Origin of the sequence: Neorhizobium sp. AL 9.2.2, assembly GCF_013317225.1 — a bacterium.
In the GTDB taxonomy this organism is placed as follows: domain Bacteria; phylum Pseudomonadota; class Alphaproteobacteria; order Rhizobiales; family Rhizobiaceae; genus Neorhizobium; species Neorhizobium soli.
The window spans coordinates 1-57,671 of record NZ_JAALXU010000010.1; the positions used below are offsets into that span (position 1 = coordinate 1).

47 protein-coding genes, 8 pseudogenes and 1 other annotated feature (1 of these 56 running past the window's edge) are annotated in these 57,671 nt (G+C 55.6%); of the genes and pseudogenes, 20 read left to right on the forward strand and 35 right to left on the reverse strand.

Annotation, left to right across the window (positions count from 1 at the left end; translation table 11 throughout):
* Positions 1 to 333, reverse strand: a pseudogene (locus tag G6K99_RS21845) (integrase); the annotation flags it as partial.
* Positions 334 to 522: 189 nt separating this feature from the next.
* On the opposite strand from G6K99_RS21845, the pseudogene G6K99_RS23350 reads away from it, so the two are divergent.
* Positions 523 to 820, forward strand: a pseudogene (locus G6K99_RS23350) (hypothetical protein); the annotation flags it as partial.
* A 72-nt stretch (positions 821 to 892) separates the two neighbouring features.
* On the opposite strand, the gene G6K99_RS23595 reads toward G6K99_RS23350, so the two are convergent.
* The 3 genes from G6K99_RS23595 to G6K99_RS21860 form a co-directional block, all read right to left on the reverse strand.
* Positions 893 to 1,072 carry a transposase gene (locus tag G6K99_RS23595; protein ID WP_174197924.1) on the reverse strand — a complete coding sequence of 60 codons (180 nt, stop codon included), beginning with the start codon at positions 1,070 to 1,072 and terminating at the stop codon, positions 893 to 895.
* 451 nt (positions 1,073 to 1,523) lie between these two features.
* Entirely contained in the window at positions 1,524 to 3,131 is a 1,608-nt protein-coding gene (locus G6K99_RS21855; protein ID WP_174197925.1) for a stealth conserved region 3 domain-containing protein, read from the reverse strand.
* A gap of 18 nt (positions 3,132 to 3,149) precedes the next feature.
* Positions 3,150 to 3,548: a hypothetical protein gene (locus tag G6K99_RS21860; RefSeq protein ID WP_174197926.1), complete on the reverse strand. Its 399-nt coding sequence runs from the start codon at positions 3,546 to 3,548 to the stop codon at positions 3,150 to 3,152.
* A 277-nt stretch (positions 3,549 to 3,825) separates the two neighbouring features.
* On the opposite strand from G6K99_RS21860, the gene G6K99_RS21865 reads away from it, so the two are divergent.
* The 4 genes and pseudogenes from G6K99_RS21865 to G6K99_RS21880 form a co-directional block, all read left to right on the forward strand.
* A complete protein-coding gene (locus tag G6K99_RS21865; RefSeq protein WP_174197927.1) occupies positions 3,826 to 4,773 on the forward strand; it encodes a glycosyltransferase family A protein in 948 nt (315 codons plus the stop codon).
* 155 nt (positions 4,774 to 4,928) lie between these two features.
* On the forward strand, positions 4,929 to 6,266 hold the full coding sequence (locus G6K99_RS21870; RefSeq protein WP_174197928.1) for a stealth conserved region 3 domain-containing protein: 1,338 nt from the start codon (positions 4,929 to 4,931) through the stop codon (positions 6,264 to 6,266).
* Between the two features lie 230 nt (positions 6,267 to 6,496).
* Positions 6,497 to 6,634, forward strand: a pseudogene (locus G6K99_RS21875) (transposase); the annotation flags it as partial.
* A 94-nt stretch (positions 6,635 to 6,728) separates the two neighbouring features.
* Positions 6,729 to 7,555, forward strand: a pseudogene (locus G6K99_RS21880) (IS3 family transposase); the annotation flags it as partial.
* Between the two features lie 611 nt (positions 7,556 to 8,166).
* Here the strand turns inward: G6K99_RS21880 and G6K99_RS21885 are convergent.
* The 3 genes and pseudogenes from G6K99_RS21885 to G6K99_RS21895 all read right to left on the reverse strand — a co-directional run bounded on the left by G6K99_RS21885 (position 8,167) and on the right by G6K99_RS21895 (position 10,557).
* Positions 8,167 to 9,749 (reverse strand): annotated as a pseudogene (locus tag G6K99_RS21885) (IS66 family transposase).
* A 68-nt stretch (positions 9,750 to 9,817) separates the two neighbouring features.
* Positions 9,818 to 10,171 (reverse strand): IS66 family insertion sequence element accessory protein TnpB, encoded by a 354-nt coding sequence (tnpB, locus tag G6K99_RS21890; protein WP_174197929.1) that lies wholly within the window; start codon positions 10,169 to 10,171, stop codon positions 9,818 to 9,820.
* A complete protein-coding gene (locus G6K99_RS21895) occupies positions 10,168 to 10,557 on the reverse strand; it encodes a transposase (RefSeq protein WP_174197930.1) in 390 nt (129 codons plus the stop codon). Before G6K99_RS21895 ends, tnpB begins: the two co-directional genes overlap by 4 nt.
* A gap of 82 nt (positions 10,558 to 10,639) precedes the next feature.
* Here G6K99_RS21895 and G6K99_RS21900 point away from each other — a divergent pair.
* Together G6K99_RS21900 and G6K99_RS21905 are read left to right on the forward strand one after the other, a co-directional pair.
* Positions 10,640 to 10,924 (forward strand): annotated as a pseudogene (locus G6K99_RS21900) (integrase core domain-containing protein); the annotation flags it as partial.
* Positions 10,925 to 11,025: 101 nt separating this feature from the next.
* Positions 11,026 to 11,553, forward strand: a pseudogene (locus G6K99_RS21905) (IS3 family transposase); the annotation flags it as partial.
* Positions 11,554 to 12,318: 765 nt separating this feature from the next.
* Here G6K99_RS21905 and G6K99_RS21910 read toward each other — a convergent pair.
* From G6K99_RS21910 to G6K99_RS21925, 4 genes and pseudogenes are all read right to left on the reverse strand, one after another.
* Entirely contained in the window at positions 12,319 to 13,416 is a 1,098-nt protein-coding gene (locus G6K99_RS21910; RefSeq protein WP_174197931.1) for an RkpR, polysaccharide export protein, read from the reverse strand.
* Between the two features lie 209 nt (positions 13,417 to 13,625).
* On the reverse strand, positions 13,626 to 14,294 hold the full coding sequence (locus G6K99_RS21915) for an ABC transporter ATP-binding protein (RefSeq protein ID WP_174197932.1): 669 nt from the start codon (positions 14,292 to 14,294) through the stop codon (positions 13,626 to 13,628).
* On the reverse strand, positions 14,291 to 15,007 hold the full coding sequence (locus G6K99_RS21920) for an ABC transporter permease (RefSeq protein WP_371816276.1): 717 nt from the start codon (positions 15,005 to 15,007) through the stop codon (positions 14,291 to 14,293). Before G6K99_RS21920 ends, G6K99_RS21915 begins: the two co-directional genes overlap by 4 nt.
* A 1,294-nt stretch (positions 15,008 to 16,301) precedes the next feature.
* Positions 16,302 to 17,370: pseudogene (locus tag G6K99_RS21925) on the reverse strand (IS3 family transposase); the annotation flags it as partial.
* Positions 17,155 to 17,271, reverse strand: a sequence feature (AL1L pseudoknot). It overlaps the preceding pseudogene by 117 nt.
* Positions 17,371 to 17,632: 262 nt before the next feature.
* Between G6K99_RS21925 and G6K99_RS21930 the strand changes: the two are divergent.
* A complete protein-coding gene (locus G6K99_RS21930) occupies positions 17,633 to 18,451 on the forward strand; it encodes a S1/P1 nuclease (RefSeq protein WP_174197934.1) in 819 nt (272 codons plus the stop codon).
* Positions 18,445 to 18,855, forward strand: a complete 411-nt coding sequence (locus G6K99_RS21935; RefSeq protein ID WP_174197935.1) for a hypothetical protein — start codon at positions 18,445 to 18,447, stop codon at positions 18,853 to 18,855. The genes G6K99_RS21930 and G6K99_RS21935 overlap by 7 nt, the downstream gene beginning before the upstream one ends.
* Here G6K99_RS21935 and G6K99_RS21940 read toward each other — a convergent pair.
* Entirely contained in the window at positions 18,852 to 19,970 is a 1,119-nt protein-coding gene (locus G6K99_RS21940; protein ID WP_174197936.1) for a DUF563 domain-containing protein, read from the reverse strand. The genes G6K99_RS21935 and G6K99_RS21940 overlap by 4 nt on opposite strands.
* Before the next feature lie 526 nt (positions 19,971 to 20,496).
* Between G6K99_RS21940 and G6K99_RS23355 the strand changes: the two genes are divergently transcribed.
* Complete coding sequence (locus G6K99_RS23355) at positions 20,497 to 20,661, forward strand: hypothetical protein (protein WP_174197937.1); 165 nt, start codon at positions 20,497 to 20,499, stop codon at positions 20,659 to 20,661.
* Between the two features lie 1,371 nt (positions 20,662 to 22,032).
* A complete protein-coding gene (locus tag G6K99_RS21950; RefSeq protein ID WP_244631588.1) occupies positions 22,033 to 22,308 on the forward strand; it encodes a hypothetical protein in 276 nt (91 codons plus the stop codon).
* Between the two features lie 417 nt (positions 22,309 to 22,725).
* On the opposite strand, the gene G6K99_RS21955 is transcribed toward G6K99_RS21950, so the two are convergent.
* From G6K99_RS21955 to G6K99_RS21990, 8 genes are read right to left on the reverse strand one after another with little or no spacing between them, the layout of a single operon-like run.
* On the reverse strand, positions 22,726 to 23,676 hold the full coding sequence (locus tag G6K99_RS21955) for a nucleoside hydrolase (protein WP_174197938.1): 951 nt from the start codon (positions 23,674 to 23,676) through the stop codon (positions 22,726 to 22,728).
* Positions 23,673 to 25,091, reverse strand: coding sequence for a dihydropyrimidinase (gene hydA / locus G6K99_RS21960; protein ID WP_174197939.1), 1,419 nt, complete (start codon positions 25,089 to 25,091; stop codon positions 23,673 to 23,675). The genes G6K99_RS21955 and hydA overlap by 4 nt, the downstream gene beginning before the upstream one ends.
* Before the next feature lie 25 nt (positions 25,092 to 25,116).
* Entirely contained in the window at positions 25,117 to 25,899 is a 783-nt protein-coding gene (locus G6K99_RS21965; protein ID WP_174198026.1) for an aspartate/glutamate racemase family protein, read from the reverse strand.
* The gene (locus G6K99_RS21970; RefSeq protein WP_244631589.1) at positions 25,896 to 26,651 is read right to left on the reverse strand and encodes an aspartate/glutamate racemase family protein; all 756 of its coding nucleotides are present in this window, start codon (positions 26,649 to 26,651) and stop codon (positions 25,896 to 25,898) included. The genes G6K99_RS21965 and G6K99_RS21970 overlap by 4 nt, the downstream gene beginning before the upstream one ends.
* 26 nt (positions 26,652 to 26,677) lie before the next feature.
* Complete coding sequence (locus tag G6K99_RS21975; RefSeq protein ID WP_174197940.1) at positions 26,678 to 27,739, reverse strand: ABC transporter ATP-binding protein; 1,062 nt, start codon at positions 27,737 to 27,739, stop codon at positions 26,678 to 26,680.
* A gap of 42 nt (positions 27,740 to 27,781) precedes the next feature.
* A complete protein-coding gene (locus G6K99_RS21980) occupies positions 27,782 to 28,603 on the reverse strand; it encodes a carbohydrate ABC transporter permease (RefSeq protein WP_174197941.1) in 822 nt (273 codons plus the stop codon).
* Between the two features lie 2 nt (positions 28,604 to 28,605).
* Positions 28,606 to 29,538, reverse strand: coding sequence for a carbohydrate ABC transporter permease (locus G6K99_RS21985; RefSeq protein WP_174197942.1), 933 nt, complete (start codon positions 29,536 to 29,538; stop codon positions 28,606 to 28,608).
* A gap of 26 nt (positions 29,539 to 29,564) precedes the next feature.
* Positions 29,565 to 30,875, reverse strand: a complete 1,311-nt coding sequence (locus G6K99_RS21990; RefSeq protein WP_174197943.1) for a sugar ABC transporter substrate-binding protein — start codon at positions 30,873 to 30,875, stop codon at positions 29,565 to 29,567.
* 217 nt (positions 30,876 to 31,092) lie between these two features.
* Between G6K99_RS21990 and G6K99_RS21995 the strand changes: the two genes are divergently transcribed.
* The 3 genes from G6K99_RS21995 (at position 31,093) to G6K99_RS22005 (ending at position 33,234) form a co-directional block, all read left to right on the forward strand.
* On the forward strand, positions 31,093 to 31,782 hold the full coding sequence (locus tag G6K99_RS21995) for a GntR family transcriptional regulator (RefSeq protein WP_174197944.1): 690 nt from the start codon (positions 31,093 to 31,095) through the stop codon (positions 31,780 to 31,782).
* Between the two features lie 331 nt (positions 31,783 to 32,113).
* The gene (locus G6K99_RS22000) at positions 32,114 to 32,626 is read left to right on the forward strand and encodes a hypothetical protein (protein ID WP_174197945.1); all 513 of its coding nucleotides are present in this window, start codon (positions 32,114 to 32,116) and stop codon (positions 32,624 to 32,626) included.
* A complete protein-coding gene (locus tag G6K99_RS22005) occupies positions 32,626 to 33,234 on the forward strand; it encodes a hypothetical protein (protein WP_174197946.1) in 609 nt (202 codons plus the stop codon). The genes G6K99_RS22000 and G6K99_RS22005 overlap by 1 nt, the downstream gene beginning before the upstream one ends.
* A 425-nt stretch (positions 33,235 to 33,659) precedes the next feature.
* Here the strand turns inward: G6K99_RS22005 and G6K99_RS22010 are convergent, their stop codons facing one another.
* Positions 33,660 to 33,845 carry a hypothetical protein gene (locus tag G6K99_RS22010; protein ID WP_174197947.1) on the reverse strand — a complete coding sequence of 62 codons (186 nt, stop codon included), beginning with the start codon at positions 33,843 to 33,845 and terminating at the stop codon, positions 33,660 to 33,662.
* Between the two features lie 260 nt (positions 33,846 to 34,105).
* Here G6K99_RS22010 and G6K99_RS22015 point away from each other — a divergent pair, with 260 nt between their 5' ends.
* Positions 34,106 to 34,657 (forward strand): sugar O-acetyltransferase, encoded by a 552-nt coding sequence (locus G6K99_RS22015; RefSeq protein WP_174197948.1) that lies wholly within the window; start codon positions 34,106 to 34,108, stop codon positions 34,655 to 34,657.
* A gap of 158 nt (positions 34,658 to 34,815) precedes the next feature.
* Here the strand turns inward: G6K99_RS22015 and G6K99_RS22020 are convergent, their stop codons facing one another.
* Both G6K99_RS22020 and G6K99_RS22025 read right to left on the reverse strand, forming a co-directional pair.
* Entirely contained in the window at positions 34,816 to 35,253 is a 438-nt protein-coding gene (locus G6K99_RS22020; RefSeq protein ID WP_202048850.1) for a helix-turn-helix domain-containing protein, read from the reverse strand.
* A gap of 145 nt (positions 35,254 to 35,398) precedes the next feature.
* A complete protein-coding gene (locus G6K99_RS22025; protein WP_113165878.1) occupies positions 35,399 to 35,608 on the reverse strand; it encodes a hypothetical protein in 210 nt (69 codons plus the stop codon).
* Positions 35,609 to 35,784: 176 nt separating this feature from the next.
* On the opposite strand from G6K99_RS22025, the gene G6K99_RS22030 reads away from it, so the two are divergent.
* Positions 35,785 to 36,978, forward strand: coding sequence for a diguanylate cyclase (locus G6K99_RS22030; RefSeq protein WP_174198029.1), 1,194 nt, complete (start codon positions 35,785 to 35,787; stop codon positions 36,976 to 36,978).
* Between the two features lie 297 nt (positions 36,979 to 37,275).
* Here the strand turns inward: G6K99_RS22030 and G6K99_RS22035 are convergent, their stop codons facing one another.
* The 4 genes from G6K99_RS22035 to G6K99_RS22050 all read right to left on the reverse strand — a co-directional run bounded on the left by G6K99_RS22035 (position 37,276) and on the right by G6K99_RS22050 (position 43,683).
* Positions 37,276 to 39,051 carry an EAL domain-containing protein gene (locus G6K99_RS22035; protein ID WP_244631590.1) on the reverse strand — a complete coding sequence of 592 codons (1,776 nt, stop codon included), beginning with the start codon at positions 39,049 to 39,051 and terminating at the stop codon, positions 37,276 to 37,278.
* Positions 39,052 to 39,187: 136 nt separating this feature from the next.
* On the reverse strand, positions 39,188 to 39,625 hold the full coding sequence (locus G6K99_RS22040; RefSeq protein WP_174197949.1) for a BLUF domain-containing protein: 438 nt from the start codon (positions 39,623 to 39,625) through the stop codon (positions 39,188 to 39,190).
* Positions 39,618 to 41,249: a bifunctional diguanylate cyclase/phosphodiesterase gene (locus G6K99_RS22045; RefSeq protein ID WP_174197950.1), complete on the reverse strand. Its 1,632-nt coding sequence runs from the start codon at positions 41,247 to 41,249 to the stop codon at positions 39,618 to 39,620. Before G6K99_RS22045 ends, G6K99_RS22040 begins: the two co-directional genes overlap by 8 nt.
* Positions 41,250 to 41,742: 493 nt before the next feature.
* A complete protein-coding gene (locus G6K99_RS22050) occupies positions 41,743 to 43,683 on the reverse strand; it encodes a methyl-accepting chemotaxis protein (RefSeq protein WP_174197951.1) in 1,941 nt (646 codons plus the stop codon).
* Positions 43,684 to 44,065: 382 nt separating this feature from the next.
* On the opposite strand from G6K99_RS22050, the gene G6K99_RS23450 reads away from it, so the two are divergent.
* A complete protein-coding gene (locus G6K99_RS23450; protein ID WP_174197952.1) occupies positions 44,066 to 44,368 on the forward strand; it encodes a cold-shock protein in 303 nt (100 codons plus the stop codon).
* Positions 44,369 to 44,965: 597 nt separating this feature from the next.
* Here G6K99_RS23450 and G6K99_RS22060 read toward each other — a convergent pair.
* The 3 genes from G6K99_RS22060 to G6K99_RS22070 all read right to left on the reverse strand — a co-directional run bounded on the left by G6K99_RS22060 (position 44,966) and on the right by G6K99_RS22070 (position 47,875).
* Positions 44,966 to 46,003 (reverse strand): 4-coumarate--CoA ligase, encoded by a 1,038-nt coding sequence (locus G6K99_RS22060; RefSeq protein ID WP_174197953.1) that lies wholly within the window; start codon positions 46,001 to 46,003, stop codon positions 44,966 to 44,968.
* Positions 46,004 to 46,190: 187 nt separating this feature from the next.
* Positions 46,191 to 47,501 (reverse strand): sensor domain-containing diguanylate cyclase, encoded by a 1,311-nt coding sequence (locus tag G6K99_RS22065; RefSeq protein WP_174197954.1) that lies wholly within the window; start codon positions 47,499 to 47,501, stop codon positions 46,191 to 46,193.
* A gap of 14 nt (positions 47,502 to 47,515) precedes the next feature.
* The gene (locus G6K99_RS22070) at positions 47,516 to 47,875 is read right to left on the reverse strand and encodes a hypothetical protein (RefSeq protein ID WP_197978195.1); all 360 of its coding nucleotides are present in this window, start codon (positions 47,873 to 47,875) and stop codon (positions 47,516 to 47,518) included.
* A 263-nt stretch (positions 47,876 to 48,138) separates the two neighbouring features.
* Between G6K99_RS22070 and G6K99_RS22075 the strand changes: the two genes are divergently transcribed.
* Together G6K99_RS22075 and G6K99_RS22080 are read left to right on the forward strand one after the other, a co-directional pair.
* A complete protein-coding gene (locus G6K99_RS22075) occupies positions 48,139 to 48,588 on the forward strand; it encodes a MarR family winged helix-turn-helix transcriptional regulator (RefSeq protein WP_174197955.1) in 450 nt (149 codons plus the stop codon).
* Positions 48,589 to 48,641: 53 nt separating this feature from the next.
* Positions 48,642 to 49,874: an FAD-dependent monooxygenase gene (locus G6K99_RS22080; RefSeq protein WP_174197956.1), complete on the forward strand. Its 1,233-nt coding sequence runs from the start codon at positions 48,642 to 48,644 to the stop codon at positions 49,872 to 49,874.
* Between the two features lie 216 nt (positions 49,875 to 50,090).
* On the opposite strand, the gene G6K99_RS22085 is transcribed toward G6K99_RS22080, so the two are convergent.
* From G6K99_RS22085 to G6K99_RS22105, 5 genes are all read right to left on the reverse strand, one after another.
* Positions 50,091 to 51,275 (reverse strand): diguanylate cyclase, encoded by a 1,185-nt coding sequence (locus G6K99_RS22085; protein WP_174197957.1) that lies wholly within the window; start codon positions 51,273 to 51,275, stop codon positions 50,091 to 50,093.
* 1,023 nt (positions 51,276 to 52,298) lie between these two features.
* Positions 52,299 to 53,102: an ABC transporter ATP-binding protein gene (locus G6K99_RS22090; RefSeq protein ID WP_174198031.1), complete on the reverse strand. Its 804-nt coding sequence runs from the start codon at positions 53,100 to 53,102 to the stop codon at positions 52,299 to 52,301.
* A gap of 8 nt (positions 53,103 to 53,110) precedes the next feature.
* Entirely contained in the window at positions 53,111 to 54,145 is a 1,035-nt protein-coding gene (locus G6K99_RS22095; protein ID WP_174197958.1) for an iron chelate uptake ABC transporter family permease subunit, read from the reverse strand.
* A 2-nt stretch (positions 54,146 to 54,147) separates the two neighbouring features.
* On the reverse strand, positions 54,148 to 55,191 hold the full coding sequence (locus G6K99_RS22100; RefSeq protein ID WP_174197959.1) for an iron ABC transporter permease: 1,044 nt from the start codon (positions 55,189 to 55,191) through the stop codon (positions 54,148 to 54,150).
* Between the two features lie 2 nt (positions 55,192 to 55,193).
* Positions 55,194 to 56,195, reverse strand: coding sequence for an iron-siderophore ABC transporter substrate-binding protein (locus tag G6K99_RS22105; protein WP_174198032.1), 1,002 nt, complete (start codon positions 56,193 to 56,195; stop codon positions 55,194 to 55,196).
* 285 nt (positions 56,196 to 56,480) lie between these two features.
* On the opposite strand from G6K99_RS22105, the gene G6K99_RS22110 reads away from it, so the two are divergent.
* On the forward strand, positions 56,481 to 57,671 hold the 5' portion of the coding sequence (locus G6K99_RS22110) for a TonB-dependent siderophore receptor (protein WP_174197960.1). The gene runs 945 nt beyond the window's last position; only the first 1,191 of its 2,136 coding nucleotides appear in the window; it begins with the start codon at positions 56,481 to 56,483; the stop codon falls past the right edge of the window.

Sequence of the window (57,671 nt, forward strand, 5' to 3'; positions counted from 1 at the left end):
CATTCCGTGTTGGGGGTCGATGTCGCGCTGATCAGGCTGCCAGAGATGGTGGGCGACGAATTTCAGAGCCAAGGCTTCGGGTGCCGGCCAGGGGAGGGAGGCACCGGTTGCGGCCAGCGACCAGGCCTGCAGATAGGCAAGGTCGGAGGTGAGCGCGCGCAGGGTGTTTTCGCCCATGCCTTCGTTGACCAGATGGCGCAGCGTTTCGATGTCCTGGTCGGTGAGCAATTCAGCCAGTTCGTCGCGGCGGTCGATCGGCAGCACGCTGGCGATAGTGTCGAGCTCGTCAGCCCGGCGATCGACAGCGGTCTTTGAACGGGGCGGCATGGCCATAGAAAACCTCCGGATCGACGGTTTCGACGGCCGAGCGGCCAAGGATTTACCGGATTCTTTCTGATTTGCGGCTTGAAATCAATCACATTCGATAAGAAGTACTTATCGATGGTTAGAAGCCCAACCTTCTATTATACCATGTGAGGAAACGTAAAATTCTCATAGAGTTCCTATAGAGAAACATTTATAATGATTCCAATGACTTACGATTTCGCGAGAATCAGCATAACAGCGCTGATGCAGCCGGCTTTCGACGCCGGTATCGCTCTGACGCGTTTGGACGAGTGTATCGCCCGTACACAGGTGGCGGGGATGGATAGAACGGTCCCATTTCGCTGACGCATGCGCTGCGTTATGGATCGACAGCGAACTCGTCCATCTCGAAGACCTCGTCCTCCACGACGCCACGAAGGATAGTCGCACACCTACTCACGAGCTGACAATCGCCCGCGACGTGCTGCGCACCCGCCGGCGCAATGCCGCGCAGCTCTGCCGGCGCGTCCTCCGAGACGATAACTGGCACCAACGTGTTCGCAGCCTCGACCCTCGGCTCCTCGATTTAGCAAAGCTCCTTACGCCACCGAAAGAGTTGGCTGACGTGGATGCCGGCCGATCGCGAAATCTCGGAAAGCACCGCCCCAGGCTGAAGGCAGGCTGCAACCAGCCGCTCTTTGTCCTCGCGAGACCAGCGCCGATGGCGCTCCACAGACGTGATGACTTCAACCGGACGATTGGTCACAGGAATACTCCTAGTGTTTGCACTAGGACTTCCGATGTTCGCATCAACCTCGCAAGACCGCCCTCACCGGGGGCTTACGTCTCAAAGATCGCTTGGGCATTAATACCGCATACGATTGACAGCTGCCAACGTACCGACACAGCCTAGATAAGCTCAAAAAACCCAGCCTTGACCCTTTGGTACGGTGTTACGAGGTCGGCGGACCGCCAACCCGTATAGATGCTCACGCCACGACTTCGGCTTGCAAAGTCAGCTTACGGCGAAGCACCATACAACGCGGATCGACAGTAGCGGAAAGTTTTACTAGATCTTCGAGATTTCCAGCTATTATCGGAAAGAAACAATAGATATTTGTCTCTATTGTTGATTTATTCTAATCATCTTCGCGCCCAATCAGCCTACGAAGCGTGTAAACGACGGGGATCGCAAAAGCTGCGTTTTCACAGTATTTTCATTTCTCGAACTCGCTTTTAAATGGATAGTAGACTTCAAGGAAGTCGACTACGAGCTTATCGACCTCATTCTGTCTCTCGATTGTTACGCCGACATCATTGATACAAAAAGTTTTATACCGCCTAGTTGAAGCAACTCCAGAAAACTGCTTTGCGATCGCCGGCTTCCACAGTGCCAGGTACCTATGACTGATGCCTGACGGGACAGCCAACCCTTCTTGCAAACCAGCGTGGTACTGTAAAAATGCAATAGGGCGGATGTCATTACGTGATCTAAAGGGTTCGCCCGCACATCTGTCAAAAGCGCTTTGAAACTCACTTTCTAAGCGTTCGAGCAAGCTCTTACGTGACGGGTACGGAATGTGCTGCATTATCTCGCGGCCATACTGGCCATACTTTTCCTTCAACAGATTAATCGCGTTGAAGTCAGCAAAAATGTACTCTTCACTAGTCTCATCTATATCGGGCTCGAAAACACGTTGGTCGGAAGGAAAATATTTCATTACGCCGTTGGGCAAGAAGAAATCATCGGGAGTACAAAAGCTGCCCAGAAAGAAATCATCATTGAAGTACAAAAAATGCTCCGACAGGTCCTTAATGTGGTGTAGCTGTGTCTCGATGCCGCTTGAATTGAAGGTAGGAAGACTTTCTGGGTTCTTCCAGATTTCCGCATGCGGCACAATTTTTACTCTCGGATTGGTATCATTTAACCAGTCTGGTATTTGGCCCGACGTTACAATGAAAATGTTTCGTACCCAAGGTGCGAACATAGCCACTGAGCGTAGGGAAAACCTGAGCTCATCGCGGTTTTTCCATCGTTCTAGATTGTGGGCTCGAACACTCTTATGGACCTCAACTGCACGAGCTACCCTTTGATTGTTCCAATCTTCGTCCTGATCATTGACCCATGTGTAGACTATATCAATTGGAAATTTCGGCGTGCTCATCACATCTAAAGAGCAGCTTTCGAAAGATGCTTTGTTTTTGAGGAATGCGTCAATTGTTTTGTGGCGAAGTCGTTTAGCGTACGGTGTTGTTAAGCCTGACTCGTAAATAGTATCACCGGAGTAATTGGTAACGGCAGCCCAGACATTGATCGTAATGTAAGAGCAAGCCGCTATGAGCTCCTTTCTCTCCCCGCCATAATTCTCGACGCAGAAAATTCGAAGCATTTCTGGCGGGGTTGTACCAAACATTGAACCAAGCTTCGTAACCCGAACAGGTTTCCTAGCTTGGGTTTCGATCAGTACATCTGGATCTATACTCAGCCACTGCTGAATTGCTGCCAAGAATGCCCAGATATCTTGTTGTAAAATATTGATTGTAATTTCCCCGTGGGCGGTACCGCCCCCAAGGAAAAATGGGATTTCCAAGCTACGAAGCGCTTTAGTAATTAGAGCTAGAGTTCGTTCACACTTCGGGCCGGGCGCCACCTGCGCTATGTGAGCTATCTTACCGCGTGTATTTCCCGAATGAAGCGAAGCGTCGCCACCGATATCTAAGTTTATCGCTTGCGCCATCGCCGTCAGCTTGGTCGGTGTAAGCGGGTAACGGGAATTAAGATAATTCCGCAAAGCAACGCCGGGATGTGGTATGTTTTTTAGCATTCTAGATCCAGTATATGATTAACGGTCGAGACCTGTTTGTCCCATTTGTTTCTCGATAGTCTTCAAGCCCGCTATGCAAAGTACTACCGGTAAAGTTCGAGCATATATAGGGGTTTGGCCTTCGACGTGAGCTTTAGCTCCCTCTGGACCGAACGAGCATGCTGCAACCATATCTTGATCGAGGCCGCGCACGAACTCGTAGGCGGACTGCACGCTCTCTGTGAAAAAAGGCACTTTCCTTGCCTCTGAGCCGTCGGGTCGATACCACACCCCAATCTCGATTACATTACCATCGCTTTTATCTCTTCGACGTTCCATCTTCTTGGTCCAGCCGACTGCGCGTGCTATTTCCGCATCAAGTTTCCGGTTCGAGCCATCGATATCGCCCAGTGCAACAATCAAATCAGCCAAAAACATCACAGTCTCCAAAACGTGGTGGACATCTTAAGGTATCGTCGGATGCAACGCTTTTGAGTAGCTATCGCGACATCCCAAGAGGCAACATGCGATACAGCTCGTAGGTCGGCCGGTTTCTAAGGATGCCTCTAGTGAGATCCTTTCGTTTCGTCTGGTTCCCGAAGTCGATCGGCAGAAGCACCATAGTAACTCACGATTGCGAACCTCCCTCTTGTAACCTTAAACGATTCGTCACATAACTGTCATAAATCTGGCCAGCGTGACAACAGTAAGAAAAATGATTGCTCTTCGCGTATTGCAGGCTTTTCGACGGTATCCGCCTTCGGTTCTTGCGAGTATCCCCTTCGTAGGGAAACCGCTTTCCGCGATATATGAGTTTGTCGACTTCAAAGGAAGGCTTTCGGATTTTATCGCTGATCCATACTTATTATGGAAAAAAGATGAAGAGGACGTCGAAGAGGGCCCTCTCGTGTCTGTTATCATCGCTACGAGAAACGATAGCCTTACTATTGAAAAAGCAGTAAATTCAATCCTCCGTCAGACTTACAAATCCTTTGAACTCATTGTAGTAGATGATGCTAGCGACGATGGCACTAGAGAAATCCTAGAGCGTCTTTCAGCGACAGACTGTCGACTGCTTGTGCTATCGAACCTGACTCATCAGGGAACAGGACGGTCTCGAAACCGAGGACTTCGTCATGCGAAGGGTCGATATGTCACATTTCAAGATGGTGATGATACAAGTGCCCGCAACCGCATAGCACTTCAGGCCGCAGCTTTCGGAACGTACCCTCATGCTAAGCTTGTCTTGTGCAATTACGTGAGGGTGGACGGCGGCGATAGAAGTCTAGTATTGAATAACAAACGAACGATGAAGTGCATAGTCTCTATGATGTTTCCACGTAGGGAAGTGATCGAGAAGATCGGTTTCTTTAGAGAAGAATCTGTCAGCGAGGACGCAGATTACTATGAGCGAATTAAGGTCGTCTTCGGCCCTCAAGCGGAAATAGTTGTTTTTCGCACGCTATACAGAGCGTTGTTTCGGAGAAATTCAGCGTTTTTCAGCGCGTCGCGGATAGTAGAGGCTTCTGGTCGACGGCTCGTTTTTGAGCGCAGTGCTGATGCCGTTCTACGTTGGCAGGAGATGCAGATCGAGCACAGTAGGATGCGCGACGGCTCGATGTCCCCCCTGATCTGTCCAGAGAGTGATGTTAAACAACTTTGACCATCAAGTTTAGGATGTTTCTTTTACGAACTTTGTCTGTTCGGCGTCTGTTTAAGCGTCCGAAAGCGTGGAGTCTGAGACCCAAGCGAGACCGTAGTTTCGATGCTTCGCGAAAAGGCATATGGACAGAAAACAATGCGTGGGGTCTCCTCAATTTGGACAGCCTGTCTAGTGCTGGTGCTATTTTGGAGGGCGCGAGTCGAAAACTGACCTCATCTATTACAGGCGATCTCCATGATATCGACTTACTTGAACGCGAGCTCGAGCCAGTACTAAAGAGGCTAAAACAATCTGGAAGGCAGTCATTTCAGGATATCTATATATTTGATCGAACGGTCGGCAAATGGTGTGGTATTTCTCTCCCTTGGGGAGCGAGAAGACTTCAGAGGAAGTCGAATGGTGCGTGCACTGAGGTTGCTGTTGTAGATGTTGAGCGACGCTTAGTTGAAAGATACTCGATAACGATTTGGAGGCGGGAGAATAATTTTATCGAAGCGCGAAACTCTACGGCCCCTGTCAAAAAGGTTCGAATAGATTCTGAGAGCAACGCAGCGCCGATACAACGCCCAGTTTTGCACGAGGCGCCAATAGACGCGGTTTACACATGGGTGAACTCCTCCGATCCCGCTTGGCGGAAATCGTTCGAGGAACATTTTTCAAGTAAATTTGTCGACAGAGATCGTTTCAGTCAATCTGATGAGTTGCGATATTCCTTGCGGGCATTAGTACAGTTTGCCCCGTGGATCCGTACTATTTACATACTTTCTAATTGCCCGCCGCCTTCATGGTTCGTGCGTACTGCTAAGGTAGTATGGGTTCCGCACGAGGATGTGATTCCGGAACAGTATCTCCCAACCTTCAACTCGCACGCAATAGAGACCTTTCTGCACCGCATCCCTAATATCTCCGAAAATTTTATCTATCTGAACGATGATTTTTTTGTTTCGGATTTCGTAAAAAGGAAGGATTTCTTCAGCGATTTCGGAACCTCAGTCAGCCGATTAGAGCCCTACGGAGTACTTCAATATCTTGAAGAGCTGTGTCTCGCAGGACACGGCGAGGAATGGCAACATGCTGCCGTGAATGGAATGAATATCATATGGGAGAAGTTCGGGACTCGACCTACACAACTGCACAGACATGCACCTTACGCGTTCAAACGATCTGTTCTCGTGGAGATGGAAAAGGAGTTTGCCAGAGAGTTTCATGCGACTAGGTTAGCTAGGCTGCGTTCGCGTAGTGATTTATCCATAGCGTCCTTTCTTTACCACCATTACGCACTCTCGACTCGGAGGGCCGTCGAAGCGAACGATGAGTCCATGATCGTCCGACACACAAACTACGTCCGTTTCGAAACACAGAAGCTTTACAGACAAATGAAATTTTTCTGCGTCAACGATGGAGGGGGCAGTGGCCACGACCTTGGGTTCAAGCGCTTCAAACACAGGTTCCTCTCTAAGCTTTACCCGTTCAAATCCGAGGCTGAACTATAATCTGCAGTCCAAGCCCAACCTGCGTACGTTCTTGAAGGGTAGCGTCGTCAACGTGCTAAATGCGGTAATGTCTTGGATTCCCGCAAAATTAAGTTTCGAAGTCGCTTCGAGATGCCGCCAGGCGAACAGGCCCGAGTCGATTTCGCCCAGTTCCATGACGTTCTCTCCCTTTGAATAGCCCCAAGATTTGTAGACGCCTTCTTTCCTAATTTTGAGGCAAGAAGATCACCATGAGCAAATCGAATTTCAGCGAAGAGTTTAAGCGCGACACGGTGCGTCAGATCACGGAACGGGGCTATCCGGTTGCGGAGGTTTCGCAGCGGCTCGGTGTAAGCCTGCACTCGCTTTATGAGTGGAAGAAGAAGTTCTCCTTGGCGTCTGGTGCTCTGATCTCCAAAAACTGGACCGTTCATAATTGGAGTTTTCCGCGGTAATTTCCCGGCTGGGAAAAGGAGCGGAAGTATGAAGGCATCGAAGTTTTCGGACGCCCAGAAGGCGTTCATTTTGAAGCAGGGCGACGACGGCGTGCCGGTGGCCGAGATCTGCCGGAAGGCTGGGATCAGCCAGGCGACCTATTTCAATTGGCGCAAGAAGTATGCGGGTCTGCTGCCTGACGAGATGCGTCGATTGAAGGCTCTGGAAGATGAGAATTCCAGGCTGAAGAAGATTGTCGCTGATTTGACGCTCGACCGGGAGATGCTCCAGGACGTCATCCGCCGAAAGCTCTGAGGCCTGCCCGGCAGCGCAAGCTGATCGACGGGATGCTGGTTGACTGGGGGATATCGATCCGACGGGCCTGCAAGGTCCTGAGGTTCGACGCCTCGACATACCACTACAAGTCCCGCCGCACCGGACAGGCCCCACTCGAACGACGCATCAAGGAGATTTGTGAGACCCGCGTGCGGTATGGCTACCGCCGTGTTCATGTGCATTTGCGCCGTGATGGCTGGAAGATCAATATGAAGAAGACACGTAGGATTTACAGCGAGTTAGGCCTTCAGCTGCGCAACAAGCATCCCAAGCGTCGGGTGAAGGCAAAGCTCAGAGAAGATCGCCAGGAGGCTGTCGGGCCGAACGACGTCTGGGCGATGGACTTCGTTCACGACCAGCTCGCAACCGGCAAGAAGCTGCGTATCCTGACCGTGGTCGACACCCACTCGCGCTACTGCCCGACCGCCGATGCACGCTTCACCTATCGCGGCGAGGATGTCGTCCAGACCTTGGAAGGCATTTGCCGCAAGACCGGCTATCCGAAGACGATCAGGGTAGATAACGGCAGCGAGTTCATCGTAAGCGGTGTTTTACTCCCACGTTGACAGCAAATGCTTGATCGGTGTTGAGCATCTACAGCCAACATGGCAAAGCAGTTACGTGCCGATTGCGGTCACTTGCAGCGTTGGGAGAGGAGCATCAAATTGCAGGATGACGACACCAACCCTAGCCTAGCTCGTGGTCTTTTCAGACTCGGCGTCCTCTTTGGATGTGTCGCTTTCATCCTGTTCTTCTTTTGGGAAACTTACAGTTCAAGCGCCGCCCTCAGCCGCCTATCAGCGGCGGCAAGCAACTTCTCCTACACAGAAAAGTGTGATGCCAATGGAAACCCGACGACTACGGGCGAACCAAATTGCATCGACCTTGGTCGCTACCTGTTTATCTATGGCCCTGTGATGAAGGCCTTTCGAAGAGCGTGCTCAGGGAGTGACGATGGCGCTGGCGTCTTAATCCTGGAGAAAAACAAAGCGCCAAGGATTGAAATCCACCGGGTGGAAAAGGCCTTCAGGTTTCGATCTCGCAATGGCGCGAGTGTTCCTTGCCTGCCACCCAATACGACGTCGTAAGAAAAATCGTCTTTTGTCTTGGTGGGAGGTGCGGTTGGCCCAAGTGCATTGTTGCGGTCAGGCTATCCCACTTGAGGCCGAAAATTCCACGGTAAAAGCTCACCAATTCGACTCTGCTTGTGGCCACTGACGATGGCAGCGAGCACGGTGGTCAGATAGGCCAGGGGATCGATAGCATTGAGCTTGCAGGTTTCGATGAGCGAGGCGATGGTCGCCCAGTTCTCCGCACCAGCATCATGACCTGCAAAGAGAGCATTCTTCCTGTTCAAGGCAATCGGCCGGATGGTTCGCTCGACGCTATTGTTGTCGATCTCGATGCGACCGTCGGTCAGGAAGAGCTTCAGACCATCCCAGTATTTGGCGATGTAAGCCAATACCTCGCCGAGCGGGGACTTCGTTGCGACGCGGGTGCGGTGATGGACAAGCCACGCCTGCATGTCGGCTACGAGTGGTGCTGATCGTTCCTGCCGACCTGCAAGGCGAGCCTCAGGATCAAGACCGCGCAGCTCGGCCTCGATGCGATACAGCGCTCCGATCCGTTTGACGCCGTCCTCGGCAATCGGTGCTGCTCCGTTGCGGGTGATCTCCACCAGCTTGCGCCGGGCATGCGCCCAGCAATAGGCAAGCCGAATGTCCGGGCCTATGCGGTCAGGTGCGATCAGCCTGTTGTATCCGGCATAGCCATCGACCTGCAGGATGCCAGAGAAGCCCTGCAATATCCGTTCGGCATGAATGCCTCCGCGACCGGGCGCATAGGTAAAGCGACACCTGGCGGAGCACCGCCGCTCCATGGGCGATCATCCCGCGCCAGCGCCCAGAAGTATCCGGTCTTGGTTTTGCGCGAACCGGGATCAAGCACCGGGGCACGGGTCTCGTCCATGAACAGCTTGGTTGAGCGCTTCAGGTCGGCGATCAACGCATCGAAGACGGGCCGCAGTTCATAGGCTGCCCGACCGACCCAATCGGCCAGCGTGGAACGGTCGAGATCAATGCCTCGGCGGCTCATGATCTGGGCCTGCCGATAGAGCGGTAGATGATCGGCATATTTGGAAACCAGCACATGGGCGACGGTGGCTTCTGTCGGCAGCCCTGCCTGGATCAGCCGTGCTGGTGCCGGAGCTTGAACGGCTCCGTCTGTGCAGGCACGGCACGCATATTTGGGGCGGCGGGTGACGATGACGCGGAACTGTGCCGGGATCACGTCCAGCCGCTCGGAGACATCCTCGCCAATGCAATGCAGGCAACCGCCGCAGGCGCAGATCAGGCTTTCCGGCTCGATCACCTCTTCGACACGCGGAAGATGCTTTGGAAGGGAGCCGCGATTGATCGCGCGCGGCTTGGCGATCCTGTTTCCCGCAGGAGTGTCCGCCTCATCCTCGGCATGGATCACGGCCATGGCCGTCTCCAGGTCTTCCAGTGCCAGGTCGAATTGGTCGGGATCGGTCTTCTCGGATTTGCGCCCGAAGGCTGCCTGCTTGAAGGCCGCAACCAGCTTCTCCAGCCGTTCGATCCGCTCATCCTTGCGGGCGATATGCTCGTCCTTACTGGCTATCGCGAAGTCCTTAGCCGCCTCGCTTAGCCGCGCCGCGATCAGCATCGCCTTCAGAGCAGCAACATCATCGGGAAGATCGGCGGCGTCCAGCATGGCCGGAACCTACCAAATCCTGAGCCGATTTGCCTTCATATTTGTCGTGCTGAGTCATCGTGCCGCAGCTATTCGATGGCTTGCGGTGTTCTCGTCTGGACGCTATGTACCCGTCGCCAATCGAGGCCCGCAAACAGCCCTTCGAACTGTGCGTGGGTCAATGTCATCAAACCATCTTTGATGCCGGGCCAGGTGAAGCTGTGCTCTTCCAGCCTCTTGTAGGCCATGACGATCCCAGAGCCATCCCAGTAGATCAGCTTCAGCCGATCCGCCTTGCGTGACCGGAACACGAAGACAGTTCCGGTGAACGGGTCCTTGTGCAATTCGTTCTTCACCAGCGCCGCCAATCCGTCATGCCCCTTGCGGAAGTCTACGGGTTTGGTCGCCACCATGATCCTGACGCGGTTCGACGGAAAGATCATGTCGCTGCCGCCAGGGCGCGAGCGATGGCAGCGATCCTGGCAGCAGACGCACCTTCCTCAAGACGGATCGTCACCGGACCGACGATGATCTCGGCGCGCGTGGCGGCCTTGACCGTCAGCGGCTCAGGCGACGGCGGCTCGACAACCATGGCCGCGAACTCTACCGCATCCTCCGGTGCAGGCAGGATCAGTTTGCCCTGCCGCGCCATCGTCCGCCAGGTGGAAAGGCTGTTCGCCCGCAATCCATAACGCTGCGCAACTTCATTGACGGTAATGCCGGGCCGCAAGCTTTCCGAAACGATCTGCGCCTTGACCTCGTCAGCCCAGTGCCGGTGAACCTCACGTCCAGGCTTGCTGGTTGTGAGAAACTCCAATGAGGTCTCCATGGAGAAACTCCCGTTCATGATCCATGGGATGTCGATCACAGATCAGGCGGCAACGAGCAACGTGGGACCAGAACACCGGGTACAGTTCATCTCCCGTGATCTCGATCTGTGGGCTTATGCCAACAACGTCACCCTGGACTTCTCACGACCTGGCAAGCCGACCGACAACGGCTTCATCGAGGCCTTCAACAGCAAGCTGCGGTCGGAGTGCCTGAACGCTCATTGGTTCCTGACCCTTGCGGATTCCCGCGAAAAGTTGGAGACTTGGCGTCGATACTATAACGAGGAACGCCCTCACTCGGCCATCGGATATAACGTCCCGATTGCCCTGCATAATCCCGGCGGTGCAACCAGCCAGCCATCGTGATCAGAGCCGGAAAACTCCAGCTTCCGGCGGTCCAAGGTTTGGTCCCAGAGCAGAAAACCCAAGACTCTCTCGAAAACTGGAGGGGAGTTGGGTCTCAGGTCATCATCGACAACACTCTGGACCGTCAACTCGACGTTGCTGCTCGAGACAAGGCGTGGGTCACGGACATCACCTACATCCGGACCAACGAAGGCTTCGCCTATCTCGCGGTGGTGATCGATCTCTATTCCCGCCGTGTTATCGCCTGGTCGATGCAGAGCCGTCAGACAACGGATGTCGTGCTGCAGGCGTTGCTGATGGCTGTCTGGAGGCGAAAGCCAAAGGAAAAGGTTCTGGTGCATTCGGATCAGGGATCGCAATTCACCAGTATGGACTGGGCAGCGTTCCTGAAGCACCACAATCTGGTTCATTCGATGAGCCGACGGGGCAACTGCCATGACAATGCCGTCGCTGAGAGCTTCTTCAATCTGTTGAAGCGGGAGCGGATACGCCGAAAGGTCTATCGCTCAAGAGACGAAGCCAGGCAGGACGTGTTCGACTACATTGAGATGTTCTACAACCCGAAGCGCAAACATGTCAGAAACGGGATGCTGTCGCCCATCGAGTTCGAAAAGCAGCAGAAAACGTAACCGGAGGGTGTCTACGAAACTGGAGGTTATTCACCGTGCTTTGACCTCGTCAGGCCAACGGCAATGCGCCTCACGCCTACTCGGCCGCGTTGTGATAACCTTGAACGTAGACTCGATGGAGAAACTACTTCTCGCTCATCCATGGAATGTCGATCACAGATCAGGCAGAGGCTGCCAATGTGGGAGCAGAACACCGGTTACCTTCCAGCTACCGCATTGTCGTGGCAGTTCCCACGTCGGGGCATGGTAAGCGCTGTGCCGACAGCATCTACACACTTCAGGCGGTCGAGGACTGTGGCCGCGTGGAACGGATGATCATTTGTAATTTTACTGAGCTTGCTTGAGCCGAGTGTTGTAGTTATCTCCGATGACAGATCCGCCTCATCACCCTTCACGCTTGCGTGTATCCGCTGAAATGTGACGTAGCCTTATTCTTCAATGGAAACCTCGAAATTGATTTCAAGACTTGGCTTCCAGCCAGAGACACGTTCGATGATTTCGAGAATTTGGCCGTCCTCCTCCGGCAGTTGGTCGGCAGTCTAGGTCGCTCCACTCGACGCAAATCGATGGCTCACCTCGAACTCAGAACGATACACCGATATCTCTACCCGTCGTCCTCTTCCCAGTCTTCTCGGTCTTGGCAGACATAGGAGCTTCAATGCCCTCGCCGAAATGACCATCTGTCTTTACCCCGATTCTCACGAGTTGGGTCCCAGGCCGAGCCGGACAGTTCTAGCTTCGGTACGGACTAATTAGAGGAAATGATCAGTTGCGGTCCCTTATGTTGTAATACACCATAACCATGACACCCCAAATCAACATCCCGAAACCAAAAATGAGCGCCGTGTTTAGGAACCGGCTCGGATATTGGGCGAGTTCTGGCAGCGTTGGCTTGATGAACGTTGCCATATAACGCTCCTTAGAAGACGCTTCTATTTGCGCCTTTTCGAGGCCGCCCAAAGCTGCAGTGTATGCGCGTTCAGAAAACTGTCGCTGAGTTTCCAGCTTCTCGTACTGTTCGATACGCCCCGCAACATCACTTGAGGTTATGTCGTAGTTTCGGCCCGATTTTGCGGGCTCACCGCTTCCGAAGCGTCCCCGTTCTTTCTGGACCTGCTGCTCGAGACTTGCGATCTGGGACCTTAAAACCTTCACCCGCGGAGAGGTTTGCCCCATTTGGGCAAGCGCTGTACTCAGCTCTGTCTTTGACATGGCAAGTTGCTGCTCAAGTGTTGAAACTATTTGTGAGGCCAACTTTGCGCCCTCAATTGGGTCCGCCTCTTGCATTAGATCTCTAAACTTTCGCAGGTTGAGTTGTATACCAGCTAATCGCGACTCATTCTGCTCAACGGCGTTCTGCGCGTCTTTGAGAACTTCCGACTTTGCTGCGTCTGAAATTGTGTTGACCAAACGCTCGCTTGCACTAACGATGAACTGTGTTAGTTCCTGGGCGCGTTTCTCGTCGAATGCTTTCACATTAAGTTTGAGAATGCCAGACGACTGGTCAAAGCTAATAGAAACCATTCTCTTCCAGTAAATCATTTTTTCTTCAATTGATCGATTCGGCGTCAGTCCGTAATAGAAATCATTACCCCTCGACGAGTAAATTTCGTCAAGATTGAGTTGTTCGTCTGCTGACTTCACAAGTTCAGCACTCATAACGTAGTCGAGCAGCATATACGAGTCGTTCACAGTACTTCCGCCGGAAGCCTGCGTAAACATGCCTAGCAAATCGCCCGGCTGTGAAGCCTCAATGCTACGCACAGAAAACGATGTTGTACTGTTAAACTGGTCAGCCGCAACGAAAGCCATGTAAGTACCGGTCGTTACTGTGGGTATAACCACTACGCCGAGAAATGCCACTGAAATAATCCAGTGACGAAGTTTAAATCTTGATGCAGTCAGACTGTCCGACGAAGGCTCTATCTCATGAGGCGTTTCAGCCCCCTGAACCTCAGTGTCAGTCTGCGGTTGTCTCAATTCGAGTAGAGTAGTTAGCAATCTCATGTGTGCCGGGATTTGAACACTCTCCCGGACAGTATGGCCTGACACTACATCGTGGGATGTGACTCTCATTCTTTATAGGACCTCGCCATATTGCGTTCGTGCACACTAATTGCGTCAGACAATTTCTCGAAATACGTCAATTTACCATGTTCTAGTACGATCCCTGACTGACAGTAGTCTCTCAGCGTTGAGACGTGGTGGGAAACCATTATAACATCGGATCCCTTTAACCTTTCTTTGAAAACATGATGCGATTTCCGTTTGAAATTTGTATCCCCAACGGCCGTTACCTCATCGACCAAATAATAATCGAACTGGACGCCCATACTTACGCCAAACGCTAAGCGAGCTTTCATTCCCGACGAATAGGTGGCTACAGGAGATTTATAGAATTCGCCTAGCTCGGCAAAATCACCAACGTAAGACACAAGATGCTCGGTATCTACACCGTAGATCCTTGCCACAAAACGAACATTTTGTTCACCGGTGAGATCCCTCTGAAAGCTTCCTGAAAAGCCCAAAGGCCAAGAAACTTTCGCCTCTCTTATAACGCGGCCCCCATCCAGATGAAGCGTTCCAGCAATTATCTGAAGTAGTGTGGATTTTCCTGCGCCATTTCGACCCAGTAGTGCCAAATTTCTGCCTCTAGGAATGGTAAATGATACGTCCTTTAGTATCGTCTTACGTACGCCTTTGGCATCTGCGAATTTCGTAGCGTGTTCCAGTTTTATCATCGTCCCCTCAAGACCCGCCGGGAAGACGTGAAAATACACAATCCCGCGAATAACGCGATCGATGCAACCAGAAAAAGGTAACCTGGATCGTACCCAGGTGCACGGTATTCGGAATAGAAACCTTTCCGGAAGGACATTATGACGTGGCTAACTGGGTTAAGGAGAATTATTTCCCTCATGGGGTGAGGGAGCATGTCGGGCAGATAGAAGACACCTGACAGCATAAACAAAGGTCGATTGATGATTTCGAACAATTTTTCGTACAGCGGGAATTGCTGAAATAATACGTTGTTTGCAAATGCAATCCCTAAAGCGAGCATGCTGCCAGACACAGCGCCTTCGAAAAGCGGAATCCAGTTAACCTCGATTGGGTGTTTCAGAGTTGCCACGATAGGCGAAAGCAGCGTGATGCTTACAACTGCTGTTGTCGCAAATTGTAGGATGTACCGAGCAAAAATCGTATCGATTGGGGCTACGTTCGGATAGGAAAGTAGCGAACGGTTACTTTTTACCGCGGTATTAACATAACTCGCTACGGCTTGATAAAATTGGAACCCTATGTAGCCTGTCGCGAAGAACATTATGAAACTTGATCCAAGTGGAGGATGACGGGCGATCCCCATAAAGATGATCGATAAAAAGGCAATGTGAGCTAAAGGATCTAATATCGCCCATACGTAACCGCCTGGTTTGCGACCAAACCGGGTTGACATTTCACGTACGACTAACGCTGCTACTACACGGAAATGTGCGACTGTATCTGTCAACTCGAAATTTCCAGGCTACTAGGTTTCCCGACATATGCAACGCGTATAGCTCGCAAAACAGCCATTTTCAAGACGAACGAGTACTAGTGTACAAAGTTGGCGGAAAGACCCACTCATCATAAACGGTTCTAATGTGAAGCCATATAGACGATGGTGGCCGATGGTTCAGCGTCTTAAAGCCTGACCTTTCAGCATAAGATGGGCTGAACGTATCCGGTTGCTTCGAAGGTCTGTATCGGGCCCCTGAGCGACGCCATCCGTACTCAGTGTGGCATTGTTGTCAGAGCACAGAACCTTCTGCGTGGAACGATAGCGCGACTCATCTTTAGTCTCCTGCGGTTGATGTCTCGATTAGCTGGCCCCGTCGGGTACCTAGACCGCAGTCCATGCGCCGAAACTCCGCACGCTCAGGCCCCTCGCCCGCAGCCCAATTATGCCGATATCGCTGAAGGCGCTTGAAACGAGCGCCCGCTTCGACACATCGGCTACGATCGCCGTCGCGGAACACTGAACCCGCTAAGCTCTTTCCGACTAAAAGCTAGGCATCTGAAGCATCAACCGGATAGCCGTTCAGATAAGCAGTCTGGTGGTTTTCGAACAGAATGATTTGGTGCAACAGACATGAAATAACAGCGAGGGGAAGGAAGGCTATCCTTGTCAGCAAGTGGCGGTGCGACCGTAATCTGTTCCGAAAGCAACCCTGAGATTACAAGGCGCCGGCGTCCGTCGTAGACAAAAGCGAGTCTAACGTCTCAGCCTTTCTCGATCGAACGAGATCCACATTGCAATAATCCATTCTTCTGGTAGACCCGTGGTGGTCGGAGTTCTGGTCCGGAGTGAGCGGGTCTTACCTTGGTCGCCAACGCCACATCAGCCATCATTTCCTGGCACACAAGCGAAAACAACGATGTAGGCAACAACCCACCCGAATTCCAAGGCAGGTTACCTCTTCTAGACGTTAAGCTAAGTCGGCAATGTCTACGAAAATCTTGACCGCCGTACCCCTTGTCAAACCCTCTCGTGCAACGTTGAGTCGAGCGCTTGATCAGCGGAAAAGAAAGCGTAAGCGCCAGTGGCGCCTAGGCTGCGAGCTTGTGGCGTCACGGAGCAAGACGATCCTAGTCGAGGCTGGCTGCGAGTTTGGCATTCAGACCGGTTATGGGAAGCGTCTGTTCGCTGCCACAAGGATACCGCACTAACGAGAATTGAACCGCACCGGGTTTGCCGGAGGCCGTTTTGTTTAAGTCATGCGGCCATGCCCCAGCTTGGCGTAATACAGATACTCAGCTTCGGCTGGCGGTATGTTCCGATGGGTTCCAAGAGGCGTCGGTGGTTGAACCAATCAGGCCGTTCTAGGGTAGCGAACTCGACCGCTTCGAAGCTTTTCCATGGCCCAGGCACATGGATGACTTCAGCCTTATAGAGACCGTTGATCGTTTCGGTGAGGGCGTTGTCGTAACTGTCGCTGACGCTTCCCACAGAGGGCTCGATTCCAGCTTCTGCCAACCGCTCGGAGTACCGGATGGACACGTATTGGACGCCGCCATCCGAGTGGTGGATGAGGCCGCCACCATGAGCGGAACGCCGATCATTAATTGCCTGCTCCAGGGCATCGACGACAAAGCCAGCATGTGCCGTCCAGCTCGCCCGTCACTCCCAAGATGCGACGAGCAAACACGTCGATGACATCAGAGTAAATGCGCAGCATTTGTCGCGTGGCCACGTAGACAAAGACCTGCCATGTGGCGACGTAGGTGAAGTCCGAAACCTGCAGCCTGTTGGTGCTGGGGCTTTGAACTGGCGGTTAACCCGGTCAAGCGGGCTTGGAGCCGTCTTGTCCGAGAGCGTCGTGCGGATCGGCTTTCCTCGAATGACACCTTGCAGGCTCATCGACCTCTAAGCCGGACGACAGTGCAACGGGCGGCATCGAAGCCTTCACGCTGCAATTGCCGCCAGACCTTGCGAACGCCATAGACGCGGAAGTTCTGCTCGAAGACACGACGTATCTCGATCTTCAGGCTGATATCGCTGCGGGCGCGGACCGACAGGCGATCCACGTCCAGTCGTTTGGCGACATTCTCATGGTAGGTTGATGGGGCAATCGGCAGCAGCTTGCAGATCGGCTCGACCCCGAACACGCTACGCTATTCGTCGATGAACGAGATCATCGCTTGAAGGGGCGGTCGAGCTCCGCCATGGCGAGATATGCAGAAGCTTTGCGCAGAATCTACGTTGGCCTGACGAAGCTCCCGGTTCTCGCGCTCAAGAGCCTTCATCTTCTCTGCGACATCGCTCGGCAGGCCTGTTCTTGGTTATGATGGCTTCACTTTCTCAGAAGTACAGCCTCCAGCAAACCCGGTGCGGTTCACAGCTTCCTGCGCAAAGCATCCGAACACGATATGGTTCTGCGATCCGCAATCGCCGATCGTCTTATGGCTGACAAAGATCGCAGGCCGCTTCAGTTACTTCTTTCGGAACTGGATGAGGTCGCACTCCCAGGGGCCGAACTGTTTGCGCCCAGCAAGGTGCCCTTAGGCTTGCGGCTCGGATTGAATGATGTAGCTTGCGGCGATGAAAAAGATTCTTATCAAACTTGCTTCCGTCGCAGCTGTGTTCGCTACACTCCTACAAGCCTCCGACGCATCTGCCTGGGGCGCGCGCGGACACTCCGTTGTCGCGCAGATAGCCGCCGACAACCTATCCCTGGAAGCTTCCGCGATGGTCAAAAAGATACTATCGTTCGAGGCTAAGAAGAGCATGGTTAGCGTTGCTAGTTGGGCCGACGATGAGGCAGAGTTGAAGCGCCAGCCTTCAAGCCCCATGCATACAATTAGGATGAGGATTGGTACTGCGCCGTATAAGGAAGAAATCGATTGCGGTGACGGTCGATGCGTCGTGGCGGCGATTAAAAGATATGCCCATACCCTATCTGACCCCAACTCAAACCCGCAAGATAAGATCACCGCGCTTAAGTACCTTATTCACTTTGTTGGTGACGTTCACCAGCCCCTTCACGCCATCAAATTCATTGGCCATCAGAGAGTAATATTCAACGGTAAAGAAACCAATCTTCACCACGTTTGGGACCAGGATATTATTGCGTCGAGAGATTTGACGTATGGCAAGCTCGCCAAATATATCAGGCAGCAAAGGCGGTCCTCCGTGCAGGCTGGAGACCCAGAGGTATGGGCAACGGAGAGCCGGGATATTGGCAATACGATCTATGCTGAAATACCCCCGGCCTCACCTTCGTCGCCCGCCATAAACTTGCCGGCCGACTACGCAGATAGGAACTGGCCGGTAATAGAAGAAAGATTGTACCAAGCTGGGATTCGGTTGGCCATGATTTTGAACGACATCAGTGACCGCGAACGGAACTCAAAATGGTAGAAGAAATCGCGTCTCTCAAAACCCTTATCTTGAGTCTGATAAGACTCCACGACGCCGACCGTGAGGCAGACAAAGAAATCGCCAAACATTTTGGTTGGACAGTGGTTGAAAAGACCTTGAAGGATCCAACGACAAGCGATGAGAGCATTCGTTCAGACTGGTTCAATCACGAAGGCGAGAACCTCAAGGTTCCACGCTACACGAGCAATTTGGATTCTGCCATCAGCCTTCTCGCCTTGGCGTCTCCCTCGGTTTATGGTGGATTCTCTTGGGCACCTGGCGTAGGGGCGGCAAAATTCAATGACGAGAAACCTGTTCAAGCAAAAACGCCAGCCATTGCTATTTGCGTGCAAGCGCTTCTGATGCGCTTACGCGCCCTCCAAATCCCACCCAACGCCGGCTAGTTCAAAAAAAGATGTTGCTTTGACCCAAGAGCAACGTCATCCATATCAACTTTCCACTCTGAATTGGTTCTCCACCCGTCCGTAGCCGGAACGAGCGGATCGCCAAACACGTAACCAAGATCCCCCTTCTCTTGCGCGATGAAGATATCGGCGACGTGAAGCCAAGCGGAAGATGCAATAATCAGTACCCTTGTATCCTTCTGGCTGAAAAGGGTGTTGTGAAGACCAGAGCCGGCTGGACCCGCAATCAGTCGCGCCCCCGCGAAAATTGCAATCTGGTCCTCGATCTTATGGTGTTGAGGATGCACGATCGTAAATCCGCGGTCGGCGTAATAGGCTTCGACCTGGTCCTCGTTCGTGAGACGTCTTTTTTCTTTAAGTAGCCTGCGCGAGACGTAAATTTTCTCACGCGGAGAGACGTCAGACTGCTTTTTGAGCTGACTAATGCGATCGAATAAATCGAATGCTTGAGGGTATATGCCGTCCCTCCGACCGAAGGTGATGCCAGGGAAGTAGCACTCATCCACGAGGGTGGGGCGATTAAGTTGGACGATATTCCAAGGATCGATATCCAGTGCCTCCATCATCTTCGCGTACGTCCGGTTGATTTTGACCGTCGTAGCCACGGGCGTCCCTTTCGGAACGACTGCGTAGGCCCATAGTTTCGCAATCATATCGAACAGCACATGTCCGTATACGTTCGGGTGATCAGCGTCCGCGAAGTATACTGGGCCCTTATGTTTCTGGAGCTTGTTTCCGTCGATCGGCTTAAGGTAGGTAAACCTGTCGTCTTCAGTGGACATCCGCTTGATGTACCCATGCCACTTATGCCGACCGTAAAAGAACGTAGGAGGCAAAACGGTTGGCTGCTCGCTTGGACGGAGCACGACGTTGCCGGGAAGGAGAGCGCACGGTTTCGTATACAGATTCAAATCAAGCGGCTTTTGCTCGTATAATTCTTTGATCTCGGCGTCTGCCTTAGGAAGCTCGTTCCTTCCGTACACTTTCGGCAAAGCTAATCGCTGAGGTGCTGGCGGTGGAATGCGGACAACCCGGGTGACTTCGTCGTTAGTCCATGTCTTGTATGGCCAAGGCTGCGCATTAAGATTGATCAAAGCTCACCCTCCGTTATCTGCCTGTTGAGAATCTGATGAAGGAACGCTGTGAAGCATTCTCCACGGTCGCCTTTTTCCTTAACAAGTAATGCAAACGAATATAGCTCCTCGTGTTCATACTGTTGAGCGAGCGTTCTTAGATCTGCCGAAAGTGTTATGTTTTGGTATTTCGGCGAAAGCCACGAGAGCGCTGGCGCTAAATTCTCTTCCACAGTATCCATAGACATGCATTCCCAGTTTCGGCATGGAAAGCATGGCACGGATTTCGCGTCAAGTGAGAGATCATCTCGGTCGGCCAGTCGTGAAAGCGTGGAATGCCATCCGCTCCGACTCGCTTGCGAGACTTGCGCAGTCCTCCGGCTCAAAAACAGGGGATTGCCATCCCGGTCGCGGGAGACTCTGACAGGTATCGCAGGGTGGCGATGGCTTTGTTTGAGGACACGGGTTTCGACCCGGTAGATGCGGGCATCCTCACCGAGTCTTGGCGATAACAGCCCGGCACGCTGTCTTACTGCACGATCTAGCGATGGCGAAGCTTGTCGAAGGGTTGGCATCTGCTGACAGAACACGGCTACGGCTACGGCGACGCCGCGACCTTTCTGTCGCAGCCGTGCAGGAAAGGGTGGGTGCGGACGGGACCAATTCCGACGCCGATTATCTCGTTCGTATCAATCGCGAACTCTTCATGTAGCCGTTGTCGGTCGAAATGTCTCGGACGGATTCACCAGGCTGTTCGGTCCAACATGACGCGGCAATTTAGAAGTAAGTCTGTAGAGCGCATTGCTCTTCGCTCCTTTTCTATACCTCAGGATTGAATCGCCGCAGGCGTGTGGCTTGCCATGTGAAGCGTACTCGTAGCTGCAATGCCGTGATAGATATGGCTTGCTGTAGGCCAGTGGACTGCACGTTGAACGGAGTGAAAGTGCAATTTGTTGAAGGGCTGGGACCGAGGTACGGTGGCTGGGGACACGCACCCGGAGCGTGTGACGGATGTGCGCGACGCAATTGGCTGTTGGTATTATATGCTCTCGATCTCGTTCCCATTGTCTCCGCGTTCTTCCGTTCCTGGATGCAAAGAAGTGCGGTATGCTGACTCCCGTCAAGCAGAACCGATCCATCACCAGTGTGAACGGTGACGCTGAAGCCGTAGAGCGTTAGGTCATCACGAAGAATTGTCCGCAGAACAACCGGGAGCCAGCTGTTGAGATAGGTGACGGGCTTCGTAAGTGCGGTCACGTCAGTCTCGCTATGGTCGTTCTCGTCGTAGAACTGCTCTGCATCCCAGTGCGACATAGGCCGTCCTTTCTTCTGTCATCGACAGTGCGCGCAGTTCTATCGGAGCGCAAGGCTATGACCGATCAGGTAACGGCGCTGAACCCACGACCTGAATTACCCTGAGCGTTTGCTGGAAGTTGTGGTTGCTCGAAACGCGCGTTTTCTGGTGTCGGTCGTCACCATGTCGACGGCACAATATTCGCGTCCGGATACCCCACGGCTATCTACTATGCCGGGTTCAGCGCCTGACTGGGAACTTGAATTAGGAGCGACCGGAGTTCATCGCTTCCGCCTGCGGCGCCGTCTCGAGCGAGCCGTACGCCAACGTTTATCCAGCGATATATACGACCGTCACAGAACTCTTACCGCGACGTGCCAAGATGGAGAGTGTCACGACGGAGGCCGGGATCCACCAAAAGAAGCTTCGAGAGGTCGAGCAGATGGCGGCTACCAACAGGGAACTCGCTCGGCCACGCATGAGCACGAAGCAACTCATCGTCCTGAACCCTCATCCGTGGTGATCCGTCCGCAAATGGTTGTCGTCGCACGTCAACATGTATGTTCCACCTGGCGCGATCCGGGTCGGAAAGATACGACGTTGCCCATCGAGACGTGATCAGAGGCGGGCACTTTCTTCGGACGTTCGAAGACCGTTCCGGTGTAGACTTAAGGCACTCCGTCTGTGTCCTTCAGGCAACGACCTATCGAGGCTACGTGTCGGCACCTAGAGCCGTCGAAGACCGTGAATGGTTGCCATTTAGAGCGACCTGCGACCTGACCTACACCCGTGGAAACGCCCTGCATCGTCACTGATGAGGGCACGCTGACGAAAACGGTCGAAGCGATCGCCGCACAGCTGACGTCCATAGAGTTCGAGCCAAGCATGGGAGGCGAGGATTTCGCGCGCATGGCCGCAATGGTGCCGTCATTCCGCTTGCTCGTGGGCTCATCGCAGCCGGGCCGGCGGGACAAGGTGCACAGTCCAATCTATCAGCCCGACGATCGCTCGATTGCGTTTGGTACGATGGGTCTCGCGAGAACCGTGGTCGATTTGCTGAGCTGAAATTCCAACACGAGATGAGCTGAATATCTGACTCAGCGGCTTCGATCAGTAAGCTCGCTCTTTTCCAGCTATCACCCGGTTTGCAACTTCTTCGTATTTTGCAGCATCTAACGAGCCCGTGCGATCAGGCAAAGTTTGCGTCACGCATCACTTTGAACACCCCTGGGTATCCGGTTGTGCGTTGACGCAAAAAGGTGAATTTCGTAAATGCCTAAGCAAGATGAATTCCCTAGAGTAGCTTATGCCGCAACGAAATCAGAACGTCGAAAAGAGCCGTAAATCATCTACTTATTCGCGCCGGACCACGTGTCGATGGTTCGATACGTCTCAAGGCGTGAGTAATTGTTACTAGCAATTCGGCCGCGGGGAGACACGTACATTGTTGGTGCCGCTTGCCGATCGCGTCGTCGCACGCAGCTATCCCCTGAACGTCTCAAGCATGAAGTCGCAGAATTTTGTCCGGTCCGCGCCGAAGGCGAAATGACAGTTCGGCTCGTCCTTGCCCCTTCGTGCGATATCCACGACGGTGCGGCCGATAGTCAATTCGCCTTGTGTCTCCACGGCTACGTGATGGAATTGCGTCGTGATGACCGTCGGGTCGACCAGATAGGCAATACATAGGGCATCGTGAACAGGGGCATGTCCCAGTTCATCCATCGGCTGGTTGGCATCATAGGCCGTGATACGGCGTCCGATGAAACGTTCCGCCGCAATTCCGGCCGGCGTGCCAAGCGCCTTAAGAGCATCGCTGACCGCGCGTGAGACGAGAGCTTGATGCGTCGCATCGAGCGGAATGCAAACAAGGCGCTTAAACCCGGCGCGGAAGACTGCGGCCGACGCATCCGGGTCAGCCCAGATGTTCATTTCCGCGCAGGGCGTTGTATTTCCGACATGGTGGGCACCGCCCATCAGGACAAGTTCGTCGGCGCGTTCGATGATCTTCGGCTCGATTGCGATTGCCGTCGCGATATTGCTGAGCGGGGCGACGCCGACAAGCGAGATCGGCTCGGTCGTCGCCCGGTAGGTTTCGACCAGGAACTCGACTGCGGACTTGTTCTGCTTCTCCGTTCGGGGTGCCGGCAGGTCCAATTCGTTCCCGTGGACGCCAGAATTCCATTTCAGGGCTCTGGGAATGGGAAAGTCGGCCCGCGACATCGGCTTGTTAAGGCCTTGGAAAACCGGCACCTGGCTGCGATCGATGAAATCTAGAACCCGAAGCGTGTTGTTGGTGCCGTACTCGACTTCGACATTGCCGTTGACGGTCGTCACACCGAGAAGATTGAGATCGGGATGCAGCGCCGCGAGCATGATCGCAACCGCATCATCGGTTCCCGTGTCGACGTCAAGGATGAGCTTTCTCTTGGTCATGCGGTTTTCCTGTGTTCTGTCGATTGGCGGGCCGTTCTGGCCCTGTGAGATCCAGCACCCTTTCGGCCTACAAGTTTCCCTTCGCGGACCATCACCTGGCCGCCAAGAAGAACGGTGACCGGCCAGCCGGTAATGTCCAGGCCTTCATAGGGAGAATAATCCGCGCCGTCATGAAGGTCGGCATGGCGCACAGTCCGGCGAAGTTGCGGGTCCCAAATGGCGATATCGGCGTCCATGCCGATTGCGATGCTTCCCTTGGTCTTCAGTCCATAGACCTTGGCGTGGTTCGTGGCGGTCAGAGCAACGAAACGGGGCAGGTCGATCCGCCCTTTGATCACGCCTTCCGAAAACAGGATCGGCAGGCGCAGCTCGACGCCGGGAATGCCGTTCGGGATATGGCGGAAACTCGTCTTGCCTTTCGGATTGAGCTTACCCTGCGGGTCATCATAACGGAACGGGCAATGATCGGATGAGAAGAGATCGAATACGCCCTGCTCCAGGCCGTTCCAGCAGTCTTCCTGGCTTTCCTTGTCCCGCGGCGGCGGCGAGCAGACGAATTTAGCCCCCTCCCAGTCCATTCCGTCGAGATCATCAGCCGTCAGCATCAGATATTGCGGGCAGGTCTCGCCGATCACTTTCAATCCGCGGGCTTTGGCTGCGCGAATTTCGGCGATGGCCGGGCCGTTGGACACATGGACGATGACGACCGGGACGTCTACCACCTCGGCCAAGGAAAGGGCTCTATGGGTCGCCTCGCGCTCGACAACAATCGGTCGTGTCGTGGCATGCGCCGTGGGCGCCAGGTTTCCTTGGGCCTCATGAAGGCCGATCAGATAGCGGATTGCATCCTCGTTTTCGCAGTGAACCATGACCAGGGCGCCGGTGCGCCGGGATGTATCCATCACCCGCAGTATGTCGGCATCGTTCAGACGCATGCCTTCGTATGTCATGAAAACCTTGAGCGACGTGTATCCGTCGGCGACCAGTGCCGGTAGTTCCTGGCCGATCACAGCTTCGGTGGGATCGGTGACGATGAGATGGAACGCCACATCTGTATAGCAGTTACCGTCGGCGAGCTGGTGGTAGTCGGTCAGGGCATCGCGCAGTGATTGGCCTTTCTGCTGCAGGCAAAAGGGCATCAGCGTCGTATTGCCGCCGAAAAGGGCAGAGCGGGTGCCGCTTTCGAAATTATCGGCCATGACGATGCCATCGCCGGACGGCTGGGAAATGTGAACATGGCTGTCTATGCCGCCGGGCAGAACGAAGTGCCCTTTCGCATCGATCTCCTCAAGCCCCGGACCGAGCGTGGATCCCAGCTGGACGATCTTGCCGTCGCGAATGCCAACGTCGGCGACGAATGTCTCGGACGCGGTGGAGACGGTACCGCCGCGAATGACTACATCGAACTTCGTCATCGATACTGTTCCCCCATGGGCCCCATCAATCTGTCAGACTGTTGCGCAGATCCAGATGTTCAAGCTTTGCCGCCAGCATCGGATGAAGGCCGGATGTCGCCTTGGCATCAGGACGGCGAAACGAACCCGCCAACGGCTTTCGCGGTTTGAGGGCGATGATCGCCTCTGCCTGTTTTACCGCCGCGGAAATTGGATCGACTGTCGGAACGGGTATCCGTCCCCCGACGCGTTCCGCAAGACCTGCCAGGGGAGCGCCGCCGAGAATGATCACGTCCGCGCCAGCGGCTACGGCTTCCCGTGACAGCCTGACCAGGCATTCCTCGGCTTCGTCCTGGACGGTGGTTAGATCCGTGAATGGGGTGTCGCTGGAATGAATTCCGCTCAAGCGGCCCATCAAGCCATGCATCTCGACGCAGTCCTGATACCAGTCCGCCAACGATCTTGCGAAGGTGACGATCGCGAAGCGCTTGCCGAGCATGCATGCGGTCAACATTGCCGCTTCTGACATGCCGATGACCGGGACCTCAAACAATTGCCTTGCCGCAAGGAGGCCGGGATCGCCGAAGGCTGCCAGGATGAAGGCGTTCGCGTCCGTATCCTGCTGCTCATTGGCCATCATTTCCAATGCGATCACGCCGCCGATCAACCCTTCTATCGGATTGGAGATGTACGGGACGCCTCTGGGTGCAGTCAGGCCGTGAAGTACGGTATCGCTCGCGGCAACCTTTCTCGCCGAGGCCAGAAGGAGATCCGTGACGGAAGAGGTCGTATTTGGGTTAATGACGGTTATGGTAGTCGTACGGGTCATCGCGAAAACATCGATCCAAATTTTGACAGCCTGCCCATCGGCACATTCAAGGCATCGAGACAGGCCCACAGGGTGAAGGACACGGAATCGAGAACGGGGATGCCAAGCTGCTCTTCGAGTTTCGGGGCGACGAATGTCCCACGGGCGTTGGTACAGACGATCGCGATCGCATCCGGTTTTGCCACCGCCGCACGGACGCACATATCCTCAATCGTCTGCTCGGATATGGTCGCAAACGAAAAATTGTCCGTCAGTCCGCTATGCTGCTCACTGACAATCTCGATGCCGTGGGCCTTGTAGTTGCTGATGATCCTCGCCTGCACATCGGGCGTATAAGGTGTCACCAGTCCCAGCTTTTTGACCGAGAGTTTTTCGAGAATCCTGTTGAAGCCGAGAATGGCGGTGGTCGCCTTGATCCCTGTCCTCGCGGCAATCTCGGCACAGAGGACCTCGTCGGTGTCGAAGCCGAGCCAGCTTGCCGAGGTGCCGTTCCAGGCGATCACATCGCAACGTGCATCGGCCAGCAGTTCGGCGGCATCCAGGATTGGCGCCAGGGAGAACTGCTTGTTGGCAGTATCGTCGAGTGCGATTTTGGTGACGCGAAAGCGCGTGGAATGCGCCGAGACATCCGGAAAAAGCGGCTCCATCAGCTTGGCGGTAAAGGGCTCAAGCACAGTATTGGATGATGGCGTCAGCATGCCGATCCGGATGGATCTTCCTTCGCCAGTCATGTTTTCGTCGTTAGATCGCATTTATTTCCTGCTCCGCAGTGCGAATATCAAAGACGGCTATTTCCGTCGGCGGAGAAAAGATGCAGCTTTTCCATATCCGGCCGGAGGAATAGCCGGTCGCCCGGATTGGTGGTAATCCGCTCGCGGACCACGGCAACGATCGGGGTGGCGCCAAAGTGGGCAAAGATTTGCGTCTCGGCACCGGTTGGTTCGATGACATCGACGGTGACGGCAAGCGTGTCCGGCGCTGGGAAATCTGCAATGGCAAGATGCTCTGGCCTGATGCCGTAGATCGCTGGGCGCGACAGGGTCTTGTGATTGGGCTCTAGAGGTGCCTGCAGCCCGTCCGCGGTGGCAAAACCTTCCGCGCCGATCGTGCCATGAAGCATGTTCATGGACGGCGATCCGATGAACTGCGCGACGAACAGGTTTGCCGGATGATCATAAAGCTCCAGAGGCCGTCCTGCCTGCTCGATGCGGCCGTCCCGCATGACCACGATCTTGTCGGCCATGGTCATGGCCTCCACCTGGTCGTGAGTGACGTAGATGGTCGTCGTCTTCAGGCGCTGATGCAGCGCCTTGATCTCAGTGCGCATCGCAACGCGCAGCTTGGCATCCAGGTTTGACAGTGGCTCGTCGAAGAGAAATACGGATGGGTCTCGGACTATCGCCCGGCCCATGGCGACGCGCTGCCGCTGTCCGCCGGAGAGCTGCCTGGGATATCGGTCCAGCAGAGGGGTGAGGCCCAGGATGTCCGAGGCCTTGTCAACCTTGGCCTTGATCTCCGCCTTGGATATCTTGCTGAGCTTCAGCGAGAAGGCCATGTTTTCTGCGACAGTCATGTGCGGGTAGAGAGCATAACTTTGGAAGACCATGGCGATATCCCGCTCCTTCGGCGCGATATCGTTGACGATCTTGCTGCCGATGCGGATCTGTCCGCCGCTGATGTCTTCGAGGCCAGCGATCATCCGCAGCAAGGTCGACTTGCCGCAGCCGGACGGTCCGACAAGGGTGACGAACTCCCCGTCGGCAATGTCCAGCGAAACGTCGTGCAAGACCTTTGACGAACCGTATCGCTTGGAGGCTTTTTCTATCGAGACTGACGCCATCGCTATTACTTTCAAATCTGTTTGGATCGCCGGGACGAGGGGCTACTTGACCGCGCCTGGAGCAAGGCCGACCAGAAGGTAGCGCTGTCCGAAGAACACCACGACGAGAGCGGGAAGAATGCCGACAATGGTTGCCGCAGCCAGCTCGCCCCAGCTGACATAGACCTCGCCGACAAAGCTCGAGATCGCCACCGGAGCGGTATAGGTTTTCGTGTTCGACAAGATGGCCGCGAACAGGAACTCGTTCCATGAGGTGAGGAAGGCGAAGATCAGGGAGGCAGCGATGGCAGCCTTTGCCATCGGCACGATGATGTATCGGAAGGTCTGCCATTCGGATGCGCCATCGACCATGGCGGCCTCCTCGATTTCTGAAGGGACCTCGTCGAAGAAGTTCTTCGTCATCCACAGCACCACGGCGACGCTGAAGACGCTATGGCTAATGGCGATCGCGCTGAGGCTGCCGAGCATCCCGGCCTTCTGGTAGAGGAAATAATAAGGAATGATCAAAGCAACGGGCGGCATCATTCGAAACGATAGCATCCAGTACGACCATAGCTTCGAGCTGCGCTTACGTCGGCCGGACAGCGCAAATGCACCAAGAGTGCCGATGCAGACCGCGACAACGGTGGACACGCTGGCAACGATCAGGCTGTTGCCGAGGTAGAGTAGGAATTTGGAGGACCCGCTCAACACGTTGACGTAGTTGATCATGGTCGGTTTGAAGCCGAAAAAGGTTGGTGGCCAGGTGAAGATGTCGCCGCGCATTTTGAGCGAGATGACCACCACCCACGCTATCGGCGCAAGGAAGATTGCGAGAACCGCCAGGCAGGCAGCATAGACGCAGGCGATGCGGAAGATCTTCATGATCACGCTCTCCCTTTCGCGATACGTTCGTTGAACTTGATCAGAATGAGCGCCAGGGTGGCGACGACGATTAGCATCACGGTCGCCAAGGCGGCCCCGTAGCCCATGTTGAAGAAGCCCATGCCCTGCTGATAGACGAGATAGGACAGGGTTTCCGTACTGTCTCCCGGGCCGCCGCCGGTGGTTGCATAGATCACATCGAAGACCTTTAACGCATCGATGACGCGGAACACCAGGACTGTCGAAATGATGGGCATCAATAGCGGCAGGGTGATTGCGGTGAACCGGCGGATCGGACCGGCACCATCGAGCTTGGCCGCTTCATAGAGATCGCGCGGAATGATCTGCAGGCCGGCGAGGCAGAAGAGAACGACAAAGGGAATCCATTGCCACGAGACGATGATGACCACCGCATGTATCGCAAAGGCGGGGTCGGACAGCCACAACGGAGGCTCGCTCCACCCGGCCAGCTGCAGCAGGTATTTCGCGAGACCAAAATCGTCCGAAAGGAACAAGCGCCAGATCATGCCGGCAAACACGGGTGCGATCATCATCGGGGCGAGGAACAGTGTCCGAATGAGAGACAGCCCGGGAAGGCGGTGGTCAAAGAGAAGGGCGATAGCAACACCGGCGACGATCTGGAGCGCGACGCTCTCGATGACGAAGGCAATCGTGACGCGAAGCGCATGCCAGAAGGCAGGATCTTGGACGATGGTAACGTAGTTCGATAACCAGACGAAGCGGTACATCGCCATCTGCGTCAGGTTGAACTCGAAAAGGCTTGTCACGAGCAGGCCAAGAAGGGGCAGGCCGATCAGCAGCACGCTCATGGCCCCTGCCGGAATGAGAAACAGGTTGGCTGTATTGGAAACGCGCCTTGGGCGCGCTTCCTCGTTGTCAGCGTCAATAGCCGATGTGATGACAGGTATGGTCATTGGTCGCTTTCGCGCTGAAGTCGGTTTTACTTGACGGGATAGCCGGCGGCGACGATCGCCTTACGGATCTGTTCGTTCGCCGTCTTCAGTGCATCTTCCGGAGTGACCGTTCCCAATGCCGCACTATTGAGCTGGAGCCCGAGGGCTTCGACGATCTGCGGCCAGAACGGATAACGCGGCCTGAAGTCGGGCGAGACCTGGCCGGCTTGCTCGGCCTTGTCGACAACCAGCATCCACGGGAATTTGGCCTGTACAGCCGCGTCGCGCAATGCTGAATAGCGCATCGGTGTGCCGTTCAGCAGGGCAAGCTTTGTCTGGACCTTGGCGCTCGACAGCCACTTGATGAAGGCCCAGCTGTTTTCGACCTTCTCCGTCTTGGCGTTGATCGCCATGCCGAAACCGCCGAACGGATAGACCGGCTTCTGCGATGCCTCGAGCCTCGGCATCGTCGTATATCCCACTTTGCCGGCAACCGACGAAACCTCAGGCTTCACAAACTCCGTACCATTGACGGAAAAGGTGGCAGCCATTGCAATCTTGCCGGTCTGCATGGCAATCGTCTGGTCCGGACGATCGTGTCCGATCGCGCCGTTCGGCGCCGATTTCAGCCAACCGATGTAGTTCTTAAGAACCTGCGCTGCCACAGGCGAATCCAGTGTTGGTGTAAAGTCGGTCGGGGCGTCTTTCAGGATTTTCCCGCCGGCGCCTGCATAGGCAGCCAGGAACCATGTCGCAAAGGATTCGCCGCGCTTGTAGGGCATGTCTATGCCGTACTGGTTCTTGTCTTTTGCTGTCAGCTTTTCGGCAGCAGTGTTGATATCCGCAAAGATAACGGGCTCGGCAAGGCCAGCCTGTTTGAAAAGGTCGATGCGGTAATACATCAGGAAATACGTGGCGGTGACCGGAAAACTCCAGGTCTTTCCGCCTTGCTTGGAGACCGCATCGAAGGCGCCCGGCAGGACGTCCTTCAGATCGTCAGGTGTGATATCTCTGGCGATCAGGTCATCCAGTGGCCTGACATAGGCGTTCTTCGACCACTCGCCGAGCCAGACGATGTCCTGGGCATAAACGTCGGAATTAGCTGTACCGCTGACGAAGTCTGCGGTGGAGCGCTGGCGAAGTTGGTCGTAGGGAAGGATCTGAAGATCGACGGCAATGCCGGTCTCGGCGGTAAATTCTGGCACTAGCGCCTCGATCAGCTTGAAGCTGGAGACCGCCGAAACGGTGATGCTGCCCTTGCTTTGTGCGAGAGCGGCCGTGGAGGTCATCAACGTCGCGGTCAGCGTAGCAGCTGCGATCAGTCCAAACGTCTTCCTGCGCTTAATTCCAGATATCATTGTCCGTTCCCTTTTTTTGCCTGAGCGTGCCTGACGCCACCCATGGCCATTGATGCGAAAGCCTAGACCAACTAATTTGCGATGCAAGACACAATGTGAATATTGCATTATAATTTCGATATCACATTGAAACATAGATATATTAACCACAACGGGGATTTCGATGAGTCCGAAAATGGCGAGCACTAAGGTTGCTCCGAGGCGTTTACGGGGAAGCATGCATGAAGATGTCACAGGCCTCGTTCGTGATATGATCATCCGTCATGAACTGAAGCCGGGACAGTGGATCGGCGAGGCTAAACTCAGTCAAAAGTTGGGAGTGTCTCGAACGCCGCTCCGGGAGGCGCTGAAGGCACTTGCCGCCGAAAAGCTTGTAGAACTCCATGCGTTCCGCGGTGCTGCCGTGACCGATCTCTCGCCAGACCAGGTGGTCTATCTTTTTGAAACTCAGGCGATCCTTGAAAGTCAGGCGATCGAACTGGCGTGTGCGCGCGCGACCGATCAGGAAATAGCCGCCTTCGCCAAGCAGCACAGACGCATGGTCGGTTTCTTCGAAAAGGGAGATAGGAGATCCTATTTTGCGCTAAACCAGCTGTTGCATACTGCGGTTGTGGGCATGTCGCACAATCCTGTACTGATCGAGATACATGCCTCAGTCATCGTTCAAGTCGAGCGAGCAAGGTTTAAGGCTTTGGATATAGGCGATCGTTGGAAGCAATCTGCGGATCAGCACGAAGACATCTTAGAAGCGCTCGAGAAGAGAGACGGGAAGCGGGCGGCGCTTCTCATGCGCGAGCATGTCCTTCAAACAGGGAACTCTGTTCGTGCTTCACTTGCGTCGTCCCAAATGGCACTTGCGCCAACCGGCGGTCGACGAAGCCGTGTATCGGCAGATAGCATTGACTAGTAGGTTTGTTCAGCCAGTTAATAAGCTTCTTACTGAAACAATACGTCCACGCTTTCCTGATGCGTAGATATTGGCGGTCACCCTTGGTATCGAGTTCGAATGCCATCACAAGCATTTTAGCTGTCACTACCCGCAATCGGCCGAAAGGGGTCATTTGGCGCCGGATCAAGCGCCACGAAAGCTAGCATTCGCGACCGACTTTTGCGAAGGATGGGTCACCGGAAGTGACCGTTCTAAACCGTTCCACTATTGCTCGCTAGACTGCCGTTCACTTTTCTTCTTCATTGCCTAAACCTGTATCGACAGAAGCCGTAGAGAGCCACCGCGCCGCATGTCGTATCGCACCATCCTCCCGCAGCTCATCGCGGCAGCCCTGTTTCCTGTTGGTCCATCACCTGCCTTCGCAGAGGAGCCGGCCCTGCCGCTAGGTGCCGAGACCGCGGGTAACGCGCTGCCCGGCGAAATCATGCTGCGTGCGGCACCTCTGATGCAGGCGGGGAGGGGTGACGAGGCGACGTTCTGGTTCTATGCCGGACAACTTCGCTGGCGTTCACGCTTGAACGGCGGCCCAGCTCAGGACCCGACCGGCGAACCCGCTCTGTTCTCGTCGCTGTTCGAGACACTTGGGCCGCCCGTCAATAATTGGGCTTTCGGCGATATCCCCAAGCTCCAGCGGACGATCGACGCCGTGCTTCTTTGGGACGCACATTATCCCGATCCTTCGCTGGATCCGGTTGTACACGAGCGGATGCGGGCAGGACTGAGGGACCTTCGAGACCAGATCGGGCGAGAAGCTGGCATGATCAGAGCTGAGCGCGCCTCACGTGGTCTGGAGAACCGATAATGCTGCGCATGAGGTGTTGCATCGACATGGAACGCTTGTTCCGCCTGCTGCTCGCCGCGATGCTACTTGCCATCTCCGGATCCGCATCGGCGCAGGATGGTCCTGTCGCGGATCCGTTGCGCAGCGGCCTGGAGGGCGCACTGCGCGGCTGCGAGACTTGGGTCCTCGACCCGTCAAGCTGGCTGAACAATCCGACGCGCTTCCTCGCGGCCATCGATCTTGGCAGCGCGGTGTACGAGACCGAGAAACTGCCCGAGCCGCTCCTCCCCCCTGAGCCCCTCCGGCGTGGCAACCGCTACTGGCGGATCAATGCCGGACCCAACGAGGGTTACGCGCTGGTGGTCTCGCGCGACATCCCGATGTGCCACATCACGGGCGGCGGCGGGGTCGACTTCCAGCCGGCGGCCGAAGCCATGGCCGCCTCGCCGGACTCCTCTGATCGCTGGGAGCGCATCGGCGAGGAGCGCCAAGAGGGAATGGTCTCGACCTTCTTTCGACTGCGCGAGGAGCCAAAGCTGGCGCTGGTCCTCAGCCGTGCCGACGCGCCGGGCGCACAACGTGACCGCGCCGAGGTGATTGCGACGGCGACCTACGACCTTGGTCGCTGAGGCGACGCAACTTCGTCTGGCCAGCGTGGTGGAAACGGTAAAACAAGAACCTCACCGCCCGGCGGGATCGGTCCCAAATGGCGCAGCAAACGGTCATAGTTCTGATCGCTCGGGGAGTAGCGAAACTCACCATGTCCGACAACGGACCCTTCTTCGCTTTTGGCTCGCAGCCATAGGACCAGCGTGCCATCGGGCTCGCGATGCGCTGAGCCGATCGACGCCTCCGTGGAAGGAGGAGCCGGCGCATGCTCCTACAAATTGGCTCGCCGGTTGGCGGACCGCCAACGCTTCCAGAACTGCGAGGAAACGTGGTCTCGGACAATCGGTGCGAACCTCCTGCAGGACGTCGTCGCCATCGAACACGGCGATGCTGCACCGGTGGTCTGTCGGCTCACCGAGTACTGGCGGATCGTAATCCGGCATGATCAGACCTCATTTCCGGATGCAATCACCTTGCGCCGCTCGTCATACGAAAAGGCATCGGAACGTTCGCTTACGATCTTCACCGGCCCTCCCGCATCGGCCAGACGGGTCGTTGCCTGCCGGATCGTCATGAGGTGGAGATCGATGACGATCCAGCGAGCCAGCGGCGACAGGACGTTGCCGATCACGACCAGCATCCCGCGACGCGGAAGTTCACCGGCAGGAAGTCGTCGAATACTATCGTACCGTCTCAGACACAAGTGAAGTGAACGAAACGCCGATTAGACGCAGAACAAAAGCGGGCGTTCGGCTTGGTCCAGCAAAAAACTCTCACGCTGTGACGGAATGCTCTCGGTCGAGAGTTTCCTAGGAAATGTGTTTCCCGCAATAGCATTGCCCTGCTGCAGCGTAAGAGTTTAAGACCGCGTCCGTTGGCACGAGCGGAGGTATGCTTTTGAAAAGCGAACGCATGAAGATGGAAGCGGGAGAGTGGTATTGCTGCATCGATCCTGAACTCGATGCGCTGCGAAATTTGGCGAGACTTGCCGTGCACGCTCACAATAGTATGCCGCCAAACGAGCGGGGAGCAATGGCCCCAGAACTTCGCGTCTTGTTTGCCGAGCCGGGTAATGCGTTCATCGAGTCACCATTCCATTGCGCCTACGGAATGAATATCAAACTTGGAGACCGCGTTTATATCAACGCAGGCTGCGTCATACTTGATACCGCATTGGTCTCGGTAGGCGACGGCACGATGTTTGGACCTGCAGTCCAGATGTATTGTCCAGAACACCACCAAGATGCGGCCCTACGCAAGGCGGGGCTCGAAATTGGGCGGCCTATCACCATTGGCAAGGATGTCTGGATCGGAGGAGGTGCCATAATACTTGGCGGGGTGACTATCGGCGACGGAGCGACCGTGGGCGCGGGCTCGGTAGTAACCCGGAGTGTGGCGACCGGGGTTACGGTTGTCGGAAATCCGGCGCGACCGATCCGCTGACGACGAACTCACGGTCATGTTAAGTCAGATGGGGTATAGTGAGGTTGGCAATGCTATGATCACCCCGCCGGCTTCGGCCTGGTCGGGACATGATGCCCCGACTTTAAGGCGAACGTCTAATGGGGGAAACGGCGGCATCCGTTGGCAAGACACAAGCGCTACGCATCGGTACTACCGTTGTCGTCACCGTCCTGTCCGGGCTGAAGTACGAGTAGGAGCGAAACGATCTTCGAACGCATCGAACGCGGAAGCTTACTCATTGCATCGATGACGTCGTATCCTTCCTTGCTAGATCTATAAGACTGTTGACGTTCGAGGTTTGCCATGGGTTCTCCAGCCATCTTGTCGCTGAGAGCCAGATCCTCGAAGAAGTACGTTATTGGCGTCTCAAGAGCGATCGCTATCTCGTAGAGCTTCGACGTGCTTATACGGTTCGTCCCTCGCTCATATTTCTGCACTTGCTGGAATGTAATCCCCAACCCGTCCGCGAGGTTTGTCTGAGACATTCCTACCTCGTTTCGCCGCATCCGGACGCGGCGGCCCACGTGAATATCGACAGGGTGCGGGCCCTCAGCGTTCATTTTGCCTCTGCTCATCGGTCCCTCGTGTTTCAATCGCGACTCAACGAGAGCCAAGCTGCCAATAGCACAGGCAATCATCGATTACATTCGACAGAGACGGTGAAGAAAGCGACCTAACTGGTCTCCTATGTCGCGAAAGGACCCGGCTGTGAGCACAAGGTCAGTTTGCCACACCTGTAGCGATTTTTATATTGAAGGCAAAACTGACTGTGGCGACGGATCGAACTTGTTCATCACTGATGTCCACCTGTAAATTCTCAGGCGGCGGGAAGTGTTTACAGACAAACTGGGCGAGCGCGGTTACGCCTGTCTCAATGGCCTCGTGCGAGTTCATGGCTTCAATCTCAACTTCCGCCTCTTTGCCGTCCAAACATGCCGACTTCCTTCGGCTGATTGGATTTCCGCCATCGATGGGCAAGACTACGCTGGTCGGTCCCCCGCTACATCGTCCTCCAATGGCGAAGCGACTTACCATGCTTTTACCTTTCTTCGTTATTTAGCATGCCCAGTGCGAGTTGTGCGCGCGGAACTTTGATAGTGACAAACATGAACGGCGCAGCTTTCTTTCTAGCAGTAAATTTTATTATAGCCGTATCGTTCAGTACGGTATTTGTTGCCGTTGCAACCCGCAGCCGTTCTCGTATAGCTACGCTGTGGCTGGCAGCAGGGTTCGGTGTCGCTTCTCTCTCAGCGATCTGCGAGCTTTTGGTGGCTTACGCGTCGATGACGAAGTTCTGGGCGCTTGGCGCTTTTTCTACCTTGCTAGTTGGGATGGTACTGCTTGCGGTCGGTATCTGTCGTCTTTACGGGCGTCGGCCAAACACGTTGGCAGTTCTAGGATTTGTACTTGCGTGCCTTGGGTCGTCTTGCGCCATATACGACTTACCTCGTGGAAGCATGACGCAAGCTGTCTTGTACCAAAGCCCGTTCGCGATCGTATTTCTCCTCAGCGTCTGGTCACTCCTTACATCGCAGAGGCGTCAGGCAATTGACCGCTTCCTTACTGGCTTGCTTTTATTCACCAGCTTTCATTTTTTGATGAAAGCGGGGTTCGCCGTGCTTGTCGGGTCTGGTGCTAGCGCCAAGGACTACATTCACACAAACTACGCTATAATCTCACAAGGCGTGACTGCTGTGCTGGTCGTCGCTGTCGGACTAACACTTCTTACCACACTTGTGTTGGATATCATGGCAGACGAGAGGAGCAATTCAGAGGGCGACATGCTCTCCTCTCTGGCTAACAGGCGGGGCCTTGACCGGCGTGTCGCTTCGATCTTAGCGAAATATCCCGAAGGGAAGCACGCCGTTGTCCTTTGCGACCTCGATCGGTTCAAAAGGATCAATGATGCTTACGGCCACCATGTCGGTGACTTGGTGATCCAGGGTTTCGGACGAATGTTAAGTAGATCGGTTCCTGAAAATGCCGCCTCCGGGCGCATAGGAGGTGAGGAGTTCGCGGTGTTCTTGCCTAACACGGAAATTGAAGTCGCGGTACGTGTGGCTCAGACGCTGCGCACAGCAACCATGGCCTTGCCTGGCCTTCCAGATGACCTTCAGGTCACTGCCAGTTTCGGTATCTCGACACTCACGTCTTTTGACGGACTGAGTGAAGCCTATCGCCGAGCTGACGAGGCACTCTACAAAGCGAAGCATTCAGGCCGAAACAGGGTCAAGATAGCGAGCAACGACTACGCTCTGCCCAGCCCGACACGAGCTCTAGCTGTGCCTCGATATGAATAAGCAATGCTTACCCGACTGAGGGCGCCATTAGAAATGCATACGCGCGCAGTTGATACTCCGTGCGTAGATGTTTGATGAATAGTCCTGACGCGTAGGGCCCAAAAGGGCTTTGCATCTTCGCTACGAGCATGGCCGGTAAAAAGTCTGTATCATACCAACGGTCATCTTTTATGTTTGCGCATCTTGCACGTGTGGTGCAGCGATCTAGGTATCGGGGCCGCGGTCGTCTGGTGGGGCGTTGCCTGCCTGTAGTGCGTTTGCTTGTGAATTGTGCTCGTGAGAAGTTCCGCAATCATCTTACGCAACCCTGGCAGGTTCTGTCCTGGACAAGAACCAATGTTGGAAGGATCGCGCGGTTAGCGGTTTTGAGTAGAGATATCCTTGTGCTTCATCACAGCCCATGTCCGTCAATGCATCCGCTGCCTGAGCCGTTTCAACGCCTTCTGCCACAACCCGATAGCCGAGGTCATGAGATAGCGCGATCATTGAGCGGACGAGACTTTCGTCACGCTCTCCAACGTCAAGATTTCTGACAAACGACTGGTCAATCTTCACGACCGTCGTGGGCAACCTTTGGAGGTATGATAAACTGCTGTAGCCGGTTCCGAAGTCATCGATCGAAAGGGTAATGCCGGCGTCGGCCAAAGCCTGCAGTTTCTGCAATGCAGCGCCCGCATCCTTCAGTACCGCGCTTTCGGTGACTTCCAATTCAAGGAGCGATGGATGGATGCCGTAGCGAAGCAGCGCTACGATCACCCGTTCTACAAAGTCCTCTTCTTCCAGATTCGCCGCCGAGACGTTGACAGATATAGGGACCGTTAGTCCTTGTTTTATCCACGAGCGTACCTGACGAAGCGCCGTATCAAGAACCCAGCTGGTCATATCTCTGACGTGCGTCGAGCTCTCAATAATAGGGACGAACTCCCCTGGAGATATGCTCCCCAGTTCAGGGTGGTACCAGCGCAAAAGCGCTTCAGTTGCGACGCACTGCCCGGTCGCAAGTGAGAGGCGCGGCTGGAATACCAACGACAATTGCCCGTCAGCCAGTAATGCAGAATCAAAATCTTGCAGCAGCCTGAAACTGCGACGGTGTCTGTCATCGCTTTCGGCTGAGAAAACATCAACCTGCATGCCGTTCAGGCGCGCATCTTGAGCAGCGCTACCCATAGCCCTCAAGAGGTCATCCGGATCAATACCAGCACCAAATGGCGCCATGCCTGCAACGGGTGTCATCATGAACTGGAAGCTTAAGGCCGCTTGCAGTCCCAGAAGCAGGGCAGTGACATCATCGATGCACTTTTCCCGGACGCGTTCAGTCGTTACGACCGCGAACTGAGTTGCCGAAATATGATAGGCAGTGCGTCCATCCAATTTCGTCCTCAGAAAACGTGCGGCCTCTCTGACGCCTCTATCAATCTCCGCAGGACCAAGCACACGAGACAGGTGGTCGATCTGTTTGGTTTCGGCCAGGTCTATGAGAACCGCAAACCGCTGGATGTCGCCGGTATCATCCTGCCCAATGTCACTGATGTCGTCCAAAAATTGTGTTCTGTTCGGTAAGCCGCTTATCGGATCAATACGTCCAAAGGCATGTTGCAACTCGATCTGTGCCATGACCATGGCTGCAAGGTCCGTCAGTGATGCAATTTCTTCGGTGGTTGTTTCTCGGGGCAATGTCCCGAGAACACACAGCGCCCCGAGCCCAAACCCGTCGCGTGTGACCAAGGGGGCCCCGGCGTAGAAGCGGATGCCACTTTTACCAAGCGGGCTGTACTTGTAACAATCATCCTTCGCCATGTCTGGGATCACCAGGACGTCGGTGCTTTCAGCAACCTGGGCACAGGGGGCTCGATCTCTGGGTATGGTTTGATGGTCAACGCCGACACGAGACTTAAACCACTGCCGATCAACGTCGGTTAAGGAGACAGCTGCGATTGGGAGATTGAATATTAGGCTCGCCATCCTTGTGATGCGATCAAAGCTCTCGCTTACTGGTGTGTCCAGCAAATCGAGGTTGTACAAAGCATCGAGACGATTAGCCTCTTCTATTTTGATCATCTGACGTTCATCCAAGGCTTGCACTCCCAGGATTACCTAGTGCGGTAAAAGAATTGAGATATGAATAAACTAAGCTTTCGAACTCTGTGCGTATGCTCGAATTAGCTTATATTGAGATCGTCATGGCAGTCGCTCTCTTCCCATCAAAAAGCTAAGCGGCCTCTTCCTCAATCGCGAGCTCTTTCAAGAGCGAATGGATTTCATCGCCACTCAGTCGGGAAGGATCGAACCCGCTGGAGGAACCGATACCGGCGAAGCGCTCAGCGTGCATATCCGGTCGGCCGATAAAGCCCATCGCCCAGTTCGGGAAAGACCGATGGCCTATTGGGTCTAGCGCGAGCAGCGAGACATCACCGTGTCGCTCGTCCTGTTGGATACGCTCGAATGCGGCTTCTACTCTGTCCAGAGGTCCTTCGAGGACCTGGGCAAAGCACCCCGCATTAAACAGGAGCGCGCCGGTAATCTCGTTGCGCTCGTTGTTCACCCGGCTTTTGGCCAGGATCTCGTCGACATTCGAAGCAAATACTGCTTCGTCGTGGGCGATATGATTGCGGCTATAATAGACGAGCCGGTACATGCTGCTAGCCATGAATGAATTCCTTTTTCTCTAAATCGTTTTGCGCCAGAAAGGCAGGGACTTGATCCGTGCCCATTGGCCGACCGGTGAGATATCCCTGGACGTGCGTGCATCGCTCGCCGCGGATCCGCGCCAGCTGTTCAGCGGTCTCGACGCCCTCGGCTGTGATGGCCATGCCGAGGCTCGTGCCAAGACTTGCGATCGATCGGAGGATTGCCTCGCTATCAGCGTCGTCGCCGGCAACAAAGGAGCGATCAATCTTGATCTTGTTGAATGGGAACTTCTGTAGATAACTCAACGACGAATAGCCGGTCCCGAAATCGTCCATCGAAATCTTAACACCTAGATCGCGCAGGGCCCTCAGCGTCTGAATAACGTTGTTTGTATCATCCAGGAGAGCACCCTCGGTGATTTCGATTTCAAGTCGTTGAGGTGGCAATCCCGAGTTCTTAAGCGCCGATGCGACTGTTTCCAGCAGCGTGTCGGCCTTGAACTGAAGCGGTGAGACGTTGACAGCAACGATCATCTCCCCTGGCCAGGACATAGCTTCGATACAGGCAGTACGCAGCACCCACTCGCCGATCTTCACGATCAAGCCATTCTCTTCAGCAAGTGAAACGAACGAAAGGGGCGGGATATTACCCTTGATCGGATGCTGCCAGCGCAAAAGCGCCTCGAAGCCGTCCACGCTATTGGTGGTGACGTTGAGAAACGGTTGGTAGTTCAGCTTAAACTGTTTGAGCGCCAACGCACGACGTAGATCAATCTCCATTTCGCGGCGACCGAGAAGCAAAGCATCCATGCCGCTCTCAAACATGCGGTAACGGCCACGCCCGGCCTTCTTGGCCTCGTACAGAGCAAGGTCACCATTGCGCAGTAGGTCACGCGGCTGGATCGCATTGGTCCCAAGTGCGACGCCGACGCTCGCGCCGATATTTATCGTGTGGCCGTTGATGACATATGTGCGGCCGACGAGGTCCACGAGGCGAGATGCGAGCGTCACGGCCGCCACCTCCTCATCGACGTTATGCTGCAGGACAACAAATTCGTCTCCGCCTAACCGAGCAACGATGTCACCCTTGCGACAAGCAGCCGTCAGGCGGTCGGCAACCTTCTTCAACAGGAGGTCGCCCACCGCATGTCCAAGCGTGTCGTTGACCATTTTGAAGCGATCGAGATCAAGGCAGTGAATGGCGACCGACGAGGCAGCCGGACCGTCGCTTAGAGCAAGAGAGAGTTGGGACAGAAGTGCGTTGCGCTTCTTAAGACCAGTCAGCTCGTCCAGGGTTTCTTGCATCTCGGCGGCTGGTGCCTCGCTTGAAGGTCGCAGATCGATAAGGAAGCGCCCTTCCCCGAGGGGAGCAAACGCTGCCTCGAACTTCTCGCCGTTCAATAAGGTCAGGATAGCGGATGGGGTGCCTGTAAGCCAAAACGTAGAGCCCGGAAACAGCGAGTGTACGTCACATCCAACAACTGCTCCGAATACAATTTGGCCTGCCAAATTTGAGTATATGACGATAGCATCGGCGTCGGCGACAAGGACGGGATGCGGCAAGTTTTCAAGAACCTGCTCGGCACTCGGCGTTCCAGGGGAATACTGTGCAGACCTGTTCGGTGAAAGTGTAGCAAGTGACATGACGGCCTACCAGTGCGAGTTGTCCGAAAGTAAGTGGAAGATATTACTCAACAATAGCTTCATTTCCGAAAATATGAGGGTTCCTGGCGACAAAGTTAGTGACTGCTGAACGAATATTAGATCTAGCTTAGGTAGATGGAGAGGCCGGGGTTGGCGCAACAAGCTTACTGGAGAAATGCCGAAGAGCGGCCCCTGACGTTACGCCACATTGTCTATTGTCGTGGAGGGTTAGGCAATTCGCGGACTGATTTTTAAGCGTAAGCAGGCTGTTGCGGGTATGTACTTAAAGCCGTGATTTGCGCGGCATCCTGATAACTCTTGCTTACTCAGACCGGCCGAACCCGCAGGTGCGCCACTAAATTGGTTCAATGGCTCGACCTCCGTTGTCAGACACAACGGGCGCTTGATCCACGCAAGTCGCTCCAGCCCGCAATAGCCGCGGTATCGACTGATATCCGCGGCTATTGGCTTGCTGATCGCTGGGAGCTGAGCTTCAGAATTCCTCCCACTCGTTGGCAGCTACAGCGGCATTGCCGTAGAAGGCCGTTGCCAGCTTACGGCTCAAGGCACGGGCCGGCGAAGCTCCGGATGTTTCGCGGCGTTCTGAAGGGCGCATTGCCTGAGCGAGTGTATATCCACGTCGACCGCTTCCACCCGACAGCTTGAACTGTGACAGGAGTTCGTTCAGCGAAGCTGCATCGCGCGCCATTCCATGGCTTGCGGCAGTCTGCTCCTCGACCATTGCGGCGTTCTTCTGGGTGTCCTGGTCCATCGCGTTGACGGCGGTGTTTATTTGCTGAAGGCCGGACGATTGTTCCTGAGCGCTCTCGACGATTGCGCTGACATTGCGGTTGATTTCCTGGACTTCCGCAACGATCGTTTCCAGTGCGCGGCCGGTTTCGCCAACCAGAAGTACGCCGTTCTGGACCTGTTGGTTGGACGCATTGATCAATGTCTTGATCTCTTTCGCAGCATTGGCAGAACGCTGAGCAAGTTCACGCACTTCCTGTGCGACGACCGCAAAACCCTTGCCGGCCTCCCCTGCGCGGGCGGCTTCGACACCGGCGTTCAGAGCGAGAAGGTTGGTCTGGAAGGCAATCTCATCAATCACCCCGATGATGTTGCCGATTTCGCCCGAAGACTTCTCGATCTGCTGCATAGCCCTGACAGCGTTCTGGACGACTTCACCGGACTTCTCGGCGCCCTGGCGGGTGCGGGCAACGAGAGAGCCGGCTTCCTGAGCGCGCTTGGCGGCGTCCTTGACGGTGGTGGTGATTTCTTCGAGCGCTGCTGCGGTCTCTTCGACAGACGCGGCCTGCTGTTCGGTTCGCTTGGCAAGATCATCGGCGGACGACTTGATTTCAGCGGAACCAGCCTCGATGCTGCGCGCATTCTCGGCAACATGTTCAAGTGCCGACTGCAGCTTTGACGCAGATGCGTTGAAGTCGTTACGGACGCCGTCGAGCGCTGGCGTAAACGGCGTATCAACGCGGTATGACACGTTGCCTTCGGAAAGCTGGCTGAGCGCTCTGGCAAGGTTCTCTACGGCGAACTTCACGTCGGCAGCTTCTTGGCTTCTCAATGCTTCGCGCTCGACGCGTTCACGTTCAGAAAGACTGAGATTGTCGATTGCCTCCTGCTCAAGGCGAAGACGCTCCAGAGCGTTGTCGCGAAAAATGGCGACAGCCTCAGCCATCATACCAACCTCGTCTTTGCGGCCCAGGCCATCGATCTCTGCGTCTGTGTTGCCGGCAGCAAGCGAAGACATGCGTTCACGAAGGCGCGCCATCGGAGCGGTGACGCCTGTGTGGGCGATCGCCATGGCAATCGCAACAGCAACCGCGATACCAATAAGCATTCCGATGAGGGCTAGCTGGATAGTGGAGGAAACTTCCGCCGACAGCTGGTCACCGCCGTTCTTGATCATATCCGTCATCGCTCCGTTGTTTGCACCAAACTTGGGAGACAATTCGATGACGATTTTGTCGAGATCGCCTGACAATGCAGTAACCTTAGCAGTGTCGCCGGCGGCATGAGCCTTCAACAGAAGGTCGCCGATGGCTGCCAGCTTGTCGATATCGAGGAGAAGCTCTTGCACCGCAGCATGACGGCTAGGAACGAGGCCTGGGACGTGCTCTAGTCGACTGCGGGCTCCTGCAAGCTCCTTGCCAAAACGTTCAGAAAGATTTGCAAAAGCCGCCGACTGCGGGGCCTGAGCCAGCGCACGGCTGAGCCACGTTGTGGCTGTCCACGTGGCTGCTGCGCCGCGTGGAAGAAACGCTGCAGCGGTGCTCTCTTTATGGAGAAAGCTGGAATAGGACTGGTTCGCCGCGCTGAAGCGCTGTGTGACGAACAACAGGCCAGCGAGGGAGATGACGCCGAGGACAGCGATCGCCATCAGGAACTTGGTCTTGATCTTCAGGTTTTTAAGCATGGATGACCTTTGCAGGGAAAGGAATGAGCGCAGCGGGGAGAAAGGAGACAGGAGCCGTCGTAGACGGCGCGCATCATGCGCGTAAAAGGATCTGATCGATCTCGGTGTCCTGGCGGGAAGGTAAGAGAGTTCTTATAAGAAAAGATTACTCAGGTTTCCCTTGAGTTCTGGTTTCCTTGTGAATACGCGATAGCCTGGTAGAAATATGCGCATGGGACAGCGCATGATTGCTGCCGTCAGAAATTGTTGACCCGCTAAAGCTGCGGAATGCAATAATCGCAATCATCGCGACGCACTAACTCAGACGTTCCCGATCGTCGATTGTGTCGCATTCATATATGGCAGCCATGAAACCCAGTAACTCGGCTGAGATAGGGAAACAATGTATGCCACAGGAACGGTTAAGTGGTTCAGCGTAGCCAAGGGGTTCGGATTCATCACACCTGACGATGGCACTGCGGACGTATTCTTGCATATCTCAAAGGTTGAGGAAGCCAATCTTCCGACCTTGGAGAATGGCATTGCTCTTCGGTATTCCATTGGCTCGCGGAACGGGAAAGTCTTTGCAGAAGGCCTCTCGGTCATTTCCAAGCCGAAGGCACCTCAACGCGAGCCTGAACCGGATAATGCAACTTCAACTTTCGAGAAAGAATTCGAGAAGGAGTGGGGTCTTCGACGGCGATAGCTGTCATGGATGCTCAAATCGTGAGCGACTTCGTTTGACGCGACATCGATCCACATTGTGCGCAACCAGCTCGGCAGCTTTGTCTAATAACCATTTGCGTGACTGGTTCGTTCAGTTCAGTTCAAAGTGTGAGTATGGGATCTAGTGCCTCCGAGTACCGCGCGCGCGTTGGGTGAAATCGCATAGCGCGATAGAACCTCGAGCTGTGACACTTGAAGGGAACGAAGCTTCGTTCCGCCAACCCATGTACGACACAAATCATATTTACTGGTGATAAAGGGCGAAAAAGACACAGTAACTTGCTGAGTGGAGAGACGGGTATGGTTCGGCAGGTAGCGAGCAAGACAACTACCGATACCAATTGATTGTCATCTCGCTTAAGCCACAACGCGGTAACATCCCTGGCCTGCCAGTCTCTTATACCACGGTCGGGTCAAGAAGTAGTTATTTGGTCGCTGTCAAGTAGGTGTCCTGCAGTTCACCCCGGCAGACTCTTAGTTTTTATAACCGATAAGACCGGCAATTCACTGACTTTACTCGCTATCGAACGAGCGTGTCGTGAGATCACCACGATACTGAAGCGTTGGAGGCTGCTGTTTATTCCACCCAATCTGACGCTTTCCCAAATTCATTGGTGGGTAGATTTGTGCCGAAGGTCCAGCTCTTTGGACATTCAACGGCGGACAGGCGTTGCATGCACCACTGGTCGAGTCTTGAATGGAGACCGATTTCCGCGTTGGCAGAAACTGGAACGACGAACGCTTTTAACCGCGCGCCTGAGGGAGTCGATTTTAGGCGAACGGACGCCCGCTCCACCTCCGGATGACGCTCGAGTTCGGCTGCAACCCGCTGAGGCCAGACATTAACCCCTCCCACCTGCACACCGCCATCCCGCCTGGCGCCGACGGTGAATGAACGGTTGCCCGTTCTGATAAATTCATCCGGTACATCATACGATTGCTCACCTCTTTCAAGCCGCGTCAAACTGCCGGCAGGCTCTCCGTCACTACTTGGGAAGCGCCAATGCGGCATCAAAGTGAAGCCATCGTCCGGATGTCGACGCCACCCAATACCAGCGGTCTCAGTTGATCCGTAGAGTTCGGTCATGCCGGAAAGACCGCGCTCAAGGAGCGACATTACTAACTGAGCTGGGCAGGGAGCGGTCGATACGACGCCGTTAACACCGGGCGGCCAGGCTGACACTGTCCTGTTTATAGCCGCCCATCGATCAGGAAACGTAACGACAAGGTCCCCAGGCACCAGCTCGTGATTCAAAAAACTATGCGTGCACGTTGTCTCGGCGATCACCTCCACGCCCAACTCGTCAGCCAGAAATGCAGTGAGAATGCAGCCGTAAATGTGATGCGCCGGAGTCAGTGCGATAATCCGGCGGCAGGACTGGAAATAACCAGCCAGAAACTGAGCTTCTTCGATCAGGAAAGTCGCATCATGCGTGTATCGCCTAGGCAGTCCGGTCGATCCAGACGTCAGGAAGGTAATTTTCGATATGCCCTGATCCCACGCCTCTTCGATCGCTTTCAACCAGCCTCCAAAGGTCTCAATCTCCATGAGGTTAGGGGTTGATGTGTTTTCGTAGAGATGAAACACCTCGTTGACGGCGGCACCTATCGCCATAGTCTCCAGGGAGTCGAGCCCTAGCCCGCTGCCCGTTCCATCTCTCAATGAAAGGTCTGCGTGCCAGACCTCATTAGCGGCAGCAGCCGAGTAACCCGGGCGGGAAGATGGTCCCCGCTGGGTTTTCAACTCGGCTTCGATGAGGCTTTGCAATACACGCGCAGCCGACCTCGGGCTCAGCATTTGCTCATTGCGTCTCGTTTGCAGTCAGTGGTGGGGCAGTCCTGTTGCGGCCCGCGCGCTTGGCTTGATAAAGAGCTGCGTCAGCATCAGCGAGTATGGAAGCAACGCTTTGCTGCGCGCCCAGTCCCTCGGCGCAACCAAAACTGGCAGTCACATAGATTGTCGACTTTTGCGTTACGATCGCAGTTGATGCGATAATTTTGCGAAGGGACTCCGCGAGCTCAACTGCTTCCTCCAAAGCTGCACCTGGAAGAATGATAGCAAACTCTTCTCCGCCTACCCGCGCAAAAACGTGTCCAGGGCGAACTGCATTGATACAGACCTTCGATATGGTCCGTAGCGCATCATCACCGGCACCATGGCCATAGCTATCGTTGATCAGCTTGAAATGATCGATATCAAAGGTAACGAGCGCGAACGGTCGTCCGAGCCTTTGGCTACTGATATGTTCCCTGTTGGCCGCATCGAAAAAAGCGCCACGATTATAAGCACTGGTTAGATGGTTGGTCTGCAAAAGCTTCTTGAGTTCCCGCATATCCGTGTCACGGCGCTCCACCTCGCGCATAATGACGGTATACCCTCTGATTGACCTCTGGTCGTTTGACAGTTCGTCGACACAGACTGCGATCAGGCTTTGGCACCAGTATCGCTCTCCATTTTGACGAGACCCCCAGCCTTCATCCAGATGCCAGCCGTCTTTTCGCGCCTGTTCCAGGCGATGCGCCGTGGATAGCAGAGTTCCTTCTGGTCGATCTTCCATCAAATCCTCAACCGAGAGCCCATTGAGTTCGCTTTCGTCGTATCCAGTTTGCAGGCTGAGAGTGGAATTTACAGCGTTTATACGACCATCTGGGCCTAGAGACGCAACACCAAAATCTTTGACGCCTTCCAGAAGTGACCCGAACCAGGTCTCTGCTTCTCGTAGCCGGCGTTCCTGGCGCACCTGCAAAGAGACATCCGCAAGGGTGACCACGTAGCGCTCATCCTTGAGCTTAACGATCGTGCAGCTGAGGACCTTCGGTGCGTCTGAGCTACCGGTATCCTCTGGGCCAAGATATATCCGGTGGTTGGAACAGATCGTTCCGCGCTTCGCGCTGAAGTTTTGCACCAACGAACGCAGCTCAGGTGCGTAGTTTTGAAGGGCCTTCAGGAGGTTCGTCGCCATCCCGTCCGTCGATAGCGACATCATCAGGTTCATAGCGAGCGGGTTCATCAGCCGTATCGTGCCGTCCTTCTCGATGTCGACAAGGCCGACTGGACAAGCATATACAAACTGCAGGAGTTGTTCGTATTCGTCGTCTTGTGGTTGCTGCACTGGAAGATGCCCGGTTATCGCTGGATTAGGATGTATCTCAACGTCATCTCGCTGCTCTTGAGCAATCGCAAGCGGACAGGTGTCGGACGCATTCGCAATGTCAGTACATAGGGAATAACGTCATCTATTTCGGACTCATCCTCAAAGCGCTGCGCCACTAAAAAATTGTTCATGCACTGGGCGATTTCGTTGAAGTAATCGCAGTCCAGGACGCTTTCTCGCCGGAGCCCGGCAAGGGCAGATTCCCGTGCGTTGTAGCGACAAACCATTCCGCTTGCATCAAGACCAATGACGCCAAACTCAACCGAGTCGAGCTGGTCATCGTCCATAGCCTCCAGCTCTGCCCCGGAAATATTCTCGAATACCGATGTCACAGTTGGCCTCTATTGTTTGAGTTGCGGGATAGGGCCACCGGTCGGACATCAAGTCAAGGCAGACAAACATTACTGGGTAGGTTCGGATCCCTTCAAGACCCCCAAAACGGCTGCATTGCGTGCCGCCAAGTTAAAGGAAGCATAACGAAGTTGCTGCGGTAAAGCTCAGCTTTTGGAGCAGTTGCTTTATTAATTTGAGATCCACGGATCGTGCAGCAAATCTTGTGCTGGCAACCGGGTCGTAGTTCGCCTAGGAAAGACCTATGCAAGAACAGGACGACCATATTCATCCGGAGGCGGCAGTCGCTCCCGGCTACCTGGCCAATCACGCTGCCCGTGTGTTCAACAGGCTGGTAGATACGGCCTTGCGACCATACGGGCTTTCGCTTTCTCTGATTGGCCCGATCATGCTCCTTTCCTGGAAGGGACCGATGCTCCAGCGCGACCTTGTGCGTTCCTCCGCAGTCAAGCAGCCGGCGATGGTCGCGCTCCTCGACAAGCTGGAAGCGCTGACGCTGATCCGCCGGTCGCCCTCGTCACTCGATCGCAGGGCGGCAATGGTCGAATTGACGAGCCAGGGGCAAGAGGCAGCCCGGCGGGGACGCGACGCGCTACTAGCTGCAAATGCTAGGGGGCTAGAAGGCTTTTCATCCGAGGAGGCAATGTCAATGGTTCGCCTTTTCCAGCGACTGATCGATAATTTCGAGCGCTGACGACGGAACAAATATATCACGAGTGATGTTCTTTACGGAAAGGAGATCATTGCATGTCCCGTCGCATCCTCATCACCGGCGCAAGCGTCGCCGGCAATACAGCCGCTTGGTGGCTAGGCCATTACGGCTTCGACGTAACAGTCGTCGAAAGCACCCCAGAGTTTCGAGACGGTGGGCAGAATATTGACATCCGGGGTGTGGGCCGTGAAGTGCTGCGCCGGATGGATTTGGAACAGGCAGCCCTCGATCGCGGAACAGGGGAAGAGGGGACTGTCTGGATCGATGAGCATGGCGGAGAGGTCGCCAAATTCCTCACTGCCGATTTCGGTAGCGCTGGCCCAACGGCGGAGATGGAAATCCTACGTGGGGATCTTGCTCGCCTCCTGTACGAGTCAGCCCGCAACTACGCGACGTTTCGTTTCGGCGATCGCATCGATCGCATCGATCCCATCGAAGAAGGCGCAGAGGCGGTCTCGGTTGCCTTCTCGAGCGGGCAGACCGAACAATATGATGCGGTCGTCATCGCGGAGGGCGTAGGCTCATCGACACGCGAGCTGGTTTTCCCTCAGGAGAACGAACCGCGATGGATGGATCTCACCATCGCCTATTTCACCATACCGCGACAGGCCGACGACGACCAGATGTGGCGCTGGTACAATGCGACGGATGGCAGAAGCATATCGCTGCGGCCCGACACGCATGGAACGACGCGGGCCATGCTGTCGCTCCAGCAGCCACCGAACGGCGAGCAGGAATGGACCGTCGAGCAGCAGAAGGCCTATCTCCGCGAGCGATTTGACGATTCCGGCTGGCAGGCGCATCGGGTGCTGGCCGGCTTGGAGGAGACCGAAGATTTCTACTTCGACGTGCTGCGGCAGGTGCGCATGGATCGGTGGTCGAAGAGGCGCGTCGTGCTTACCGGCGACGCGGCCTGGTGCGCAACACCGCTTGCGGGGATAGGAGCTACACTCGCTGTGACAGGCGGCTATGTGATTGCCAGCGAGCTGCGGCGGAAAGGCGACATTAGGCAAGCCTTCTCCGCCTATGAAGAGGCGATGCGGCCAATGGTCGAGAAAGGGCAGGGCGTACCAAAGATTGCTCCCCGCATGATGAACCCGCACAGTCGGCTCGGCATCAACCTGCTGCATCACGCCCTCCGCATAGCGAGCAAGCCGGCTATTCGCGGTCTTGCCACCAAATTGTTCGCAAGTGAACCGGATGGACCTGATCTTTCGCGATACGAGAAGTTGCCTTTGCACCAACGACCTCATCGAACTGGACCTTGAGGTTTAGGTCGGAATCCCCGTGGAGCGGGCGGCGTTCGTAAGCGCACGGTCAGATTGCTTTAAGCCAGAGCTGGCTTCTGCTTTTTGATAGGCTGCAACCGCTGCCGTGTTGTGCTCGTGATCATAACAAACCGCTTCCACTGAAGAGTTTTGGACATCATGGCGCGGGGAGATGCCAAACTCGCGCTTGTACTCCCTGCCACAGTTGCCACTGACCTATGATGCAAGCGAACGGCTCAAGGGCGTCGTGGGCAATTCGTGTGGGCAGGCTGTCTCAACCCGGTTTCGTCCAAGGGCTTTTGCTCGGTACAGAGCACCATCGGCGCTCGCGAGCATTTTGGCGAGGTCATGGCAGTCCGGTGCCGCAAGACCAATACTGACGGTCGCCTGGGTCTTCAGGCCCTCTGCTTGCGCGGCTGCGATGGCGAACCGGCGTGCGATCACTGAGCCACGACTGAGAGCTTGATGATGGTCGCACCGTGGCAGGAGTGCGGCGAATTCCTCACCACCCAGCCGGACAAGAAGCGCATCGGGTCCCGCTTCTTCGCGGGCGGTCTCTGCGAACAGCTTGAGAATCTGATCTCCGACTGGATGGCCGTGACGGTCGTTGATCGCCTTGAAGTGGTCGAGGTCGAAGGCAAGCAGGGAGACGGGGTGGCCTTGCCGCTCCCTGATGATCCGAGCTGCCTGCTCAAAAAAGGCGTGGCGGTTCGCAAGCCCGGTCAACTGATCGGTTTGCGACAGGCGGAGCAGGTGCTGCTTCTCCTCCTCTCGAACGATCATCAGAAAGGACATCGGCATCGCTACAGAATACAAGACGGCCTCGTACATCGTCGCCTTTCCGATGGTGGAGAGAATATCTGGCCCGTACAGCTGAAGGAGGGAAGGGGCAATGAACGCGCGGCAGAGGTAGAACACGGCGTGGAAAGCTGAGATCGATACTGCGATCGGACGCGAGCGCAATCGCTGGACCGTGCGGCTGCGCAGAAGTATCCAAGATGTCAGGCCGCAGGTCAGCGCGATGGGGACAGACGAGACATGGTTCCAGAAGGCGGCCGGGAAGTGCGTGCCAGCGATCGCCCAGGCGAGAGCCAGGAGGCTTAGCGCTCCAGCAGACGACCAGACATATCGGTGACCGTCGAGGCCGGCGATGGCGTTGAGGACCAAAAGGTAGCCCAACACCATCAGGATGTTGGTTGCCCCCATGCCGAGCGCGACCGGGATTTGGCTGCGGTTCATTGCAAGTGCGCAGCCGAGAACGAACGCGAAGAGAGCCGCAGCCATAACACCGAGCACGCGTGCGCGACCTGGATGAGCCTGCCTTTCCCAAAGGAGAAGCGACGCTGACACCAGCAGCGTTCCGATTGTTAAGTACCAGAGAGTTTGTAAATCGATCTGCATTGCTCTGCCTGCCTTGAGTCAAAGCTTACAGGGAGGTGTTTGAAGGATTCTTTACGGAGCCTCCTATGCCGCCGACATGGTTGGCGTAACGTTAAGCGTGGCGTTACATGCCTGCACTAATGCATAGGGTTGATTCCCGCTGTCACACAACTTGCCAGCGGATCGAATGTGACGGTCGCATCTTTAGCCGCCGCAGACCCGCACCAAGTGGAAGGTGATATGGTTTTCAGTACAGAAAACATCATCGGTTTGCATTCAACCGAGAGCGCCATTGAAGCTGCCCGGCATATAACCGGAATGTCGCCTCGTCATTCCCAACCGCCTGCACCAAGGGAGCCGAGCGAAGCATGATCTCGCTGGGCGGCGCGTTCGCTGCCGCTCAGCGCCAGTGTGGCAAGATCCAACTCTGTCGCGCCGCAACAAAGTCTGGGTCGTGTCTCCGTGAAAAGTGGCAGCCTAGTCAATCTGGCGAGAACGAGCCAACGACGAAGTGGTAGCGCTCATCATACTTTCACGAACACCTGCCAATCGACCAACCTCACAATAGCTTACGTTATGCGCGGTAGAATTCCCTCTGATGTTCTTCTCCGGCCGAAAGACCTGGCTTTGCTCGACAGAGTATTTGCGCAGGCAGTGCCGATACACGACACGCATCCCGACGAGCTCGCGATGCTGCTTTCCCGCTTGTTCCAAGAAGGAATGCGAGACGAGAAGAAACTGCTGGCAGCTGCCGAAGCGTGGTTCGTGTAAGCCAACCTTGCGCCCTTTGACCCGATCGAGAGCGAGGAGGTAGCAGATGCCGTCTCGGTTACCTTCGCAAGCGGAAAGATCGAACAGTACGATCTGGTCGTCATTGCGGATGGCGTAGGCTCATCGACCCGCGAACTGGTATTCCCTCGGCAGTCTGACACAGCGTTCCTCTACTAATGAGCTGATCAACTCCCTCAGGAATCTTAGTGATTTGATCTCTAATGACCGGGTCGTAGGTTCTGGTCCCATCAAGGAGCTATATGACCTTGCCGTTCAACACCCCAAAACGCGATACCGGCCGATCGGCAGCATCATGGGACGGCCGGAGACCGGGTCGGTGATGATCTGGCTTTCGAGCCCGAATACGGCGCGGATGTTCTGTTGCGTCAGGACCTCTTCGGGGGATCCGGAGACATGGACCCGACCCTTGGCGATGGCGACCAGATGGTCGGCGTAGCGAGCGGCAAGGTTTAAGTCGTGCAGGACCATGACAACAGTCGTGCCACGCTCGCGGTTGAGATCGGTCAGAAGGTCGAGAACGTCGATCTGGTGGCTGATGTCGAGAAAGGTCGTGGGCTCGTCCAGCAACAGGATGTCGGTCTCCTGTGCCAGCGCCATGGCGATCCAGACGCGTTGGCGTTGACCGCCGGAAAGCTCGTCCACGGGTCTTTCGGCAAGTTCGGTCGTGCGTGTGGCGGTCAATGCCGCATCGACGGCTTCGTCATCCTTGCGCGTCCAACGGGAAAACAGGTTCTGGTGCGGATGTCGGCCGCGGCTAACTAGATCGGCAACCGCGATGCCCTCAGGTGCGATCGGCGACTGGGGGAGGAGGCCCATGGTCCGGGCAAGCAGCCTGGCCGACATGCGGTGGATCGACTTGCCGTCGAGCAGAACCTGACCTTCCCGCGGGGCCAGAAGCCGCGACATGGCTCTCAGCAGCGTGGACTTGCCGCAGGCATTGGCGCCGACGATGGCCGTGATCCTGCCCGGCGGGACCGTCAGGTCGAGGTCATGCAGGATGTTGCTGGTGCCGTAACCGGTCGACAGCCCGTGGGCTTCGAGCGTGTGTTCTGGCATTGCACTGTTCATAGGGCGCTTCCGGTACGGTTGACGCGTACGATCAGGTAGATGAGGTAGGGTGCGCCCAGCGCTCCGGTCACGACACCGACCGGATAACGGCTTGGCAGCAGGAACTGACCGGCGAAATCGCCAGCCAGCACCAGCACCGCCCCGATCAGAGCTGCCGGAACTAGCGGCGAACTGCTACTGCCGACGATACGCGCGGCGATTGGCCCAGACAGGAAGGCGACGAACGCGATCGGCCCCGATACGGCGGTCGCCGAGGCGATCATGCCGACGGCAGCAACCATGATCAGCATGCGGGTCCGCGCCACTCCTACGCCGAGGGCGGATGCCATATCGTCTCCGAGGCGCAGCGCTTCCAGATCGCGGCTGCGGCTGAGCAGAAGGCCGCCGAACACGGCAAGCGAAGCGAGAAGCGGGATTGCCTGGCCGAGTTGGGCACCGTTAACGCTGCCGGTCAGCCAGCGCATCGCCTCCTGCAGGTTCCAGGCCGGTGCGCTGGAGAGGATATAGGCGATGATGCTTTCCAGCATGGCCGAGATGCCGATGCCGACCAGGATAAGCCGTGTTCCGGCCACTCCGTTGCGGAAGGAGAGGCCGTAGACGAGCATGGAAACGCCGAGCCCCGCGACGACTGCGATGATTGAAACGATCGGACCGTTCAGCGACAGGACGATGATGGCAAACACCGCCGCAGCACTTGCGCCTGAGGTTATCCCGATGATGTCCGGGCTTGCCAACGGATTGCGCAACATCAGCTGGAAGGTGACGCCGCCAAGACCGAAGCTCAATCCGGCAAGAACCGACATCACAGCACGCGGCAGCCTCAGCTGTCCGACGGTAAAGGATGCGCCTCCGATCTGTTCGCCGAGCAGGACACGGATCACCTCGAGTGGTGGCGTCACGGTCTGACCGATGGCGAGGCTGAGCGCAAACAGCGCCACGACCAGCAGCGCCAGAATGGAAACCACGCTTCGGTAGCGGCGCTGTCGGCGTCGGCGATTGGCAATCAGTGTCTGCAGCGAGGTGGAAACCATCGTCAGAGTTCTCGCACGCGCTGGCGGCGTACGATCCAGATGAAGACCGGCGCTCCGATCAGCGCAGTCAGGATACCAACATCGATCTCCGCCGGCCGGGCGGCTATGCGGCCCGCAACGTCGGCGGCGATCAGTAGACAGGCGCCGCCGAGCGCCGAAAACGGCAGAAGCCAGCGGTGGTCTATCCCGACCAGCAGCCGGCAGACATGCGGCACCACAAGTCCGAGGAAGCCGATCGGGCCGCAAACGGCAGTCGTTGCGCCACAGAGAAGAATAGCGCCGATCGAGGCGGAGGCACGGGCGAAAGCGACCCGTTCGCCCAGACCGACGGCAAGCTCGTCACCCAGTGCCAGCAAATTCAGCTTGCGGGCCGACAGAAGGCTGATCGCGAAGCCGACGGCGAGAGACGGCAGGACCGGCCAGATCCTCTCTGATGTCGCCCCGCCAATGCCGCCGATCTGCCAGGACCGGATGCCGCCGGCTATATCGGCGCGCGGCAGAACCACGGCAATGACGATAGACGCAAAGGCGACTGAAGTCGCGGCCCCCGCCAGCGCCAGCTTCAACGGCGTCGCGCCGCCACGCCCGAGCGAGCCGATCGTATAGACGAACACGGCAGCGAGCGCCGCTCCTGCGATCGCCCACCAGATATACGCTCCCGCTGTCTCGATCTGAAACCCGACAATGCCGATCACCACGGCGAGCGACGCACCCATGTTGACTCCGAGGATACCGGGATCGGCAAGCGGATTGCGGGTGACGCCCTGCATCACGGCGCCGGCAAGACCAAGTGCCGAACCGGCCAAGAGACCAAGAAGCGTTCGCGGGATACGCAATGCGACGGCAGCCTGGCCGAGGCTGTCCGTTCGGCCAGCGAGAGCATCAGTGATATCGCTCCAGCTCACATCGCGTGTGCCAACCGTAACCGACAACGCACAGAGTGCGGCAAGCAGCGCCACGACACCGGCAAGCCACAGGGCGCGGTTGCGGTTCGTTAGCGCGATGGCCGATATGCGGTGTTTCGCGTCGGGGCGGCGATCCGTCATCATCAGTTTGGAGCGGTCGTGCCCGAGGCCTTGGACAATAGCGCCACGTAGTCCGTCAGCAGCCAGGAGATCGAAAGCGGCGTCGGGTTTGCGGCTGTGCCGAGCGGATTGCGGCTGAGCATGACGAGGCCGCCCTTCGCCACTGCCGGCATGCGCGAGGTCAGCGGATTGGTTTTCAGCGCATCAAAAAGCTTTTCGCCACCATAGGTGACGACGATATCGACGTCGTCGAAGGCATCGATCCGCTCGGCACTGACGGATCCGGAAAACTTGCCTGAGCGCGATGCTTCCACCACGCTTTTGGGCGAGGTCAGGCCGAGATCGGCAAAGAACTTCACGCGGGTATCGTGGGATGTGTAAAAATTGACCGTGCTGAGGTCGGTCGGGTCGAGATGGGTGATGAACATCGCCGACTTCCCCTTGATTTCCGGATGACCGGCGACCGTCTCGGCGATCTGTCCCTCGATCCTGGTGATCAGGGCCTCGCCTTCGTCCGATATGCCCATGCCGGCGCTGTTGAGACGGATCATCGCCCGCCAGTCTGTCGACCAGGGCCCGTCAGGAAAGGCAACGACTGGGGCGATCTGGCTCAGCGTGTCGTAGTCTGCCTGGCTGAGGCCGGAATAGGCGGCGAGGATCACATCTGGCCTTGTTGCCGAGACGGCCTCGAAATCGATACCATCGCCTTCGTCGAACAGGACCGGCGTACTGCCATCGAGTTCCTTCAGCCGTGCGGCCACCCAGGGCAGCACGCCGTCACCGTCATCATCGCCGAAATTCGCGCGAGCAAAGCCGACCGGCACAATACCAAGCGCCAGCGGCACTTCGTGGTTGGCCCAGGCGACGGTTGCGACACGCACGGGTTTCTTCTTGATAACAGCCGTTCCCAACGCATTTTTGAGGACGATGGGGTAGGTCTGACCGTCGGCAGCAGCCGCTACGCCCGAAAGAGAAGACAAAAGATATACGGCCGCAAATCGCACCGCCAGGAGAAAAGACCGCATCATAGGGTGACCTCCGCCTCGCTTTAAGTAGACTTCCATTTTCAGGTTCACGAGACGGCGTCAACGAGAAGCCGACAGATGCGCAGATCTTGGCCTGCAATTTCCGTGGTTTTTTACAATTTACGAAAAAAATACAATACTGGACAACGCTTCTCAAGTTATCAGCGTTGCAGGGGACATTTCTGGTAAGACAATTTGCTGCGGCCAAAGCATTTCAAGTGCTTGGGCGGGTAACGATTTTGCGGCCTTCCCCTAAAAGATCACGCCAACCTTGGAATTCGGAATATGGATATGGATATAGCAGGCCGCCGCGCGTACCGGATTACCACTCGTTCCTCGAAAGCTGTCCTTCTCGCTTGTACGGCGCTTGTCTCCGTGTCGCCAACCATGTTGGCCGCGCAGGAAGCCGGCAATTCGGCTTCCAATACAACCTTGGCGCCGATCGTGATCAGCGGAAGTGGCACGACGCTCGATACGAGTAACGATTCCCAATCGATCGTCGCGACGGAGACTACTGCAGTCGGCAGAATGCCGACCGATATACTCGTTGCGCCGGCATCCATCTCTGTCATCACCTCGAAGGAGATCGAGGAGCGCGGCGCCGACAGCGTCGAGAAGGTGGTGCAGTACACGGCTGGTGTGGTGACCGACTATTATGGCGGTGACGATCGTTACGACTATATCGATATTCGCGGTTTCACGCCTTACACCTACCGTGACGGGCTGGCGATCGGTCGCACATTCGGCGGCGTCAAGGAAGAACCCTATGCCTATGAGCGCATCGAGGTTCTAAAGGGCACGAGTTCTTCGGGTTTCGGCGCGGCCGAACCGGGCGGCGCAGTGAATTACGTGACGAAGTTGCCGAAGACCGAACGCTTCGGAGAGGTCTATGCCACCGGCGGCTCGTTCAGCCACAAGGAAGGTGGCTTCGACTTCGGCGACAATCTGACCGAAGACGATACGCTGTCCTACCGTCTCACCGGCAAGTTCCAGAATGCCGATGCGGAATACGATTATTCCAAGGACAACGAGAAGTTCCTGATGGGCGGCCTCACATGGCGCCCGACCGATCTTACTAGCCTGTCCTTCGTTTTCGATCATCTCGACAAGGACGGCATTCCGGGCAGCGGCGGTCAGCCGATCGGGTCGGACTTTGATCGCGACAAGTTCTTCGGTGAGCCGGACTATTACTTCCTGACCACCAACCGCAATTTCTACAGCCTGATGTTCGACCACGACTTCGACAACGGACTGAGCTTCGGTTCGAAAGCGCGCTACAGCAATTCTGATACCGCGTTCGGAAGCGCCTATCTGTCCAATACGCGTACCGACGGCTCTAACCTTGCGGATCGCTACTTCTTTGGAAGTGATACCTCTACCGAGCAATTCGTTGTCGATGCGCACCTGATGTACGAAAAGGATTTCGACAATGTCGAGAGCCGGACGCTTGTCGGCATCGATTACAACAACTTCAAG

Bases quoted from the DNA above. Each gene is read 5' to 3' on its own strand.
- G6K99_RS22000 (WP_174197945.1), top strand. From the start codon at position 32,114: ATGTCGTATCGCACCATCCTCCCGCAGCTCATCGCGGCAGCCCTGTTT.
- G6K99_RS21985 (WP_174197942.1), bottom strand. From the start codon at position 29,538: ATGACCATACCTGTCATCACATCGGCTATTGACGCTGACAACGAGGAA.
- G6K99_RS21955 (WP_174197938.1), bottom strand. From the start codon at position 23,676: ATGACCAAGAGAAAGCTCATCCTTGACGTCGACACGGGAACCGATGAT.
- G6K99_RS21965 (WP_174198026.1), bottom strand. From the start codon at position 25,899: ATGACCCGTACGACTACCATAACCGTCATTAACCCAAATACGACCTCT.
- G6K99_RS21970 (WP_244631589.1), bottom strand. From the start codon at position 26,651: ATGCGATCTAACGACGAAAACATGACTGGCGAAGGAAGATCCATCCGG.
- G6K99_RS21980 (WP_174197941.1), bottom strand. From the start codon at position 28,603: ATGAAGATCTTCCGCATCGCCTGCGTCTATGCTGCCTGCCTGGCGGTT.
- G6K99_RS22105 (WP_174198032.1), bottom strand. From the start codon at position 56,195: ATGCGGTCTTTTCTCCTGGCGGTGCGATTTGCGGCCGTATATCTTTTG.
- tnpB (WP_174197929.1), bottom strand. From the start codon at position 10,171: ATGATCTTTCCGTCGAACCGCGTCAGGATCATGGTGGCGACCAAACCC.
- G6K99_RS22090 (WP_174198031.1), bottom strand. From the start codon at position 53,102: ATGCCAGAACACACGCTCGAAGCCCACGGGCTGTCGACCGGTTACGGC.
- G6K99_RS21995 (WP_174197944.1), top strand. From the start codon at position 31,093: ATGCATGAAGATGTCACAGGCCTCGTTCGTGATATGATCATCCGTCAT.
- G6K99_RS22040 (WP_174197949.1), bottom strand. From the start codon at position 39,625: ATGGCTAGCAGCATGTACCGGCTCGTCTATTATAGCCGCAATCATATC.
- G6K99_RS22080 (WP_174197956.1), top strand. From the start codon at position 48,642: ATGTCCCGTCGCATCCTCATCACCGGCGCAAGCGTCGCCGGCAATACA.
- hydA (WP_174197939.1), bottom strand. From the start codon at position 25,091: ATGACGAAGTTCGATGTAGTCATTCGCGGCGGTACCGTCTCCACCGCG.
- G6K99_RS22015 (WP_174197948.1), top strand. From the start codon at position 34,106: ATGCTTTTGAAAAGCGAACGCATGAAGATGGAAGCGGGAGAGTGGTAT.
- G6K99_RS22075 (WP_174197955.1), top strand. From the start codon at position 48,139: ATGCAAGAACAGGACGACCATATTCATCCGGAGGCGGCAGTCGCTCCC.
- G6K99_RS22100 (WP_174197959.1), bottom strand. From the start codon at position 55,191: ATGACGGATCGCCGCCCCGACGCGAAACACCGCATATCGGCCATCGCG.
- G6K99_RS21860 (WP_174197926.1), bottom strand. From the start codon at position 3,548: ATGTTTTTGGCTGATTTGATTGTTGCACTGGGCGATATCGATGGCTCG.
- G6K99_RS22045 (WP_174197950.1), bottom strand. From the start codon at position 41,249: ATGTCACTTGCTACACTTTCACCGAACAGGTCTGCACAGTATTCCCCT.
- G6K99_RS21990 (WP_174197943.1), bottom strand. From the start codon at position 30,875: ATGATATCTGGAATTAAGCGCAGGAAGACGTTTGGACTGATCGCAGCT.
- G6K99_RS22095 (WP_174197958.1), bottom strand. From the start codon at position 54,145: ATGGTTTCCACCTCGCTGCAGACACTGATTGCCAATCGCCGACGCCGA.
- G6K99_RS22050 (WP_174197951.1), bottom strand. From the start codon at position 43,683: ATGCTTAAAAACCTGAAGATCAAGACCAAGTTCCTGATGGCGATCGCT.
- G6K99_RS21930 (WP_174197934.1), top strand. From the start codon at position 17,633: ATGAAAAAGATTCTTATCAAACTTGCTTCCGTCGCAGCTGTGTTCGCT.
- G6K99_RS21895 (WP_174197930.1), bottom strand. From the start codon at position 10,557: ATGGAGACCTCATTGGAGTTTCTCACAACCAGCAAGCCTGGACGTGAG.
- G6K99_RS22060 (WP_174197953.1), bottom strand. From the start codon at position 46,003: ATGGCGATAGGTGCCGCCGTCAACGAGGTGTTTCATCTCTACGAAAAC.
- G6K99_RS22030 (WP_174198029.1), top strand. From the start codon at position 35,785: ATGAACGGCGCAGCTTTCTTTCTAGCAGTAAATTTTATTATAGCCGTA.
- G6K99_RS22020 (WP_202048850.1), bottom strand. From the start codon at position 35,253: ATGAGCAGAGGCAAAATGAACGCTGAGGGCCCGCACCCTGTCGATATT.
- G6K99_RS21855 (WP_174197925.1), bottom strand. From the start codon at position 3,131: ATGCTAAAAAACATACCACATCCCGGCGTTGCTTTGCGGAATTATCTT.
- G6K99_RS23450 (WP_174197952.1), top strand. From the start codon at position 44,066: ATGTATGCCACAGGAACGGTTAAGTGGTTCAGCGTAGCCAAGGGGTTC.
- G6K99_RS22005 (WP_174197946.1), top strand. From the start codon at position 32,626: ATGCTGCGCATGAGGTGTTGCATCGACATGGAACGCTTGTTCCGCCTG.
- G6K99_RS21935 (WP_174197935.1), top strand. From the start codon at position 18,445: ATGGTAGAAGAAATCGCGTCTCTCAAAACCCTTATCTTGAGTCTGATA.
- G6K99_RS21975 (WP_174197940.1), bottom strand. From the start codon at position 27,739: ATGGCGTCAGTCTCGATAGAAAAAGCCTCCAAGCGATACGGTTCGTCA.
- G6K99_RS21915 (WP_174197932.1), bottom strand. From the start codon at position 14,294: ATGATAAAACTGGAACACGCTACGAAATTCGCAGATGCCAAAGGCGTA.
- G6K99_RS22085 (WP_174197957.1), bottom strand. From the start codon at position 51,275: ATGCAGATCGATTTACAAACTCTCTGGTACTTAACAATCGGAACGCTG.
- G6K99_RS21865 (WP_174197927.1), top strand. From the start codon at position 3,826: ATGATTGCTCTTCGCGTATTGCAGGCTTTTCGACGGTATCCGCCTTCG.
- G6K99_RS21920 (WP_371816276.1), bottom strand. From the start codon at position 15,007: ATGTCAACCCGGTTTGGTCGCAAACCAGGCGGTTACGTATGGGCGATA.
- G6K99_RS23355 (WP_174197937.1), top strand. From the start codon at position 20,497: ATGGCGAAGCTTGTCGAAGGGTTGGCATCTGCTGACAGAACACGGCTA.